Genomic DNA, 56,146 nt, shown 5'->3' with positions numbered 1-56,146 from the left:
GTCCGGCAACAACCCGCCGGGCGAAGAGCGCATTCTCGAATTGAAGATCAACAAGAGCGACCCGCCGCAACATCCGGATCAGGCCGCGCAGGAGGCGCGCGAAAAGCTCGAGGCATTGATCCGCAGCTTCGAGGATGTCAATCAAGGCTACACCTCGCTGAACCTGTCGATGTGGGCGAACCGCTACGGTAGCTATGACGATCTCGCCCGTATCAAGGAATGGTCGGCGGCCGGCGGCCTGGGGGTGGAGGAATGGTGAAGGCGCCCCGCCCCATTCCGCAGGCCGTGCGCGAGGCGCAGACGCGCGCATCGAACCCGGCTGCCTCCGCGTTCGTGTCGGCCAATGCCGGCTCGGGCAAGACGCATGTGCTGGTCCAGCGCGTGATCCGGCTGCTGCTCGACGGCGTGCCGCCGGAGAAGATCCTCTGCATCACCTTCACCAAGGCCGCGGCCGCCAATATGGCCGAGCGCGTGTTCTCGACGCTCGGCCATTGGGTGACGCTCGACGACGACGCGCTCGACGGCGCGATCCAGTCCACCGGCATTCCCAATCCCGACAAGAAGCTGCGGGCCTCGGCGCGAAAACTGTTCGCCAGCGCGCTGGAGACGCCGGGCGGATTGAAGGTGCAGACCATTCACGCGCTGTGCACGCGGCTGCTGCAGCAGTTCCCGTTCGAAGCCAATGTGCCGGCGCGGTTCTCGGTGCTCGACGAGCGCGACCAGACCGAGATGATGGAGCGCGCCAATCTCAAGGTGCTGCTCGACGCCGCGCGGGCGCCCGACAGCGCGGTCGGCCGCGCGCTGCAGGTGGCGATGGCCAATGCGGCGGATTCGACCTTCAAGGACGTCGTCCGCGAGGCCTGTTTGAGCCGCGATCACTTCATGGCCTGGACCGATGGCGCCGGCCGCGTCGAGGTTGCCGCGCAACATCTCGGCGAGGTGCTCGGCATCAGCGCCGGCGAGACGCTGGAAGCCATCGAGCGCGACATCGTCGACGGCCCCAATCTGCCACTGAGGGATTGGACCGATATCGCCGCGCGGCTCGACGGCGGCGCCAAGACCGACCAGAAGCAGGCGGAGCAACTCCGCGCCGCACTGGCGTTCTCGGGTGCCGATCAGGTCGATGAATATCTCCGCGTATTCCTGACCGAGGACAAGGAGCCGCGGAAGTCCCTGCTGACCAAGAAGTTCGCCGACGCCAATCCCGGCATCGCCGGCCTGTTCGAATCGGAGGCGCGCCGGCTCGATCGCCTGATCGAAAAGCGCCGCGCGGCGGTCGTGCGCGACCGCACCGAGGCGCTGTTGCAGATCGCGACCGCCGCCGCCGCGAACTATCGCCGCGAAAAAGAAGAGCGCGGCCTGCTCGACTATGACGACCTGATCGACAAGACGCTGGCGATGCTGAACCGCGTCTCCGCCGGCTGGGTGCACTACAAGCTCGACCGCGGCGTCGATCACGTGCTGATCGACGAGGCGCAGGACACGAGCCCACGGCAATGGGACATTGTCGCCCACATCATCGAAGAGTTCACCGCCGGCGCCGGGGCGCGCGACGGACTCACGCGCACGATCTTCGCGGTCGGCGACGAGAAGCAGTCGATCTTCTCGTTCCAGGGCGCCGACCCGCACGAGTTCGATGCGCGCAGGCGCCAGTTGCAGAAGCGCTTCGCCGACGCCGGGCTGCTGTTCGATCCGGTGTCGTTCACCTATTCGTTCCGCTCCGGGCCGACGGTGCTGCACGCGGTCGACCACGTGTTCCGCGAGCGCGACGTCTACAGCAGCATCCACTCGCCTGACATCGGCCATCCCATCCACAACGCGCTGACCGATGCCGGACCGAGCATGGTCGAGCTCTGGAGCCTGTGCGAACGCGACGACCGCAAGGAGATCGAGGGCTGGCGCGCGCCGTTCGACGGCGTCTCCGTCACCAGCCCCGAGGTGAAGCTTTCCAGGCGCATCCAGGCAGAGATCAAGCGGCTGATCCAGACGGGCACGATGACCGGCCATGACGGCGCGCGGCGGCGGCTGAGCTATGGCGACATGCTGATCCTGGTGCGCCGGCGCGGCAACGCCTTCGATGCTGTCATCCAGGCGCTCAAGCACGCGGGCATCCCCGTGGCCGGCGCCGACCGGCTGAAGCTGACCGAGCACATCGCGATCATCGACCTGATGAACCTCGCCGACGCGCTGCTGCTGCCGCAGGACGATCTGGCGCTGGCGACCGCGCTGAAGAGCCCGCTGTTCGGGCTCGACGACGACGATCTGTTCAAGCTGGCGTGGCAGCGTCGCGGCTCGCTACGCGACGCACTGACGGCGCACGCCGCTGACGACGCGCGGCTGCAGGCGGTCGTACGGCGCTTGCAACAATGCGAGCGCCGCGCCGCGGAGGACACGCCATTCGCCTTCTATGCCTGGCTGCTCGGCGGCGATGGCGGCCGGCGCCGCATCCTGGCGCGGCTCGGCCACGAGGCCAATGATGCGCTCGACGAGTTCCTCGAGCTCGCGCTGTCCTACGAGCGCAAGGCGCCGGCCTCGCTGCAGGGCTTCGTCGCCTGGCTGCGCGCCGCCGACACCGAGGTGAAGCGCGACATGGAGATCTCGCGCGACGAGATCAGGGTGATGACCGTGCATGGCGCCAAGGGCCTCGAGGCGTCCGTCGTCTTCCTGGTCGACACCACCTCGTCGCCGGCGGATTCGCAGCGGCTGCGGCTGATCCACGTGCCGCATGGCGAGCAGGAGATCGTGGTCTGGGCCGGGCGCAAGGCCGACGATCCGCAGCCCGTCGCGGCGGCGCGCGTGGCGATGCTCAAGGAGACCGAGGACGAGTATCGCCGGCTGCTCTATGTCGCGATGACCCGCGCCGCGGATCGGCTGATCATCGGCGGCTGCATGCCGGGCAACATGAACAACGTCCGCGGCGGCAGCTGGTACGATCTGATGGCGCGCGGATTGGACGCCGCCGGCCTGCAGGTCGAGGTGATCGAAACCGAGGACGGGCCGGTCAAGCGCTATGCGCGGGCCGAGGACATCGCGGAAACCGCTGCTGACAAAACGCGGCCCATGGTCGAGACGGCCGTCGAACTGCCGGCGTGGCTGCGCACGGCGGCGGTGGAGGCGCCCGGCGAGGTCGCTGTGCTCCGGCCGTCCGATCCATCCGCCGACGAGCGGCCGGTGCGCACGGGCGAATCGCTGGCGGCGCGCAGCCTCGCGATGCAGCGCGGCACGCTGGTGCATCGCCTGCTGCAGTCGCTGCCCGACGTGGCGCCGGAGCGGCGGCGCGATGCCGCGCTGCGATATTTGATTCGCAACGCCGCCGACTGGCCGGAGGACGAGCTCGTGGGGCTTGCGGAACGCGTGCTCGCCGTGGTCGAAGACCCGCGCTTTGCCGCGGTGTTCGCGGCCGGGAGCCGGGCGGAAGTCTCGATCGTGGGCCGCCTCGCACTGGCCGGCCAGCCTCCGGCACTGGTCTCCGGCCAGATCGACCGACTGGTGGTCACCGGGATCGAGGTGCTGATCGTCGACTTCAAGACCAACCAGCAGCCGCCCTCGGGACTCGCCGACGTGCCCCCGGCCTATGTCCGGCAGCTCGCGCTGTACCGCGCAGTGCTTGGCCAATTGTACCCCGGCCGCGTCGTCCGCGCCGCGCTGCTCTGGACCGAAGCCGCTGAATTCATGGAGCTTCCCGCCTCCGCGCTGGACGCCATGCTGCCATCCCAGCACGTCTGAGTGAGCCCGCTTGACCCGGGATCACGCCATTCCTACTTTGACGTCCACGCTGAGGCGGCCCGTCCGTGCCGCTCCCTCCAACCGAACGAGGTAATTTCCATGGCCGTTGGCAAGGTTTCCGACGCCGATTTCGAAAGCGAAGTGCTCAAGGCCGACGGCCCGGTCGTGGTCGACTTCTGGGCCGAGTGGTGCGGCCCGTGCCGCATGATCGCCCCTGCCCTCGACGAGATCTCGAGCGCGATGGGCGACAAGGTCAAGATCGTCAAGCTGAACGTCGACGAGAGCCCGAAGACGGCCTCGAAGTACGGCGTGATGTCGATCCCCACCCTGATGGTGTTCAAGGGCGGCGAGATGGCCTCGCGCCAGGTCGGCGCCGCGCCGAAGGCGAAGCTGCAGCAGTGGATCTCGTCGGCGGTGTGATGCCTGCGGAACAATGATTTTTGTCGAACGGCCGGCGGAATCGCCGGCCGTTTGCGTTGAGGGGTGTGATCCAGCGTTTTCGGATGTCGCCATGCCCGCCCGCGCCCATCGCTCGCCCTCCCGCAAATCCGGCCTGCTGGCCATGGAGGCGCGCTCGGTGGGTGCAATCCCGCGCGGCGAGGACTGGCAATACGAGCCGAAATGGGACGGCTTCCGTTGCCTGCTGACGCGCGACGGCGCAACGGTGACGATGCAGTCGAAGGCCGGCGAGGACCTCGCGCGCTACTTCCCCGAGGTCGTCGCCGCGGCGCGCGAGCTCGAGGCGACGAGCTTCATCCTCGACGGCGAGCTGGTGGTGCCGCAGGCGAAGTCGTTCTCGTTCGATGCATTGCTGCAGCGGATTCATCCCGCCGCCAGCCGGGTGAAGAGGCTATCGGTGGAGACGCCGGCGCTGTTCCTGGCCTTCGATCTGCTGGCGAGTGGCAAGAAGGAGCTAGTGACGCACACGCTGCACGAGCGGCGGCCGGCGCTGGAAGCATTCGCGAAAGCGAACTTCACGGATCATCCGACGTTCCGGCTGTCGCCGGCGACGACGCGCTTCGCGACCGCGCAAGACTGGCTGGCGCATTCCGGCGGCGGCTCGGACGGGGTGATCGCCAAGCGGACCGACCTGCCCTACCAGGCCGGCAACCGCGACGGCATGCAGAAGATCAAGCGCTATCGCTCAGCCGATTGCGTCATCGGCGGCTTCCGCTACGCCACCAACAGGGGCGCGAACGGACGCAGGCTGGTCGGCTCGCTGCTGCTCGGGCTCTACGACGATGACGGTCTGCTGCATCACGTCGGCTTCACCTCCGCGCTCAAGAAGGACGAGAAGCCCTCACTGACCGACAGGCTCGAGCCGCTCATCTCGCCACCCGGCTTCACCGGCAATGCGCCGGGCGGGCCGAGCCGCTGGTCGACCGAGCGCTCGGCGGAATGGTGTCCGCTGAAGCCGAAGCTGGTGATCGAGGTCTGCTACGACCATTTCTCCGGCGAGCGCTTTCGCCACGGCACCTCGATCCTGCGCTGGCGCCCTGACAAATCGCCGAAGCAATGCACCTTCGAGCAGCTCAAGCAGAAGGTCGCCGATCCCTTGAAGCTGCTCGCGTGAGGTCAGCGGATCCAGCCGGTCGCGAGAACCGAGGCGAATTCGACATCACCATTGGCGCGGGCCAGCGCGGCCATCGCCTGATGATCATAGGGCACGTGGCGGAACGTCACGCTCCAGCCTGCGGGCTTAAGTTCAAGGATCGCATAGCGGGCGTCGGGCGTGCCGGCTTCCATCACATGCGGATGCGGTACGTTGTAGGAATAGCCGGGGCTGCCCACGCTACCGGGATTGACGATCAGCCGCCCGTCGCGAAGCCGCACGGCGCGCGCGGTGTGGGTATGGCCACAGAGGATCAGTGACTGCGGGATGCCCTCGGCCGTTGTCTCGATTGCATCGAGCGGAGCGCATGTGACCGCGCCATCCGGCGCGACGCTCTCGAGCCAGTAGACGTTATCGTCCTCAGGCGTGGCGTGACAAAGGAAGACCTCGTCGCGATAGATGGCCGTCGGCGGGATCGTGCCGAGCCAGTCGAGATGCTTGGCTACGAGCTGCGCATAAGCCGGCCGCTCCCAGGCGCCCATCCTCTCCGGCGGCCGATCGATCAGCCAGCGGTCGTGATTGCCGCGCACATGGACGGCATCGAGCGGCATCAGCAAGTCCATCGTCTTGCGCGCATCGAGCGGGCCGCTCGCCATATCGCCGAGATTGACGATGTCATCGACGCCTTGCGCGCGGATGTCGGCCAGCACGGCTTCGAGCGCGAGGTGGTTGCCGTGGACGTCTGCGATCGCGGCAAAGCGCATGCGCTATTCCCCTCAGGTCGGCGGCGTGCCGTTGAGGTCGAGCACGTGGCCCGCGAGATAGAGCGACCCCGTGATCAGGATACGCGGCGGGACCTCATAGGCAAGCCGCGCGATGCCGGCGAGCGCCGACGCGACGCCATCGGCGATCTCGACGCGCATGCCGAGCGTGCGCGCGGCGGCGGCCAGATCAGCCGGTGCCATCGCCTTGCTCTCGTTCGGAATCGGCACGACGATGATGTGGCGCGTCAGGCCGGCGAAGTTGGCCAGGAAAGCAGCGGCATCCTTGTTGCCCATCATGCCGACGATGACGACGAGCTGCCGCGACACGCGCTCCTCGAGGTCGCCGATCGCGGCCGCGACGACGCGGCCGCCTTCGGCATTGTGGCCGCCGTCGAGCCAGATCTCCGCGCCTTGCGGCGCGATCGCGGTGAGCGCGCCGTTCGACAGCCGCTGCATGCGCGCCGGCCACTCGGCGCCGACGATGCCGTCCTCGAACGCCTTGGTGGTGAGCTTGAAATGATCGACCGCCCGCAAGGTCGCGATCGCCAGGCCCGCATTGTCGAACTGATGCCGGCCGAACAGTTTGGGCGCCGGAAGATCGAGGAGACCGCGATCGTCCTGATAGACCAGCCGGTTGCGCTCGACATTGACGTGCCAGCTCTCACCGGCCGCATACAGCGGCGCGCGCTGGCGCCTGGCCTCGCGCTCGATCACGGCCATGGCATCGGGCTCCTGCGCCGCCGAGATCACCGGGCAGCCGCGCTTGATGATGGCCGCCTTCTCGGCCGCGATCAGCGCGCGGGTGTCGCCGAGGAACTCCATGTGGTCCATGCTGATCGGCGTCAGCACGGAGGCCGCGACCTGCTCGACAACATTGGTGGAATCGAGCCGGCCACCGAGACCGACTTCGAGCAGCACCACATCGGCTGGATGCCTTGCGAACAGCACGAAGGCCGCGACGGTCTTGACCTCGAAGAAGGTGATCGGCGCGCCGGCGTTGACCCGCTCGCACTCCAAGAGCGCGGAGATCAGCTCATCGTCCTCGACCAGGACACCACCGCCGACCCGGCCGAGCCGATAGCTCTCGTTGATGCGCACCAGCCAGGGCGAGGTGAAGACGTGGACGCGCAGCCCCGCGGCCTCGAGCATCGCGCGCAAATATGCGACCGTGGAGCCCTTGCCGTTGGTGCCCGCGACATGGATGACCGGCGGCAGCTTGCGCTCGGGATGACCGAGCTGCGCCAGCAGCCGGTGCATGCGCTCCAGCCCGAGCGAGATCCGGCTCGAATGCAACACAGAAAGCCGCGTGATCAGCTCGTCGAGCGACGGTCTTGGCTGGGCGGCAGAATCGTTCACGCGCTCGTTGCGACCGCCGGCGCTTCCGCGGTTTCCGCGGGCTTGGCCGGCGGCGGCAGTTGCGGCGCGGGCTTGGCGTGTTCAACGGCCGGCGCCTTGGTCAGCAATCGGCACAGCCGCGCCAGCGTCGGACGCAGGTCATGACGATGCACGACCATGTCGACCATGCCGTGGTCGAGCAGGTATTCAGCGCGCTGGAAACCTTCGGGCAGCTTCTCGCGAATGGTCTGCTCGATCACCCTGGCGCCGGCGAACCCGATCAGCGCGCCGGGCTCGGCAATGTGGACGTCGCCGAGCATCGCGTAGGACGCGGTGACGCCGCCGGTGGTCGGATTGGTCTGCACGACGATGTAGGGCAGCTTGGCCTCGCGCAGCATCTGCACGGCCACGGTCGTGCGCGGCATCTGCATCAGGGACAGGATGCCTTCCTGCATGCGTGCGCCACCGGAGGCCGCGAATACGATGAACGGCGACTTCTTCTCGACCGCGAGTTCGAGCCCGCGCACGATGGCTTCACCCGCGGCCATGCCGAGCGAACCGCCCATGAAATCGAAATCCTGCACGGCGATCACGACGCCCATGCCTTCCAGCTTGCCGAAGCCGACCTTCACCGCATCGTTCATGCCGGTCCGCGCCCGCGCATCCTTGATGCGGTCGGCATAGCGACGCTCGTCACGGAATTTCAGCGGGTCGGGCGTGACCTCGGGCAGCGCGACGTCGAACCAGGTCTCGTTGTCGAACATCGACTTCAGCCGCGCCACGGCGCCCATGCGCATGTGGTAGTTGGAGCCGGGAATGACGAACTGGTTGGCCTCGACGTCCTTGTAGAATACGAGCTGTCCGGAATCCGGACACTTGATCCAAAGGTTCTCCGGCGTCTCACGGCGCAGGATGTTGCGGATCTTCGGCCGGACCACATTGGTAAGCCAGTTCATGTGTCGCTCCGTGTTGCGGTCGCCCGGATATATGGCGGGACGGCGGGGTCACGGCAAGACGGCCGCGACGTCCGGTCGAATAGTGGTTGACGGCCTATTCCGCGACCTGTTGCGCCCCGTGCACGCCCCTTGCCAGCGCAGCGGCCAGGTCGGAAACGGCGCTCACGGTCTTGGCCGTCGCGCGTCCCTCGGCATCGAGGCTGGCGCGGAGCGCGTCGACCAGGGCGGTGCCGACCACGGCACCGTCGGCATGGGCGGCGATGGCGCGGGCGGTCTCCGGTGTCCGGATGCCGAAGCCGACGCAGACAGGCAGCGCCGTATGTCGCTTGATCCGGGCCACGGCGGCACCGACGGCGGACGAATCCGCCGCCGCCGCGCCGGTGATGCCGGTGATCGAGACGTAGTAGACGAAGCCGGAGGTGTTCGCGAGCACTGCCGGCAGCCGCTTGTCATCGGTCGTCGGCGTCGCCAGCCGGATGAAATTCAGCCCCGCCTTCAGCGCGGGAATGCACAGCTCGCTGTCTTCCTCCGGTGGCAGGTCGACGATGATCAGGCCATCGACGCCGGCGCTCTTCGCATCATCGAGGAACTTGTCGACGCCGTAGATGTAGATCGGGTTGTAGTAGCCCATCAGCACGATCGGCGTCGCCGCGTCGCCCTCGCGGAAGCTGCGCACGAGCTGCAGCGTCTTCCTCAAGGTCATGCCGGCCTTGAGCGCGCGCAGACCCGCCGCCTGGATCGACGGGCCATCGGCCATCGGATCGGTGAACGGCATGCCGATCTCGATGATGTCAGCGCCAGCCTGCGGCAGCGACTTGACGATCGCGAGCGAGGTTTCAGGATCAGGGTCGCCTGACATCACGAAGGTGACGAACGCCGAGCGGCCTTCTTGCTTCAATTGCGCGAAGCGCGCATCCATCCGGCTGGTCACGATGCCTTCGCCCTTCCTCGCAAGATGTCGCCCACCTGCGGCACGTCCTTGTCGCCGCGGCCGGACATGTTGACCACCATCAGATGGTCCTTCGACTTCTTCGGCGCGAGCTCCATCACCTTGGCGATCGCGTGCGCGGGCTCCAGCGCCGGAATGATGCCCTCGAGCCGCGACAGCAGCTGGAACGCCGCCAGCGCCTCCTCATCGGTCGCCGACAAATAGTTCACGCGACCGACCTCGTGCAGCCAGGAATGCTCCGGCCCGATGCCGGGATAATCGAGACCGGCCGAGATCGAATGCGCCTCTTCGATCTGCCCGTCCTCGTCCATGAGCAGATAGGTGCGGTTGCCGTGCAGCACGCCGGGGCGGCCGCCGGCGATCGAGGCGGCGTGCAGATGCGTCAGGCCATGGCCCGCCGCTTCCACGCCATAGATCTCGACCGAGGGATCATCGAGGAACGGATGGAACAGGCCCATCGCATTGGAGCCGCCGCCGATGCACGCGATCAGCGAGTCCGGGAGCCGGCCCTCAGCCTCTTGCATCTGCGTGCGGGTCTCGTTGCCGATCACCGACTGGAAGTCGCGCACCATCATCGGATAGGGGTGCGGACCGGCGACCGTGCCGATGCAGTAGAACGTGTTGTGGACGTTGGTGACCCAGTCACGCAACGCCTCGTTCATCGCATCCTTCAGGGTCTTGGCGCCGGACTGCACGGGCACCACCTTGGCGCCGAGCATCTCCATGCGGATCACGTTCGGCTGCTGCCGCTCGACGTCGACCGCGCCCATGTAGACGACGCAATCGAGCCCGAAACGCGCGCACAGCGTGGCGGTCGCAACGCCGTGCTGGCCGGCACCGGTCTCGGCGATGATGCGCTTCTTGCCCATGCGCCGCGCGACCATGATCTGGCCAAGCACGTTGTTGACCTTGTGCGAGCCGGTGTGGTTGAGCTCCTCGCGCTTGAAGTAGATCTTGGCGCCGCCGAGATGCTCGGTCAGGCGCTCCGCGTAGTACAGCGGCGAGGGCCGGCCGACATAGTTCTTCAGGTAGCCGTTCATCTCGGCATGGAACGCCGGATCGGCCTTGGCCTCCGCATAGGCCTTTTCCAGATCGAGGATCAGCGGCATCAGGGTTTCGGCGACGAAGCGGCCGCCGAAGATGCCGAAATGACCGCGGTCGTCCGGACCGCTGCGGTAGGAATTGGGAATGGCTGTCGTCATTGAACGCTCAACTCTTCAGCGGCCCGCGCCGCGCGAATGAAATCCCGGATCATGTCGCAATCCTTCACACCCGGCGCCCGTTCGACGCCAGATGACACGTCGACGCCGCCCGCGCGGGTGATCCGCACGGCCTCCGCGACGTTGTCGGCGCTCAGACCGCCGGAGACCATGAACGGGCGATCGAGCTTCACGCCCTGTAGCAGACGCCAATCGAAGGTGGCACCGAGGCCGCCGGGACGGGTCGCCTCCTTGGGCGCCCGCGCATCGAACAGGATGCGGTCGCACACGTCGGCATAGCCCGCCAACGGCGCGAGATCGGCGTCGGTCGCGACCGGAATGGCCTTCATGATGGGTAGGCCGAAGCGCTGCTTGAGGTCGCGGACGCGCGCGATGCTTTCGCGGCCATGCAACTGCAGGAGATCAGGCCGCAGCGTCTCGACGATGTTTTCGATCATCGCGTCGTCGGCATCGACGGTCAGCGCCACCTTGAGCGCGCGCCCCCTGACGTCACGACCCAGCTCACGCGCGGCCGTCAGGCCGACATGGCGTGGGGACGGCGGAAAGAACACGAAGCCCACCATGTCGGCGCCCGCGTCGAGCGCCGCAGCGAGGGTGTCGGGCGTGGTCAGGCCGCAGATTTTGACGAGCAGGGACATCAATGAACAACGCACGTCCGGGCGGAAAGGATCACCAGAAGCCGGCGGCTTCCAGGGCCGCCGAGCTTTCGCGCCTTCTACAACGCGGCGCCCTGCTTGTCTCGCCCATAAGGGGCGAAAAGCCGCGCCGGCGCAGCCGGAACCAGAGATTGCGCAGAGCCCTGTTTTGCACGCGCCGCGGCGCTCAACTGCGCCACCTGCGCGCGGGCCGCTTCGGCATCGGCCTGATGGCGGCGCGCGGCCCGCCGCCAGCGGCGCTGGCCGATCCAAGTGGCGCAGCCACCCGCGATCACGCCCAGGATCGCGACGGCGATGATCAAGGCGAACAGCGGGACCGACGCCGAGAGCGCCGGATCAGTCGCGTTGAAGGGATCAAACGATACGGTAACGAAATGCCGATTGGCGACCGCGAAGATGACGAACAGCACCAGCAGCGGAAGGACGACCACGACAGTGAAGAATTTTCGCATGCGCTCGCTCGTGTCAGTCAGGCCGGATTCGCCTCGAAATCAGCCGCAGACGATTAGCACGGCCGGCGCGAGATGCTTCAATCGTCGGCGTCGTCAGCCGCGGCGCCGGCGGGATTGTCCCGGTTCAGCCGCTCGCGCATTTCCTTGCCCGTTTTGAAGAACGGGACGCTTTTCTGGTCCACCGGGACATGAGCTCCGGTCCGTGGGTTGCGCCCGGCGCGGGCCGGCCGATGCTTGACCGAGAAGGCGCCGAAGCCGCGCAACTCGACGCGGTCACCGCGGGCGAGCGCCGCGACGATCTCATCGAGGATCGCATTGACGATGTTCTCGACATCCCGCTGGTAGAGATGCGGGTTGTGCTCGGCGATACGCTGAACAAGCTCGGATTTGATCATCGAGAAAATGTACCCGGGGAGACAAGTCCCATTTCCGTGAAAATATGCTGGACTGTCAAGACGCTAAATCATTCATCGCGGCCGTGAATCGGGGGGCGAGGCCCGGTACGGGGTCTCGTCACGGCACACGCGAAGCGGGAAGATTGCCCTGAGAATGGTCTTTGCGGGTTCAATTGCCCGACGCGGGCGTCCAGAGCGCGAGCATGCCGTCGAGACCGATCCGGTCCACCGCCTGGACCACGCCGGTGCGTTCGATCTGGCGGGCGATTCCGGAGAGGCCGACGGCGTCGAGCGCGATCGAGGTGGCCGTTCGCAGGAAGGTGAGATCGCCGAACCGCGGCGTGAGCTTGTAGTCGCGCACCGGAAGGTCCTTCTTGACGTTCTTGTTGGCGACGAGCCAAGCGACCGCGGTCTTCTCGTCGCCGAGCTCGTCGATCAGCTTCAGGTCGATTGCCTGCCTGCCGGTGAAGACGCGGCCATCGGCCACCTTCTCCAACTGCTCATCGTTCATGGCGCGGCGGTCCTTCACCAGTCCGCGGAACCAGGCATAGGAATCCTTGACCAGGGCGTCGAGCGCCGCACGCGCTTCCGGGGTGGTCGGCTCGTAGCCGTTGGGGGCGGCCTTCAGCGGCGAGGATTTGACTTCCTCGATCTTCACGCCGACCGTCTTCAACAGCTCGCCGACATTCGGATATTGAAACAGCACGCCGATCGAGCCGACCAGCGAGCTCTGCTGCGCGACGATGTGGTCGGCAGCGATCGCGCCGATGTAGCCGCCGGACGCCGCGAGGCCTTCCACGACGACGACCAGCGGCTTCTTCGCCTTCAGCCGGACCAGCGAATCGTAGAGCTGCTCGGAGCCGGCGGTGGTGCCGCCCGGCGAATTGATGTGAACGATGACGGCTTCGGCCGAGGAGTTTTCGAGCCGCTCCAGCGCCTCGACGCGCTCATGGTCGCTGCGGATCAGGCCCTCGATATTGACGCGGGCGATCGAGCCGGAGGTCGAGAGCACGGTGCGGCCGCGCGGCGACATGGCGAGACCGATGGCGGACAGAGCCCCAATTGCGATCAGCACTGCGACGACGCGCCAGAACGTCAGCTTGCGGCGCAGCCTGCGGCGATCGACGATCACATCCGAATCAAGCGACATGGAGAGCTCCTGGAAGTCTCGGCGCGTTTTGCATCCGCAGCCTGAATATCTCGTTATCCGATTACATCAATCGCGGCGCAATTTGAAGAAAGGAAGGCTTGCGGCGAAGCGGCCGGATGCCCGATCCGCCCGGAACAGAGCGCTTATCTCTGCTTCGCTGGAACAAAAAAGCCCCGGCTTGCGCCGGGGCTTTGATCTGATCGCAGGACGCGAAGACTTACTTCGAGTCGCGGTTCTTGAGCGCGGTGCCCAGGATGTCGCCCAACGTGGCGCCCGAATCGGACGAGCCGTACTGCGCGATGGCCTCCTTCTCTTCCGCGACTTCCAGCGCCTTGATCGACACCTGCACCTTGCGGGCCTTCTTGTCGAACTGGATCACGCGGGCATCGACCTTCTCACCGACGGCGAACCGCTCGGTGCGCTGGTCGTTGCGATCGCGCGCCAGCTCGGAGCGCTTGATGAAGGTGGTGAAGTCGGTGCCGGTGATCTTGACGTCGATGCCGCCGTCCTTGACGTCGAGCACTTCGCAGGTCACGACCGCACCCTTCTTGACATCGCCCGGCTCGGCGAAGGGGTCGCCTTCGAGCTGCTTGATGCCGAGCGAGATGCGCTCCTTCTCCACGTCGACGTCGAGCACCACGGCCTTGACCATGTCGCCCTTCTTGTAGTTGTCGATGACCTGCTCGCCCGGCAGCTTCCAGTCGAGATCCGACAGATGGACCATGCCGTCGACGTCGCCTTCGAGACCCAGGAACAGGCCGAACTCGGTCTTGTTCTTGACCTCGCCCTCGACCACCGAACCCGTCGGATGCTTCTCGACGAAGACCTCCCACGGATTGCGCATGGTCTGCTTGAGGCCGAGCGAGATGCGGCGCTTGACGCTGTCGACCTCGAGCACCTGCACTTCGACCTCCTGCGAGGTCGACACGATCTTGCCGGGGTGCATGTTCTTCTTGGTCCACGACATCTCGGAGACGTGGATCAGGCCTTCGATGCCCGGCTCGAGCTCGACGAACGCGCCGTAGTCGGTGATGTTGGTGACGCGGCCGTGGAAGCGGGCCTGCAGCGGGTACTTGGCCTCGATGCCCTGCCACGGATCGTCCAAGAGCTGCTTCATGCCCAGCGAGATGCGGTGCGTCTCGTGGTTGATCTTGATGATCTTGACCTTGACCGTCTGACCGATGCTGAGCACCTCGGTCGGATGGTTGACACGGCGCCACGCGATGTCGGTGACGTGCAGCAGGCCGTCGATGCCGCCGAGGTCGACGAACGCACCGTAATCGGTGATGTTCTTGACGACGCCGTCGATGACCTGACCCTCTTCGAGGTTCTGCACCAGCTCCTGGCGCTGCTCGGCGCGGGTCTCTTCCAGCACGGTGCGACGCGACACCACGATGTTGCCGCGGCGGCGGTCCATCTTGAGGATCTGGAACGGCTGCGAGTTGTTCATCAGCGGCGCGACGTCGCGGATCGGACGGATGTCGACCTGCGAGCGCGGCAGGAAGGCCACGGCACCGTCGAGGTCGACGGTGAAGCCGCCCTTGACCTGGTTGAAGATGACGCCGTTGACCTTTTCGTTGTTCTGGAACGCCTTCTCGAGCTTGCCCCAGCTCTCTTCGCGGCGCGCCTTGTCGCGCGACAGCACCGCTTCGCCGAGTGCGTTCTCGATGCGATCGAGGAACACTTCGACCTCGTCGCCGACTTTCAATTCACTGTCACGGCCGGGCCCGGCGAATTCGCGCAGCGCCACGCGGCCTTCGGTCTTCAGGCCGACGTCGATGACGGCCATGTCCTTCTCGATCGCAACAACCTTGCCCTTGACGACAGAGCTTTCCTGCAGGTTGCCCTTCGTGAAGGACTCGTCCAGCATCGCGGCGAAATCATCGCGGCTGGGATTGTAGGAAGAAGCAGAGGTACTCGAAGCCATTTGTTCTCCAGATGCGGACATTCTCGCCAGCTTGGGTTGATCGGCGCATCGAATGGACAGTGCCTGGAGGTCCACAAATCCCCAGACGTCCGCACGCCGCGCTACAAGCGCAAACGACGCGGGCCGGCAGTGCCTGCACATGCGATACGTATGAAGTGCGTCCGGATGATCGGACTCGATTGAACCGCAATCGAGCTATCGACGGTCAAGGGCGGGAGCGGGCATTCCTCCAATGACGCCGGCGGAAATCAAACCCGCTGGCGGCCCGCTCGAACGGCCTCGACGATATCGATGGCGGCCCGGACGCCGCCTTCTATATCCAAATGGGAGTTGTCAAGCAAGTAAGCATCCGGGGCTTGTTTTAAAGGCGCGACGGCCCGGTTCTGGTCACGCTCGTCGCGCGCCAGGATGTCGGCCAGAATGGCAGCCTCATCGGCCGGTTCCCCACGTGAAAGCGCCTCGAGGGTGCGACGATGCGCCCGGATGCGGGGATCGGCGACGACGTAGATCTTCACCTCGGCGTCCGGGCAGATCACGGTTCCGATGTCGCGGCCGTCGAGCACGGCACCGGGCGGCCGGCTTGCGAACTCGCGCTGGAAAGCCACCAGCGCTTCGCGCACTTTCGGCAACGCCGATACCACCGAGGCCGCGGACCCGACCTGGTGCGACCTCAGCGCCGGATTGTCGAAGCTCGAGGGATCCAGGCTCATGGCGACGTCCGCCGCCCGCGCCTCGTCCTTGAGGTCGATGCCGGCGGTCAGTAGCGCATGCGCGACCGCCCGGTAGATCACGCCCGTATCCAGGTGCCTGAGGCCGTAATGCGCCGCGAGACGCTTGGCCAGGGTGCCCTTGCCCGAGGCCGCCGGGCCGTCGATGGCGATGATCATGCGAAATCCGCGCCCGCCTTGCACATCAGCGGGATGAAATCGGGGAAGCTGGTGGCGATGAAGGCGGTGTCGTCGACCCTGACCGGCTTGTCGGAGGCGAGACCCATCACCAGGGCGGACATCGCGATGCGGTGGTCCATGTGGGTCGCGACGATGCCGCCGCCCGGCACGTGACCGCGGCCCTCGACGATCAGATCGTCGCCGGTGATCTCGACCTTGACGCCGTTGACACGCAGCATGGCCGCGGTGGCCTCGAGCCGGTCGGATTCCTTGACGCGCAGCTCATGCAGGCCGCGCATGATGGTCGTGCCCTCGGCATAGGCGGCGGCGACGGCCAAGACGAGATATTCGTCGATCATCGACGGCGCCCGCTCGGGCGGCACCACGACGCCGCGCAGCTTCGAGGCGCGCACGCGCAGGCGGGCCATCGGCTCGCCGGCATCGCCGCGGACGTCGTCCTCCTCGATCGAGGCGCCCATCTCGCGCAAGGTCGTGAACAGGCCGGTGCGCAGCGGGTTGGTCATCACGTCCGACAGCACGAGGTCCGAGCCGTCGACGATCAGCGCGGCGACCAGCGGGAACGCGGCCGAGGACGGGTCGGCGGGAACGATCACTGGCGCACCACGCAGCTCCGGCTGGCCGGTCAGTGCGATGCGGCGGCCATGAGACCCTTCCGGCGTGGTCACGATCTCCGCGCCGAAATGCTTCAGCATCAGCTCGGTGTGGTCGCGGCTGGCCTCCTGCTCGATCACGGTGGTCACACCGGGCGCGGCGAGGCCCGCGAGCAGCACCGCCGACTTGATCTGGGCCGAAGCCACCGGCGTGCGGTACTCGATCGGCACCGGGTTGCCGGCGCCCTGCAGGGTTAACGGAAGCTTGCCGCCCTCGGCGCTGGCGGTCACCTTGGCGCCCATCAGCACCAGCGGGTCGAGGATGCGCCGCATCGGACGGCTGCGCAGCGAGGCATCACCGTCGAAAACGGCCGTGATCGGGCAACCGGCCACGGCGCCCATCACCAGCCTGCAGCCGGTGCCGGAGTTGCCGAAATCGAGCGGCGCGCTCGGCTGGGCGAAGCCGCCCACCCCGACGCCACGGACGGTCCACGCGAAATCGCCGGTGCGCTCGACCTTGGCACCCAGGGATCGCATCGATTTGGCGGTGTTGAGGACGTCCTCGCCCTCCAGCAGGCCGGAAATCCGGGTCTCGCCGACCGACAGCGCCCCCAGGATCAGTGCCCGGTGCGAGATCGACTTGTCGCCAGGCACGCGAATCGTGCCCGAGAGGGGCCCTGAGGCGCGTGATTCCAGGGGAGTCGGGGCGATTGACGTGCTCACGGCGGGATCCTCGTGTTTCGGACGCGGCAGGTATCACAGCCCCCGCCCTCCGTCACGAGCGGTGATTTTCCCGTTGACAGCGCTATTGACAGCGGCGCGGCAACTAGCCAAGTGAGACACCGCTTTTCAGACATTGCCAGGACGCCTGCACGTGGCCAAATCCGAGCTCGGAACCAAACGCATTTGCCCGACGACGGGCAAAAAGTTCTACGACCTCAACAAGAACCCGGTGATTTCGCCCTACACCGGCGAGGTCGTGCCGATTGCGCCGATCGCGCCCACCCGCGCCATGCGCGGCGAGGCTGCGCGCGCTGCTGCGGCGGCCGACGTGGTCGAGCCCGCGGAGGCCGAGGAGCTGGTGCCGCTCGAGGAGGCCGACGCCGAGGAGAACTCCGGCAAGGTCAAGGCCGTCGTTCCCGAATCGGAGGACGACATCGAGATCGACGAGACGCTCGACGACGACGAGGATGACGACTCGACCTTCATCGCCGACGAGGAAGAAGGCGACGAGGACGTGACCGACATCATCGGTGATGTCGGCGGCGACGAAGAATAATCGTCGAAGACACTTGAGATCAGCCGCGAACTGTGGTTCACGGTGCTCCCCGGCGGTCACCCAGACCGCCGGCTCGGTTCAGGGGCCATAGCTCAGCTGGGAGAGCGCTTGCATGGCATGCAAGAGGTCGGCGGTTCGATCCCGCCTGGCTCCACCACGCTTCGCCCTTCGGGCTACGCGTGGCGCAGCCACGACGGAGCCCGAAGGGCGAAGCGTGGTGCCCGGCGAAGCCCCTTGGCGAAGCCGGGCTTTGAGAGGCCCGTCATCTTCTCCAAGCTGGTGTTTCCTCGAGTCACGCCTGCCTACGGTTTACGACTTGATTTCGTACGCAGGCAGCCGGGATGACAAACTCCCTTCCCGATTGCAGAATGCCGGCCCGCAGTCCTTCGCGGCGAGTGCCTTCGCATGTGGTACGTCTACATCATCCGCAGCCTCGCCTTCCCCGAGCAGGAATATGTCGGCGCGACAGCGGACATCAGACAGCGCCTGAAGGATCACAACGCTGGCCGCTCAGTTCACACGCCCAAGTTTATGCCTTGGATGCTGGTCTGGTATTGCGCCTTTCCGGACAAGCATCGCGCGTTGGCGTTCGAGACCTACCTGAAATCGCATTCTGGGCGGGCATTCTCAAGGAAGCGCCTGCTCGGTCCAGGCTGACCACTCCTCACCCCTCCACAACCGCATCGAGCCGCTCCCGCAGGCGCACCAGCTTGCCGTGCAGGTCGGCCAGCTCGGCGATCGAGCAGCCCGTCGCATCCAGGATCGCGGGCGGCACGATCGACCTTGCCTTGTCGCGCAGGCCCGCGCCCTGGGCGGTGAGGGTGACGATCACCTGACGCTCGTCCTCGGCCGACCGGGTCCGCTTGATCAGGTGCGTAGCCTCCATCCGCTTCAGCAGCGGCGTCAGCGTGCCAGAGTCGAGGAACAGCCGCGCGCCGATGTCCTTCACCGTCAAGCCGTCCTGCTCCCACAGCACCAGCATGACCAGATATTGCGGATAGGTCAGGCCAAGGCGGTCGAGCAGGGGCTTGTAGACGCGGTTGAAGGCGTGCGCGGTCGAATAGACTGCGAAGCAGAGCTGGTTGCCGAGCTGGAGCGGCAGGTCTGCCGCGGACTTCTTTCGCATCGAGGTCACCACAGGTCGATCCTATCGGCATCTTGAGCCCGCACGCCTCGGATCGACAACGGGCCCGGCGCACCGATCACGAATTTTCTACCGGACAATTATATTGTACACAATCTAATTGTGTGCAATATGGCCGCGCTGAATTCGTCCATCCAACCAGGAGACACCCATGTCCGTGAACGTGCTCTACAAGACCAGCGCCAAGGCCACCGGCGGCCGCGACGGCGAAGCCGCTACCCTCGACGGCTCGCTCAAGGTCAAGCTTTCCACCCCGAAGGAGCTCGGCGGTGGCGGCGGTGCCGGCAACAATCCGGAGCAGTTGTTTGCGGCCGGCTACGCAGCCTGCTTCATCGGCGCGATGAAGTTCATCGGCTCGCAGGGCGGCCCCAAGGTTCCCGCCGACACGTCGGTGACCTCGACGGTCGGCATCGGCCCGCGCTCCGAAGGCGGCTTCGGCATCACCGTCGAGCTCGCAGTGTCGCTGCCCGGACTCGCCAAGGCCGACGCCGAAGCGCTGGTCGCCAAGGCGCACGAGGTGTGCCCCTATTCCAACGCCACGCGCGGCAATGTCGACGTCAAGCTGAGCGTCGTCTGAGCTTCAATTCCGTCATGCGGCAGGACGGCCTCCGTTGTCCTGCCGCATGGCAGCCCCCGTTTGCGCCGCCGCCGCAGCAATGCTTAATGATCGCGAGCTGAAACCAACCTCGCGACATCCGATGACACCCCAATTTGCTCCCGGCGCCATGGCCGGCCTGCGCGTGATCGATCTGACGCGCGTGCTCGGCGGCCCCTATTGCACGCAGATCCTGGCCGATCACGGCGCCGACGTGATCAAGGTCGAGCCGCCGGCCGGCGACGAGGTGCGCGACTGGGGTCCGCCCTTCCACGATGAGGACGCCGCCTATTTCGTCGGGATCAACCGCAACAAGCGCTCGATCGGCCTCGATCTCGCCTCAGAGGGCGGCCGCGCCGTGCTGATGCGGATGCTCGAGACGGCCGACGTGCTGATCGAGAACTTCAAGCCTGGCACCTTGGAGAAATGGGGCATCGGCAGCGACACGCTGCGCGAGACATTCCCCAAGCTGGTGCACTGCCGCATCTGCGGCTTCGGCGCGGATGGCCCGCGCGGCGGCAATCCCGGCTACGACGCGATCATCCAGGCGATGACCGGCATGATCGCGGCGACCGGTTCGCCGCAGAGCGGACCGATGCGGATCGGCGTGCCGCTGGTCGACATCACCACCGGACTCTATGCCGCGATCGGCATCCTGATGGCGCTGTCGGAGCGGCAGCGCTCGGGCATCGGTCAGTTCCTCGAGGTCACGCTGTATGAGACCGGTCTCGCGATCATGCATCCGCATACCGCAAACTACTTCATGCATGGCAAGCCGCCGTCGCTGACCGGCAACGAGCACCCGAACCTCGTTCCGTATGCGATCTTCGCGACCAAGACCGACGATATCTTCATCGGCGTCGGCAATGACGGCACCTTCCGCAAGCTCGCCAAGGAGATCGGCCGCCCCGAACTCGGCACCGATCCGCGCTTCGCCCGCAACAAGGATCGCGTCGCCAATCGCGAGGCGCTGCGCGCCGAGCTTGCCGCCGTGTTCAGCCAGTTCGAGGCGGAGCCGCTGTGCGACCGGCTGCTCGCGGCCGGTCTGCCGGCAGGACCCGTGCAGAAGATCGACCAGGCGCTGACCAATCCGCACACGATCTACCGCGGCGATGTCATCGAGAAGGACTGGTACAAGGGCGTCGCGTCGCCGATCCGGCTCGAACGCACCAAGCCGAGCCTGCGCTCCACCCCGCCGAAGTTCAGTCAGCACGCGCAGGAGGTGCTGACCGAGTTCGGTTACACGCCGAGCGAGATCGAGGCGCTGCTGTCCCAGGGCACGGTGTGCGCCGAGCGCAAGCGCTGAGGCGCCATCAGCCTGTCGTTTCTCACCGTCAGCGCCGGCCGGGGCATCGCCCCGGCGCGGCGCCGTCTCCCGCAAGTCGCTGCGTTCCGCCGCGATGAACGCGCTTTCCGCTGACGATCCAACCGGTTATACATTCACGAAACTGTCATCTCGCGCTGCTACGGCCGCGACGCCGATGACGTTTCACGGGAGGTATTCTTTAATGTCACTTCGCCAATTCTGGACGGCCGCGACTGCGGCAGTCACGCTGGTCCTGAGCGCCGCAGCACCTGCGCATGCCGTGACCGAAATCCAGTGGTGGCATGCGATGACCGGCGCCAACAACGACGTCATCGTCAAGCTCGCCAACGATTTCAACGCCTCGCAGTCCGACTACAAGGTCGTCCCGACCTACAAGGGCAACTACGCCGACACGATGAATGCCGGCATCGCCGCCTTCCGCGCCGGCAATGCGCCCCACATCATGCAGGTGTTCGAGGTCGGCACCGCCACCATGATGGCCGCCACCGGCGCCGTGAAGCCGGTCTACAAGCTGATGCAGGACGCCGGCGAGACGTTCGACCCGAAGAGCTATCTGCCTGCGATCACGGGCTACTACTCGACCTCCAAGGGTGAGATGCTGTCGTTCCCCTTCAACTCGTCCTCCACGGTGATGTGGGTCAATCTCGACGAGCTGAAGAAGGTCAACGCCGAGATCCCGAAGACCTGGCCCGAGCTGTTCGAGACCGCCAAGAAGCTGAAGGCGGCCGGCCATCCGACCTGCGGCTTCTCGGGCTCGTGGGTCACCTGGGTCAATCTCGAGCAGCTCTCCGCCTGGCACAACGTGCCGCTGGCCAGCAAGGCGAACGGTCTCGACGGCTTCGACACCGTGCTGGAGTTCAACGGTCCGCTGCAGGTCAAGCATCTCGAAAACCTGGTCGAGCTGCAGAAGGACAAGACCTACGACTATGCCGGCCGCACCAACACCGGCGAGGGCCGCTTCACCTCGGGCGAATGCCCGATCTACCTGACCTCGTCGGCGTTCTTCGGCAACGTCAAGGCCCAGGCCAAGTTCGCCTTCACCGCCGCGCCGATGCCGTATTATCCGGACGCCAAGGGCGCGCCGCAGAACTCGATCATCGGCGGCGCCTCGCTCTGGGTGATGGGCGGCAAGAGCGCGGACGAATACAAGGGCGTGGCGAAGTTCCTGACCTTCCTCTCGGACACCGATCGTCAGGTCTACATCCACAAGGCCTCGGGCTATCTGCCGATCACCAAGGCGGCCTACGCCAAGGCCAAGGCCGAGGGCTTCTACAAGGATCAGCCCTATCTGGAGACGCCGCTGCTCGAACTGACCAACAAGGAACCGACGGAGAATTCCCGCGGCCTGCGTCTGGGCAACATGGTGCAACTGCGTGACGTCTGGTCGGAGGAAATCGAGCAGGCTCTGGCCGGCAAGAAGACCGCCAAGCAGGCGCTGGACGCCGCCGTCGAGCGCGGCAACCAGATGCTGCGCCAGTTCGAAAAGACGGCCGTGAAGTGAGGCCATGAGCCGGCAGGCCGCCCCGCGGCCTGCCGGTTCGCCGACCGACCATGCAGAAGAACGCCATCTTTCAGTCAAAACTGCTGCCGTTCGTGCTGGTCGCTCCCCAGCTCGCGATCGTGCTGATCTTCTTCTATTGGCCCGCGATCCAGGCCGTCATCCAGTCGTTCCTGCTGCAGGACGCGTTCGGCCTGTCCACGAGCTTCGTCTGGTTCGAGAACTACGCCGACCTGCTCAGCCAGCCGGACTATTTCCAGGCCATTCTCCGCACCTTCGGCTTCTCCTTCGCCATCGCGCTCTCGTCGCTGTCGGTCGCACTGCTGCTCGCGGTCATGGCGGATAAGCCGCTGCGCGGCGTCACGCTGTACCGCACGCTGCTGATCTGGCCCTATGCCGTGGCGCCGCCGGTGGTGGGCGTGCTCTGGATCTTCATGCTCCACCCGTCGCTCGGCGTGATCTCGCGCTATCTGCGCGCTGTTGGCATCGACTGGAATCCGCTGCTCGACGGCGACCAGGCGGCGCTGCAGATCATCCTCGCGGCCGCCTGGAAGCAGATCTCCTACAACTTCCTGTTCTTCCTCGCCGGGCTGCAGAGCATCCCCCGGAGCGTGCTCGAGGCCGCCGCGATCGACGGCGCGCGGCCGATGCGGCGGTTCTGGACCGTGACCTTCCCGCTGCTGTCGCCGACCATCTTCTTCCTGCTGGTCATCAACATCGTCTACGCCTTCTTCGAGACCTTCGGCATCATCGACACGATGACCCGCGGCGGTCCTGGCAAGTCCACCGAGACGCTGGTCTACAAGGTCTACACAGACGGCCTGCTCGGCGGCAATCTCGGCTCGTCGGCCGCACAATCCGTCGTTCTGATGGTCATCGTCATCGTGCTGACGGCGATCCAGTTCCGCTTCGTCGAGCGCAAGGTGACCTACTGATGGTCGAGCAAGAAGGCATTCGACGCTACGTCGCGCATGTCATCCTGTGGATCGGAATCGCGATCGTTGCGTTCCCGGTCTATCTCGCATTCGTCGCCTCGACGCAGGACAATGCGGTCATCGCCAACGGGCAGATGTCGCTGCTGCCTGGCGGGCACTTCCTGTCGACCTACTATCAGACGATCTTCGTCGGCACGAGCGGCTCGACCCGCGAGCCGGTTGCGACCATGCTTTTGAACTCGCTGGTCATGGCGCTGCTGATCGCCGTCGGCAAGATCGCGATCTCGATCATCTCGGCCTATGCGATCGTCTACTTCCGCTTCCCGTTCCGCATGGCGATCTTCTGGCTCATCTTCATCACCCTCATGCTGCCGGTCGAGGTACGCATCTATCCGACCTACAAGATCGTCGCCGACCTCCACATGCTCGACAGTTATGCCGGGCTCGCGCTGCCGCTGATCGCATCCGCCACCGCCACGCTGCTGTTCCGCCAGTTCTTCATGACCGTGCCGGACGAGCTGCTGGAGGCGTCCCGCATCGACGGCGCCGGGCCGTTCCGCTTCTTCTGGGACACCCTGCTGCCACTGTCGCGCACCAACATGGCGGCGCTGTTCGTGATCCTGTTCATCCTCGGCTGGAATCAATATCTCTGGCCGCTGCTGATCACGACGCGCGACGACATGCAGACGATCCAGATCGGCATCCGCAAGATGATCACGACGACCGACGCGCTGACGGAGTGGCCGGTCGTCATGGCGACCGCCGTGCTCGCGATGCTGCCGCCGGTGTTCGTCGTCGTCGTCATGCAGCGCCTGTTCGTCAAGGGGCTGGTGGAGACGGAAAAGTGAGAGGGGCGAATAGCGAATGGCGAGTGGCGAATAGGGAGATCCGAACATGAGGATGCATTCGCCCTTCCCTATTCGCCACTCCCTATTCGCCATTCGCCACTCGTCACTTCCTCCTTATCGGTAACCGCCATGGCCAACGTCACCCTCCGCAACGTCCGCAAGGTCTACCAGGGCGGCTTCGAAGCCATCAAAGGCGTCGATATCGACGTCGGCGACGGTCAGTTCTGCGTGCTGGTCGGGCCGTCGGGCTGCGGCAAATCCACCCTGCTGCGGATGGTCGCGGGGCTCGAGACGATTACCTCGGGCGAGATCGACATCGGCGGCCGCATCGTCAATGCCATCGAGCCGGCGGATCGCGACATCGCGATGGTGTTCCAGAACTACGCGCTCTATCCGCACATGACCGTCTACAACAACATGGCCTACGGCCTGCGCAATCGCGGCATGGCGGAAAAGGAGATCAGGACGCGGGTTGAGGACGCCGCACGCATCCTCGAGCTCGGCACCATGCTCGAGCGGAAGCCGCGCCAGCTCTCCGGCGGCCAGCGCCAGCGCGTGGCGATGGGCCGCGCCATCGTGCGCCAGCCCAAGGTGTTCCTGTTCGACGAGCCGCTCTCGAACCTCGACGCCAAGCTGCGCATCGCGATGCGGGTCGAGATCCGCAAGCTGCAGCGCCGGCTCAACACCACCGCGATCTACGTCACCCACGACCAGCTCGAGGCGATGACGCTCGCCGACATCCTGGTGGTGATGAACGGCGGGAAGGTCGAGCAGATCGGCAATCCGCTCGAGATCTATCAGCGTCCAGCCACCACCTTCGTCGCATCCTTCATCGGCGCGCCGCCGATGAACCTGATGCCGACCGATGGCGTGCGCGCCCAGTTGCTCGGCGCCGACGCGGTTCCCCAAGAAGCGGGCCAGCTCGGCATCCGGCCTGAGGATTTCCAGCTTGGCGACATCGTTCCAGCGGGCGGGATCGGGCTCGACCTTCGCGTCGAGGCGATCGAGCATGTCGGCGCCGAGACCTATGTCTACGGCGCACGCCAGGACGCGGGCAGCGATGACCGGCTCTCCGCAACCGCCAACGACATCATCGTGCGGCTGCCGGGTACCGCCGCGCCGGAGATCGGCGCACGGATTCGCGCCGTGGCGCCGCGGGCCAAGCTGCATCTGTTCTCGGCCGACGGCCGTCAGCGGCTGTCCGTTTAAACCCTTCCACAGACAGGCTGTTCCGGCGCATTCGGGGTGCTTGAACGCGCCCCGGATCGTGCCCATATTGCTGCTCAAGGGGTGCCGTCAGGGCCCTGATACATCAAAGTCGCTTCGAGAGGACTTTGTAAACCATGTCTCGTGTTCCTTCGCTCTCCAGTCCGTTCCTGCTGGGTTTCGACGAGATCGAGCGCGTGCTCGACCGCGTCGTCAAAGGTGCCGACGGCTATCCGCCCTACAATATCGAGCGGTTCGAACGCACCAATGGCCAGCCCGAGCGTCTGCGGATCACGCTGGCGGTGGCGGGTTTCACCCGCGACCAACTCGATGTCACCATTGAGGAAAACCAGCTCGTCATCCGCGGCCGGCAACAGGACGACAAGACCAGGCAATACATTCATCGCGGCATCGCCGCGCGCCACTTCCAGCGCACCTTCGTGCTGGCGGAGGGAATGCATGTGCTTGGTGCGGACCTGAAGAACGGGCTGTTGTCGGTCGATCTGGCCAGGCCAGAGCCTGAGCGGATCGTTAAGACAATAGCGATCAATGAACACGAATAATGGTTGATGGAACGAGTAGCGGACTCGACCGCTTGAGTCTCAGAAGGAGTCGAGACCATGACTGAAGGTAATGTTGCGTCGGAATCCCCCGTCTCCCTGGAGTCGCTGGCGACCTTGGGCGAGGGCCACATCGCTTACGTGAAGCAGATCCGCTCCGAGGACGTACCGGGACTGTTTCCGCAGGCGCCGCACATCGCACCGGGACTGAAGCTGTTCGCCTTGCATGCCGCCGACGGCACGCCGATCATGCTCACCGACAGCCGCGAAGCGGCGATTGCGAATGCGTGGAGTCACGAACTCCAGGCCGTGAGCGTCCACTGACGCAAAGGCCGAGCCGCAGCGCTGACAACGGCCGCTTCTCGTGAGACTCAACGCTCATTGGGACGCGATGCTCATGAGGAGCATGCAGCTCACGGACTGACACGAGGGCGGTCCCCGGAAACGGGGACGGCCCTTTTTTCTGCTCGTAACGATGGCCGCGCATGACCTTGATGACGACACCCATGAGCCCGGCCGGACTGCGTGCAGATCCTGCGCTTGCGGACGCACTGCTCGCGCTCAACAATGCGCATGCCTCCGAGCTGTCGTGGCTCACGCCCGAAACGCTCCTGCAACTGCTCGATCGGGCATGGCTGGCCTGGCGAATTGGCAGGGCCGATGCGCTGATGATCGCGCTCGACCACGCCGCCGTCTACGATAATCCCAATCACCGCTGGTTTCGCGCGCGCTACGATCGGTTCGTCTATGTCGACCGCATCGTGGTGGCGCCGGCCGCCCGCGGCCGGGGCCTGGCGCGGCAGCTCTATGAGGAGCTGATTCGGGAGGCGACCGCGGCGGGCCACGACCGCATCGTCTGCGAGGTCAATCTGGATCCGCCCAATCCGCAGTCGGACGCGTTTCATGCTGCGCTCGGCTTCGCGCCGCTGGCGACGGCCGGCATCCATGGCGGCGCCAAGACGGTGCGCTACATGGCGAGATCATTGCGATAGCCGGCCAAGGACGAAGCGGCTGCTGAAGTGCGTTTGAGAAATTTGTTTCCGTCGATGTCCGGAACGGTCAATTTGACAACCAGATACAATCCGACCCGGTTTAAGGCGAAGGTGTCTAATCCTTAAGTTGTCCCTGTTGCGGCACGCGCTAGTCCGATGTGTGACGAGCATGTGTAGGGATGGCAGATGCATGGATCACGGCTTGATGCAGGCGTCTTTCGAGAGCTTGCGCTCGGGACCCTACCCAACCGGCACGTCTTTCTTGACAGTCCTCCGCCTGGGCCCAGCCCTTACTACGTCATCTGCAACAGCGTGCCGAAAGCGGGGACGTACCTGCTGGTCGAACTCGTCAGAGCGCTGGGCGGTCATGTCGATGTCGGCTATCACACCTACACGTCATCGATCAGCAAGCTGAATCCCGACGGTTCGCTCGACTACGGACGCGCGCTTCCGGCCCCGCTCTGGGCGTCGGCCCTGCGCTCCGGCTACTCCTGCGCCTCGCACACCGAGTATTGTCCGTATCTCGAGCAATACCTCCTGGGCAGACCGGAACACAAGATGCTGTTCATCGTCCGCGACCCCCGCGACATCGTCGTGAGCTGGGTCGACTTCGTCTACCACTCGGCGGCCTATCCGAAGATGCGGAAGTGGAACGCCTATCTGCGGTCGGCCGGATCGGCCGCTCACCCCGATGACGCCTCCCGAATCACATCGACCCTCCTCTCTTTGCCCCGATCGGGCATCAAGAAGTTCATGAGCTGGCTGGACTCGCCAGCCTGCCTGACCGTGAAGTTCGAAGAGCTCTATTCAGAGCTCGCGATCGACGATGTGGCGCGGTCGTCGTTTCCTGTCCTTAACCGCATCTGCGACTACCTGGGACTTCCGCGCAAGACGGCCGCGGAGCTCGATGTGCTCGGCCGCGGCCTGACGTCGTCGGGACGCGGCCGGAAGGTCGGCATCTACAAGGAGCGAATGATGCCGCATCATTTCGACCTGCTCCGCAGCGAGGCATTCCAGGAGCTCGTCGTCGAGTTCGGCTACGAGCCGACGCCGTTGCACACGCCCGCGCGGACGAACGGATTCGGGGCCGCGCGGAGGCTCGCCAGCAGGCTTTGTCGGTCCTTGCAGGGCGGCGCGATACGACGTCAGGCCGCGGAAGCGGGCGGCAGCGCCAACACCGAATAGATCGCCTGGGCGTCGCGCGAGGCACGGAGCTTCTTGGCGACATCCTGGTCGCGGAGCAGCCGGGCGATCCGCGCCAGGGCCTTCAGATGGTCGGCGCCGGCGCCTTCCGGCGCCAGCAGCAGGAACACCAGATCGACCGGCTGGCCGTCCATGGCCTCAAAATCGATCGGCCGCTCCAGCCGGGCGAACAGGCCGAACAACTTCTCCAGCTTCGGCAGCTTGCCGTGGGGAATCGCGACGCCATACCCGACGGCCGTGGTTCCGAGCTTCTCCCGCTGCAGCAGCACTTCGAACACGTTGCGCTCGTTCTGCCCGGTCAGCGCGGCCGCGCGCGCGGCAAGCTCCTGCAGCGCCTGCTTCTTACTGATGACCTTCAAAGCCGGCACGATCGCCTCGGGTGCGACCAGATCGGTAATCGGCATAGGGCGTTCCGAGGTGATTGAACCGTCAGGGTGCGAAATAGGTCGGGACAGACCGGCGTCAAGAAGCTGAGGCGGCAGGCGGGCTTAACCCGTGTCCGATGGGTGGGCTTCTACCCCAACGCAACGGCCGTGCCAACACCCGCAAGCGCGTTCCCGCAGCCTATCCTTAAAGATCGCCGGAGCGTGGCGGCCTGAAGGCGCCAGCGCCCCAACCGCTTGATCGCATCCCTTCATTGCCGTGGCGTGACGTCGCAACCGGTCCGCCAACCACCTGATCGGGAACCGGTTTTCGTGCCGCCGGGAGATCCCTGGAAGGCGTCCGCGCGGCTACGGTTTCACCGCCGGCGGATCGACCCAGCCGATATTGCCGTCGGCGCGGCGGTAGATGATGTTCACCCGGCCGCTGGAACCGTGCTGAAACACCATGCAGGGCGCGCCCGAAAGATCGAGCTCCATCACGGCTTCGGACACCGACAGGCGCTTCAACGCCGTGGTGTTCTCGGCAATGATCACCGGGCTGTAGCCGGTGATCTCCTCGTCGCCCTCGGCCGGCGCCTCGATCACGTAGCTCGGCGCATCCAGCACCGCGCCGTCGAGATTGGCGAGCGCCGCATTGGCGGCGTGGGATTTGCGCCCCGAGCGGTCCTTCAGCCGGCTCTTGTAGCGGCGCAGGCGCTTCTCGATCATCAGGAGCGCCTGGTCGGCGCTGGCATAGGCGTCCGGCGCGTTCGATTCGGCCTCGAGGGTGATGCCCGAATCGAGGTGCAGCGCGCAATCGGTCTTGAACCCGAAACCGTCCTTGGAGAGCGTGACATGGCCGGAATAGTTGCCGTCGAAGTATTTTCGCAAGACTTCGTCGGTGCGCTCGCTGACGCGCCCACGCAGCGCTTCGCTGACGCTGATGCTCTTTCCGGAAATCCGCAGGGTCATGTGTCGCCTCGATTCATGTGAACCAAGTATGACACTAAGCCTATTTGGTTAAGGCGCAATCTTGCGCAGCGGTCAAACTGACGCGGCATCCCGGGTGCGGTCGGCGCTGGCGGGAGCCGAGAGGGCATGCGCCAGCATGCTCTGCTTGTCGCGGCGGCGCTGCACCGAGGACGGGATCCGCATCGCCTCCCGGTATTTCGCGACCGTGCGGCGGGCGATGTCGATGCCGGCGGTCCGCAGCTTCTCGACGATGGTGTCGTCGGAGAGAATTGCGGAGGGATCTTCCGCATCGATCAATTGCTTGATGTGATGGCGCACGGCTTCCGCCGAGTGCGCCTCGCCGCCATCAGCCGATGCGATCGAGGCGGTGAAGAAATATTTCAGCTCGAACGTGCCGCGATTCGTCGCCATGTATTTGTTGGCGGTGACGCGCGACACGGTCGATTCATGCATCTGGATCGCATCCGCAACGGCCTTCAAGTTGAGCGGCCGCAGATGCGCGACGCCGTGGGTGAAGAAGCCGTCCTGCTGGCGCACGATTTCGGTCGCCACCTTCAGGATCGTGCGGGCGCGCTGATCGAGCGCGCGCACCAGCCACGTCGCATTCTGCAGGCAGTCGGTGAAGTAGGACTTGTCGCCGTCCTTGCGGATCGTCTTCGACAGTTCGGAGTAATAGTGCTGGTTCACCAGGACGCGCGGCAGCGTGTCGCTGTTGAGCTCGACCAGCCAGCCGCCGTCGGGACCCGGGCGCACGTAGACGTCGGGCACCATGGTCTGTGTGCGCGTGGTGCCGAACTTCAGCCCCGGCTTCGGATCGAGCCTGCGGATCTCGCCGATCATGTCGACGAGGTCCTCGTCGTCGACGCCGCACAGCTTGCGAAGAGCGACGAAGTCGCGCTTGGCCAGGAGATCGAGGTGCTCAACCAGCGCCTGCATCGCCGGATCGTAGCGGTCGAGCTCGCGCAGCTGGATCGCGAGACATTCGCTCAAATTGCGGGCGCAGATGCCGGGCGGATCGAAGGTCTGCAGCACGCCGAGCACCGCATCGACGTCGGCCTGCTCGGCGCCGAGGCGGTCGGCGGCCTGGCCGAGATCGGCGGGCAGATAGCCGGCCTCGTCCACGAGATCGATCAGGTACTGGCCGATCATGCGGTCGGCCGGCGCGGTGAAGGCCACCGCCGCCTGCTCGGCGAGATGATCCGACAGCGTGGTCTCGGCCGCGACAAAGGCTTCGAGATTGTAGTCCTCGTCGCCCGAGGCGCCACCGCCCCATTCGGTGTAGGTGGTCGGCGCGGCGTCCTGCGCATTGCGCGCGGCGGCCTCCGCCGGCTCCTCGGAGAACACGTTGTCGAGTCCGGTGTCGAGCGTCTGTTCGATCTCCGTACGGGTGCCGAGATCGCGGCTCATCCAGTCTTCCTGGGCGCCCTCGAAGCTGTCGCCGCCGCTGCCGCCGGCCTCGCCGAAATCGTCGCCGCCGGTCTCGCCACCTTCCGAGAACTCGGCGCGCTCGGACATCTGCTGCTCGCCCGCGACCGGCGCTTCCGGACCGTCGCTGGCCCGCTCCAGCAGCGGATTGCGCTCCAGCTCCTCTTCGACGAACGTGGAGAGGTCGAGATTGGACAGTTGCAGCAGCTTGATCGCCTGCATCAGCTGCGGCGTCATCACCAGCGACTGCGACTGGCGGAATTCTAATCTCTGCGTCAACGCCATGGGAGCAAGAACATTCCCTTACTGGTCCAATTCTTGCTTATCCTAATCCGCGCGCGATGTACACGGCTTGACGAATAAGAAAAACGGAGTATGGCGCGCGCGGAAGACGCCATTACCGGCCCGCGAGGACTCGCTGGAAACAGCGTTGATCGTAGTGGTTCCGTCGCCTGTCGCGGTCGCGACAAAAGCCTGCGAATACCGCGTCGGCAATCCTACAGCCGGAATTCCTCACCGAGATACAGCCGGCGCACGTCGGGATCGGCGACGATCTCCTCCGGGCTGCCTTCGGTGAGAATCTGTCCCGCGTACACAATGTAGGCGCGGTCGGTGAGGCCGAGCGTCTCGCGGACGTTATGGTCGGTGATGAGCACGCCGATGCCGCGGTTGGTGAGATGGCGCACCAGCTGCTGGATGTCGCCGACCGCGATCGGATCGATGCCGGCGAACGGCTCGTCGAGCAGCATGTAGTTCGGGCGCGTCGCCAGCGCGCGGGCGATCTCGACGCGGCGACGCTCGCCGCCGGACAGTGCGATCGACGGCGACTTGCGCAGCCGCGTGATGGTGAATTCTTCCAGCAGCGCGTCGAGCTCGCGCTCGCGCTTCTTGCGCGAGGGCTCGACCACTTCGAGCACGGCGCGGATGTTCTGCTCGACGGTGAGGCCGCGGAAGATCGAGGCCTCCTGCGGCAGGTAGCCGATGCCGAGCCGCGCGCGCTGATACATCGGCAGCCGCGTGACGTCATGGCCATCGAGCTCGATGGCGCCGCGATCGGCCTTGATCAGGCCGGTGATCATGTAGAACACGGTGGTCTTGCCGGCGCCGTTCGGCCCGAGCAGGCCGACGGCCTCGCCGCGGCGGACATAGATCGACACGCCCCGCACGACCTGGCGGCTGCCAAAGCTCTTCTCGATCGAATGCACGGCGAGGAAGCCCGGCCGGCGCAGCAGTTGCGGACCGCCCCCCGCGCCATTGTTGCGCGGCCTGGCTGGCGTCGGCTGCGAGGCCGGCCGCTTGCGCTGGATCTGCTCGGTGTTCTGCGGCGAGCGCGGATTGATGCGCGGCACCGTTTCATCGCGCACGGAGTCGGCGAGCGCGGCGAGCGGATCATCGCTGTAGGAATTGCCGAACGGATCGTCCATGGCTGTGATGTCGTCGCGCCGGCGCGAGGAGCCTCGCTGGCCGCGCTTGGCGGGACGCCCACGAAACATGCCGAGTAGATCCACCATCCCCGCTTCGCTTACGCCCTTCGAGGCTGCCCGTCATCGACCGCAGCGCTGGCTCGCCCGCTCACCGCGAGCGAACGCATCTCACCTCTCGCGGATCACAGGGAGCGCGAGGCCGGCCAAAGCGCGGCAGGCCGCGCTTCGGAGTTTGTCGTCTGACGGCGAAGTCGCGGTCGCCACGCAGGCGACCGATCGCAAGATCGCAATCGTGTCCGGCATCACTCTTTCGCAGCCACGCAACGGGTTCCACGGCCTCCCGTTGCATCGGCCCTGCGACAGAACCGCCCGCTCGCTAGATAGAGGCAGCAGCGGCGCGGTTCAACTGGGCCGCCGGCGTTTTGCTAAATAATTGAAGTCACTTCGATTTGCCTGGACCGAGCTGCAGCGGCGCGGCGCTGCCCGGAGCCGAGGCCGTCGACGGACCGCAGCCGCCGCCGGCGCCCGCGCCCGCGCCCGCCTGCGGCAGCAGCACCTGGACGCCGCGCCCGCTGTCGGATTCGACGCGCGACACGCCGGTGGTCATGTCCACCGTCAGCCGGTCGCCGCGCATCACGTTCTTGCACTGCGTCAGCACCACGCCGCCCTGCATCGAGATCATGTTGGTCTTGGTGTCGTAGACCGCGGTCTCGCCGGTCACGACCTGGTCCTTCTGGGTCACCTTGACGTCGCCGCGCGCCTCGAGACGGCGGATCGCCGAGCTGCCGTCCGGCCCAGGCGTCGCCGCCGGCGTGGCCTTGGTCGCCTTGGCGCCGCCCGGCTGGGCGCCGCCGTCGTAGAACACCACCAGCGACTTCGAGGTCATGGTGGTGTCGCCCTGCACGACCTTGACGTTGCCGGTGAAGGTCGCCTCCTTCTTCTTGTCGCGCATCTCGAGCGCGGCGGCCTCGATCTGGATCGGCTGGTCGCGATTCTGCGAGAACCCCTGCAGCGCGTTGGGCACGCCGGTGGTCGCGCTCTGCGCCTGCGATGAGTCGGCAAGCGCGAGCAACGCCAGCGCGGCGAAGCCGGCGCCGCGAATCGCTACGGGAATGAAACGGCACGTGGTCATGAGGTCACTTCACGTTGCGGGCCGGACGGCCGGGATCGGCGCTCGCCGTCGTGGCCGGAGCGGCATTCATGTTGTCGAGGTTCATCATCACATTGCCCTCGAAGCGGATGACCTCGCCATTGTCGGTGATGCGCAGGCGGTCGGCGGAGAGCGTGCCGTTGGTGAGCTTGACGTCGACGCGCTCGTCCGAGCTCACGGTGCCCTTGGCCATGTCGACCGAGGCCCGGCTCAGCCGCGCCTCGTAGCCCGTCGACGTCGTCAGCAGGATATCCTTCGTCAGCTCGAGCTGCTGCTGCTTGGTGTCGAACACGCCGGTATTCGCCTTCAAGGTCACCGTCGACTGATCCTCCATCAGCACCTTGGCGCGGAGGATGTTGAGCTCGACGTGATCGGGATCGGTGAGGTCCTGCACCGCGCTCCGGGCGACGAGATCATACGGCCGCTGGTCCGGCGTGAAGCCGGTCAGATGCGGCGTCTCCATCGTGATCTTGCGGCCGGAGATGACGAGATTGCCGGTGAGATTCGGGGTGTTGATCTCCATGTGGAACGGATTGAACAGCGCGATGCCGATCACGACCGCCATCGCCAGTCCCACCGCCGCCGGCACCGCGACCCGCAGCACGCGCACGAAGCGGCTGTGGCGCGCCGCGACCGCGAAGCGCGCCTGCAGGGTGGGGTCATAGGCGGGGTTGTGGACCGAGTTCACCAGGGCTCCGACGGACACGGGGAGGCGCGCGAAACAGCGCCCATCCTACCATGGACGCCTTCACCATTGCAGCCTGGAACTGGCGCGAAATCGCGACGCGGGGCGGCTTGCGATCATTACGAGACATTAATGATCGTGAACGCGCCCGCGATTCGCCGGCTTCAGGAATGCGCGAAGATGTCCTCGGCCTCGAATCCGCCCAGATCGAGCGTCGCGCGGTGGGGCAGGAACGCGAAACAGGCCTGCGCCAGCGCCAACCGCCCTTCGCGCGCCAGCATCCCGTCGAGCTTTTCGCGCAGCGCATGCAGATGCAGCACGTCGGAGGCGGCATACGCGAGCTGCGGCTCGCTGAGCTGCTCGGCGCCCCAGTCGCTCGACTGCTGCTGCTTGGAGAGATCGACGTTGAGCAGCTCGCGCACGAGATCCTTCAGGCCATGGCGGTCGGTATAGGTGCGCGCCAGCCGCGAGGCGATCTTGGTGCAATAGACCGGCTGCGGCATCACCCCGAATGCGTGAAACAGCGCCGCGACATCGAAGCGCGCGAAGTGGAAGATTTTGGTGATGTCCGGGTTGCCGAGCAGCGCCTTCAGGTTCGGCGCGTCGGTGTGCCCCTTGGGAATCTGCACCACGTCGGCCGAGCCGTCGCCGGGCGACAGCTGCACCACGCACAGCCGGTCGCGGTGCGGATTGAGCCCCATCGTCTCGGTGTCGATCGCGACCGACGAGGTATAGCGGGAAAGATCAGGCAGGTCGCCGCGGTGCAGGCGTACGGTCATGGCTCTCAAAACCTCGTCGAATCGAAATCGGACGCGACGGGCCGGAGCAACGCCGCGGGAAGCGCTCGGGAACCGGCTGTAGCCCGGCGCTGGTAACCAACCGGCAAACGCGCCGGGCCGGTCCGGAGATCAGCCGTGGGAATGCCAGCCCCGCCGCCCGGGCGCAAGGGCCGGACAGGGCCAAGTGATCGCATCTCAAGTGATCGCATCTGAGGTGGCGCCGGCAGTGTCTCCGCGGCCGTTCGAGGCGGCGCCGTCGTCATTGAGGGCGGTCGACCCGCTGGTTGCATCGCGCCAGATCGCACCCGATCGATCGATGCAACTCTTGCATTGATCGATGCCGCCTTTGGCTTGGACAGAAATAGCCACTGGCCCTACGCGTGATATTGTCGCAGGACTTCGCATCTGGAGCGCAGCGACCCAAGGCGGTCTGCAGCATCTGCCCAACAACGACATAATCAATTGAGGAGGAAGCCAAGATGAAGGCACTTACAGGTATCATTGCGGCCGCTGTGCTGGCGGTCTCGTCGCCTTTGGCGACCGCGCGCGATTTCCGCTCCGCCGACGTGCACCCTGCCGATTATCCGACCGTCGAAGCCGTCAAGTTCATGGGCAAGCAGCTCGCTGCCGCGAGCGGCGGCAAGCTCGGCGTCAAGGTGTTTCCGAACGGCGCCCTCGGCTCCGAGAAGGACACGATCGAGCAGCTCAAGATCGGCGCGCTCGACATGATGCGGATCAACTCCTCGCCGCTCAACAATTTCGTGCCGGAGACCGTCGCGCTGTGCCTGCCCTTCGTGTTCCGCGACACGCAGCACATGCGCAACGTCCTGGACGGGCCGATCGGCGACGAGATCCTGGCGGCCATGGAGCCCGCCGGCCTGGTCGGCCTGGCTTATTATGACAGCGGCGCGCGCTCGATCTACACGGTCAAGGCGCCGGTGAAGTCGCTCGCCGACCTCAAGGGCCTGAAGATCCGCGTCCAGCAGTCCGACCTCTGGGTCGGCATGATCCAGAGCCTCGGCGCCAACCCGACCCCGATGCCCTATGGCGAGGTCTACACCGCGCTCAAGACCGGCCTCGTCGATGCCGCCGAGAACAACTGGCCGTCCTACGAATCCTCGCGCCACTTCGAGGCCGCCAAGTTCTACAACGTCACCGAGCACTCGCTGGCGCCCGAAGTCCTCGTGATGTCCAAGAAGGTCTGGGACACGCTGAGCAAGGAGGATCAGGCGATGATCCGCAAGGCGGCAAAGGAATCCGTGCCGGTCATGCGCAAGCTCTGGGACGAGCGCGAGCAGACCTCCCGCAAGACCGTCGAGGCCGCTGGCGTCCAGGTCGTGACGATCGCCAACAAGCAGGAATTCGTCGACGCGATGAAGCCGGTGTACCAGAAGTTCGCTGGCGACGAGAAGCTCTCGAGCCTCGTCAAGCGCATCCAGGACACCAAGTAAGAACCACATAAAATAGGGACCGGGTCCGGCGTCGCCGTGCGGCGGCACCGGACTCAGGCCAGGGGAGGGACGGGAATGACAGATCCACATGTCGGAGACCACGAGCAGCAGGAGGGACGTCCGTCGACCGGCCTGCTCTCGCGGATCAACGCCGTCATCGCGCGCGTCGGCATGTATCTGTCCGTCGCCGGCCTGCTCGTCATCGTCACCATCGTCTTCTACCAGGTGTTCGGACGCTACGTTCTCAACTCCAGCCCGACCTGGACCGAGAACCTGGCGCTGGTCCTGATCCTCTATGTCACGCTGATCGGCGCCGCCGTCGGCGTTCGCGACGCCGGCCATATCGGCATGGACAGCCTCCTCGTGATGCTGCCGGATCATATGCGGGAAAAGATCGAGCTCGTCATCCACGTGCTGGTCGCGATGTTCGGCGTCGCGATGGCCTACAACGGCTGGATCCTCGGCGCCTCCGTGGGCACCGTGAAGATCGCCAATCTCGGCCTGCCCGAAGTCGTCCGCTACGTGCCGCTGATCGCTTCGGGAATCCTGATCGTCATGTTTTCCATCGAGCACATCATTGCTCTCTTGCGCGGCGAAGAGGTCGTCCCCTCATGGAACTGATTATTCTCGGCGTCACCTTCTTCGGCTTCCTGGTCCTCGGCGTTCCCGTTGCGTTTGCGATCGGCCTCTCGGCGATCTGCACCATCCTCTATGAAGGCCTGCCGGTTGCCGTCATCTTCCAGCAGATGATGTCGGGGATGAACATCTTCTCGTTCCTCGCCATCCCGTTCTTCGTCTTCAGCGGCGAGCTGATGCTGCATGGCGGCGTCGCCGACAAGATCGTGCAGCTCGCCAAGAATCTCGTCGGTCACATCCGCGGCGGGCTCGGCATGTCGAACGTCGTCGCCTGCACGCTGTTCGGCGGCGTCTCCGGCTCGCCCGTGGCCGACGTGTCGGCGATGGGCGCGGTGATGATCCCGATGATGAAGAAGGAAGGGTTCGACACCGACTACGCCGTCAACGTCACCACCCACGCCTCGCTGGTCGGCGCTCTGATGCCGACCAGCCACAACATGATCATCTATGCGCTCGCCGCCGGCGGCAAGGTGTCGATCGGCGCGCTGATCGCCGCCGGTCTTCTGCCGGCGCTCGTGCTGATGGTCTGCATGCTGGTCGCGGCCTACGCGGTCGCGGTGAAGCGCGGCTATCCCGCGGGCAAGTTTCCCGGCTGGGCGGAGGTGTTCCGCTCGTTCGCCGCGGCGCTGCCCGGCCTCTTGATCGTCGGCATCATCCTGGCGGGCATCCTGTCCGGCGTGTTCACGGCCACCGAGTCCGCGGCCGTCGCGGTCACCTACACGATCCTGCTGACGTTCTTCATCTACCGCACGATGACCTTGCAGAACTTCCTGCGGGCCGCCGCCAAGGCGGTCAAGACGACCGGCGTGGTGCTGCTCTTGATCGGCGTCTCCACCATGTTCCAGTACCTGATGGGATTGTACGAGGTCGCCGATTTCGCCGGCGACCTGATGAGCAAGGTGTCGACGCAGCCCTGGATGATCTTCCTGCTGATCAACGTCATCCTGTTCCTGCTCGGCACGTTCATGGACATGGCGGCGACCATCCTGATCTGCACCCCGATCTTCCTGCCGATCGCGATGAAGGCGGGCATGGATCCGGTGCAGTTCGGCATGCTGATGCTGATCAACTGCGCGCTGGGCCTCAACACCCCGCCGGTCGGCACCACGCAGTTCGTCGGCTGCGCCATCGGCGGCATCTCGGTCGGCGCGGTCATGCGCACCATCCTGCCGTTCTACGCCGCGCTGATCGCCGCCCTGATGTTCGTGACCTACGTGCCGGCCTTCTCGCTGTGGCTGCCGCGGCTGCTGATGGGGTATAAGGGATAGGTCGTCCGAGCGTTCGCCGGTCTTGGCCGGCGAACCGCGACTACACTGCTGCTGCTCGTCGTCCCAGACTTCGACGCCGGCGCTCTCGTCACGCAGGACCGCGCGACGATGCCGATCTTGCGCCGCGTCGGCTCAGAGGTCCTGCTGTCATATTTCGAGCTCGGAATCATCGCCATGTAGAGGTTGGCGGCGTCGCCCGCCCAGGCGAAAATCGCTCAAATTGTCGGTCGTTTGGTACGATGTTGTGCGTCTGCGCGAGTTACGTTGCCGACGCGACGGTCGGCAACAGCCGCCCCGCTGCCGCGCCGAACGACACACAAGCCGACCAGCCATGATCATCGATTTATCCACCTTGATGCGGACAGCTTTTCCGACAGAGCCGCTGCCCGATACGTTCTGGATCGAAGGCGGCGCGCAAGCAGGGGGCGACATCCCCCACGAACTCGTCGGGCGGCTGGCGCAACGGCGTTGGACCGACGTCACGCTCTACGACTGGCTGATGATCGGTCACCCTTCATCCGTGAGGTGCTTTCTGCATCCCGATACGTTCCGCTACTATCTGCCGTCGCTGCTGGTCGGCGTGCTCAATGACACCAGCTATCTGGATTGGGCACTCGACTCCTTGCTGCCGGCGGGCCGTCGGCGCCGGACGGACCGGCCGGTCTGGCTTCAATTCTGGGAAGGCTTCTCCGACACCCAGCGCAATGCGATCCGCTCCTACCTGAAACAGGTTCGCGAGCTCCCGGACAAGGCGGCCGATCCCGTCGAGCGCCATCTATTCGAAGAACTCGATGTCGTCTGGGGCCAAGTACGATGATCAACAGCGAAACACTCTGCGCCCCTGGCGCGCAGTCATCTGCGTGAACCCATGGCCGCACTGTCGCACTTCCTCAATCTCGATCTCGTCCTGAAATCGAAGTCCGACTTCACGTCGCTGATCGCGCATCTCGACGAGCGCGTCCACGTGCTGCATCATCAGGAGCATGAGCAGGAATTCCTGCTGGTGCTGGAGACCAACGGCACCGGATCGCCGCAGGGTCGTCTGCTCGATCGACACCCGCGAATACTCCGACGACTATCCGGAACAGGCTTGGGCCTATCTGCAACGGAGTGTCATGATCGTTTGGGACCGGCAGGGCCTGACCCATTATGACGCGCCGGAGGCCGGCATGATCCTGGTCCGGCGTCACCGAGAGGTTTAGGTGGGACGAGCGTCATGAGATTTTTGCCGCGCGCCGAGACGCGTGCGCTGGAGCAGAGGCTCGGGCGAGAGGTCGCCTCCCACGACGGGCCCAAATCCATTCTCTATTACAAGAGCGGCAGGCGCGACTATTCCGCCGCTGCAAATGCGATCGCGCAAGCGGCCGGAGCCATGTCCGAGGCGACGCTGCTGTTCCTGTTCAGTCTGAGCGGCGACGGCTACGGCGAGCACGACGCCCATGACGAGCGATGGCACGGTTATCGGCGCTGGCGGACCGCGCATGGCGAGACCCGCCGGCTGTACGACGCGCCGGGCCACTGGCTCGAGGCAGGCGAAGCGGCGCTGCTGTCCGAGCTGATCGGCTTCGCGCTCGATCTCGGTTGGGATGCGGTGTTGACTGCGAAGCCTGGACGCCAGCTACTCGTCCTCTCTCATGACGACCGGCTGGAGGTCTATCGCGGCTTCGGCGGCGGCGCGCTCGTCAGGCAGCTGATCGCGATCGACGGCTGGCAAGGCGCCGAACGATGATGAAGACAGGGGTGACCATGGCTGGTCGGCGACCTCTGTGCATCGTGATCCGCATCCCCAGCGCCACGCTGTCGCGCGACGAGTTGGAGGCGGCGTTGAGAGGCCGGCTCAGCCGCTACGAGTCATCCGGGGATGGCACCTCGGCCTACGCCCAGATCGACATCGCGGATGAACCCGATGCATGGGCCGCGGCGATCGGTTGCGTGCAGTCGGTAAGGGACACCTTGCGACACCTGAACGCCTGCGGCCGCATCGGATCGCCGGTCCTGGACATTGCGGTGGCCTTTCCGTCGTCACTGGCGGCGACGTCCTTGAAGATTCCGGCTGGGCTGGCAGCAGCTGCCGGCCAGGCCGGCATCGGCATCGAAGTTTCGATCTATTGCACGAGCGACGAATGACGCTGAGCCAACGGCCGTTTTCGCCAATCGGGGCGCCCGGACGGCGGGCGCCAACCACCGGTTCGTCAGTACTTCGCGATGCTTGCGCAGTTGTGCGCCAGGCGAAGCGGGAGAGCCTCGACGCTCACTTCACGCAAGACCGCGCGACGATCCCGATCTTGCGGCGGTCACCGGCGAGGTCGAATTGCAGCCCCATGACGATCTCGGAATCGACTTTGCCGAGCCCGTCGTAGGAGACTTCGATGCGCTTGGCCGCCTGCAAATCAGCCATGGTCGCGCCGACCATCTGAACCGATGTCTGGAAGCCGAGCGGCGCAGACTCGATGGCAGCGAGCTTGAGCGGGAAGCTCCGCTTGCCGGAATCGCTGATCAGGTCGACTGACCGCTCCGCCATGATGCCCCGCATCGTCGCCTCAAACGTCCTGCTGTCGTATTTCGAGATTGGAATCATCGCCAGGTAGACGTTGGAGGCGTCGCCCCGGCAATACAGACGATGGCGGAAGCTCGCGAAGGTCGTGCGGCTGATGATCTCGATATAGGAACCGCCGGCGCCGAACGGCTCGACCGTCATCGGGCTGGAATAGTCCTTGCTGGTGTCGATGCCGAGCTCGACGATCTCCTGCCGCTTCAGCCAACTGATCTCGCGCCACGGCGTCTGCGCTGCGGCCAGGGCCAGTAGCTTCGGGCTGGCATCCATGCGGATGACGTAGCTGATCAAGTTACCCATCATCGCCTGGTCGGCGGCGCGGTCGAGGGCGCTGGCGGTCTTGGCCTGCGGATCCTTGATCGTCTCGGGATCATATAACTGCTGTACGCCGAGTTCGCCGTCGCCGGCGGCACGGCGGGCGCCGCCGAGAAACGCCCAGACGCAAGCCGACGCGCAATGGCCCGGGTCCTGGCCACCATCGACGGTGTTGATGCGATTGCCCTCGGGATCAAACCGGCCCGTGGTCTTGCCGATGGAGGTATGCAGGTTCTGCTCGCGGATGATCTCGCCGAGGCGCATCGCCGCCGCAGGATCGCCGCCAGGCGAATTGAGCACGACCTCGTAGCCGCTCCAGCCTTTGGCGAGAAATTGCCGGAACACCTCCGGCGTGTCGCGCTGGATGGTGCCCTCGGCCGCAATCCACGAGCAGCCGTTGCAATTGCGTCGCCGGCGTGGAAGAACTGCATCGGCTTCGATGCGTCGTAGCTGAACCTCTCATCGGCGGCCGCGGACTGCGCGGCGGCGAGGCCGATCAGGACGAGAGTCAGCAGCCGGAGAGACGGGCGAGACGCGCCGGCCGGAGCTTGCGCGCGCGCTGGGGCGATCAACGAAATGAACATGGGTTGGTCCGTGACGAGGAACGAGGCAATGGGATCGGCTGTCAGAGCCAGAGTCATGATTGAAGTATCGGGCGATGGCGCATGGACTGGCAGCGCGTGATGACGGGCCCGGACGCGCAGCCGGCAAACGAGAGCGCCTGCACCTGGGCGGGAAAATGCTAACGTCGACAATCCCAGATCGCAAGGGCGCCGCTGCAGGGATCAAACATGTCTGAGCGACGAAGACGTCCACGCCGGCTGGCTCGATGACATCTGCGCGTCGACATCCAGACATGTCTTGCCGCCGCCCTTGTTAGGACGGCACCGAACGGCCAGCATCGAACCTGCTCGGAGCGACCGACACGAATGAAGATCGGCGGCCGTCACGCGATCCGGATCGTACAGTCCGCCTGCGCGCGGCGGGACGTCACGTGTGCGTTGCCCGGATGACGCGCGAGCGGAGGAACGGCCCATGAAGCAGCTGATCAGCCAGGTCGACCGCGAGCTGATGCAGGACGACCTGCTCATTCGCGTCGCCTCCGGCCTGTGCGGCGGCGTCGTGACGCTGGTCGGCCTGCTGCTACTGGTCGGATTCACGGCACGCGGCGTCGACCGGCTGCCCGGCGGCTGGCCCCTGGCCGTGGCGTTCGTCGTCCTGGCGCTCGCCTTTGGCGTCCCGCTGGTGCTGCGCAGCGTGACCTCGCGCCGCACGGCTTTCGGACGCTTCCTCGTCCGTCACGCCACGTTGGGCGCATTGCGCCGGCCGGATGATTTCACGCTGTGGATCATGCTACCCGCGATCGCGCTGACGGTGATGCTGCGCAGGCTGGGTGTCAGCGGCGAGACGGAGATCGAGTAGTCTGTCGCGCCATAGCGGCGGATTCATGGGTTCACGACTCGCGCCGGCCCGGGTCACGGTCCGGCGCGCGGCGCCCTGTTCTCAATCCACGTCTGCGTCGCCGACATGAGCGGCGAGGTCGTGTGCTCGATCGACACCGGCGAATATTCGGACGACTATCCCGAGCGTGCCTGGGCCAACCTGCAGCGCGGCGATCATCATCGATTGGACAGGCAGGGACCAATCAAGAGGAACTTGCAATGGCGGCAATCGGATTCATCGGATTGGGCGTGATGGGCGAGCCGATGTGCCGCAATCTGGCTCTCAAGTCCGGCGCGATGGTGCTCGGCTTCGATCGTGCGGACGCGCCGCTGCAGCGCCTCGCCGCCGTCGGCGTCAAGCGTGCCGTGTCGCTCGCGGAGCTGGCGCGCCAGACCGACGTGATCTTCATGGCGTTGCCGAGCGGCAAGCATGTCCAAGCCGTATGCGACGGCGACGACGGCTTGCTCCGCCACGTCGAGGCGCGTCACACCATCGTGGACCTCGGCACCTCGCCGGTGCAGGCCAGCCGGGAGCTCGCCGAGCGTTTCGCGGCCGAGGGGGCCGCCTACGCGGATGCGCCGATCGCCCGCACCCGGCAGGCGGCCGAGGACGGCACGCTGAGCGTGATGGTGGGGGCCGACGCGGCAACGTTCGAAAAGCTGCGGCCGCTGATTGCGATGTTTGCGACTGACATCACCCATTGCGGCGGCGTGGGCGCCGGCCAGGTCGTGAAGATCCTCAACAACATGGTGCTGATGCAGACCGTGGTGGCGCTCGGCGAAGCGCTGGAGACTGCCAAGCGCGCTGGCCTTGATGCCACGCTGCTGTTCGAGACCCTGGCCAAAGGCTCGGCCGACAGCTTCGCGCTGCGCAACCACGGCATGAAGGCGATGCTGCCCGACACATATCCGGAGCGCGCGTTCTCGACCGAATATGCGCGCAAGGACATCGGCTATGCTCTCGATCTCGCCAGGTCCGTGCAGATCGACCTGCCGGGCGCGGAGCTTGCCGACAGGCGACTCGGAGAGGCGATCGAGGCGGGCTATGGCGATCTGTATTGGCCAGTGCTGGCGCGCGTGATCGCGGCATCACGCACGGCATGACCCGCCCATCGGGCTTTGTCGGCCTCCCCTGGACGGGCGAACTGCGCCTGTGACGGCCAGCTGACAACGGCATCCTCTGTCGTCGCCGATAAGCTCGCCGACGCAACGCGTCGGCGGGCGCCGGATCCGAGACACATGGTCACCGGCTGCGACGAGTCGCGCGGAACGTACCGCCTGCGCGGTATGGGTCCCCGCGTTCGTGGGGACGACACCGGCGGTGAAGCGAAAGCTCTGCGCCGAACTCACGTGCTAATCCTGTGCGCCAATGCAAGTTGATTGGTGAGGTTGCTCCTAAGCCAGCTCGGGGCGTAGTGCTCACCACCATCATTGTGAGGAGCGAAGCGACGAAGCGATCCCGGGCGACACCCGTGGCTCTGGATTGCTTCGTTCGCAATCACGGTGGAGATGGCATGCCTGTCATGCGCAAATCGCCCGTCGTGCCAGTCTGTCGCAACATTCTCCCTTGCGCCGTCGGGCAAATCACCTGCACATTTCCGCGCGTCCCTGCTGCCGCATGAGGGGCGTGTCGCGACCGTCACGAGACGTTGGCAGTGGGATGCGATGGGCGTGTGTCGTTGCAGCGTGATCAGTTCGCGCGGACGAACAAGGATGCACGCACGGTCAAGTCGCGCGGTCCTGATATCCCGACGCTGATATCAACTCATGACGAAGCTTTCGCTTCGCGTGGGGATGGTGGCCACCAAGCCCGGCGCACCAGGGAGAACGCGAAGCAGCCGTTAAAACCAATCGCGCAGGGAGGGCCGGATGATCCGGCGCGTACCTGTGGTTCCTGCCGCCAGCATTTTCCTTCGCTGGCGGGCCATGGGTGCGGTCGGCACCCGGCTCTCCCTGCGCCCTCATGATTTCGAGGGCGAGACGATCGGCATGGCTCGGGCGCAAAGCGCGCCGCGAGGCTGATAGGTCTTGCCCTAAACGAGAAAGACCACGGCGGTCATGGTGATCACTCAACACGAAGGCGGTGCCCACCCTCCCCTGGAGGGGGAGGGTCGCCTCACGGAGAGCGAAGCGAAACGTGAGGCGGGGTGGGGTGATCTCTCCTCTGGCGCTGGCGTGCGTGGAGAGATCGCCCCACCCCGCTCGCCCGCTTCGCGTGCGATCGACCCTCCCCCTCCAGGGGAGGGTGGAGGCTCGCAGCCGGCAGCAGCGGCTACATCACGGGCGTTGAAAGGAGGATTATCGGCTGGCTCGGGGACGAGCGTGTCGCTGATGTCGCGAAGACATCAGCTAAATCGATGCCACCCAATCAGATCGCGAGGCGCATCAGCGCCGTCGTCTGTCACAGAGTTCTGTGCGGGGGAGGTCACCACCAAAAATGGTGCCCAGGAAAGGACTCGAACCTTCACGGCCGTTAAGCCACTGGCACCTGAAGCCAGCGCGTCTACCAATTCCGCCACCTGGGCATGGGGGCGCTGTGTACGGATCGAACGGGCGCTTGTCAAACCGCTGAACGCCCAAGATGACAATTTTTCTCACCCCATGCGCAAAAACACGGCTCCCTTTTCCGCGGTGCGGGCGATGGGCTATACAGCGGCCCAGGATGGCGGGCCGCGGGGTGCGAATCGCCGCTGACAGCTATCTCGTCCGGGGCGGACCGACCGCCCGGCAATCCCAGGACTCATTCCATGGCATCGAATCTGGACACATTGGTTACCGTCTTCGGCGGCTCCGGCTTCGTCGGGCGCAACGTGGTCCGGGCGTTGGCCAAGCGCGACTATCGCATCCGCGTCGCGGTGCGCCGGCCGGAGCTCGCCGGCCACCTGCAGCCGCTCGGCCGGGTCGGCCAGATCCACGCCGTACAGGCCAATCTGCGCTATCCCGACTCGGTCGCATCGGCGCTGCGTGACAGCCATGTCGCGATCAACCTCGTCGGCGTCCTGACCGAGAGCGGCGCGCAGACCTTCGAGGCCGTGCAGGCCGAGGGCGCCGCCACCGTCGCCAAGGCGGCGGCCGCCGCCGGCGCCCGCATGGTGCACGTCTCGGCGATCGGCGCCGACGCAGAGTCGGCGTCGAGCTATGCCCGCGCCAAGGCGGCCGGCGAGGCCGCCGTGCTGGCTGCGGTGCCCGAGGCCGTGATCATGCGCCCCTCGGTCGTGTTCGGCCCCGAGGACCAGTTCACCAACCGCTTTGCGGGGCTCGCGCGGATCTCGCCGTTCCTGCCGCTGATCGGCGGCGGCGAGACGAAGATGCAGCCGGTCTATGTCGGCGACGTCGCCACCGCGGTGGCCGACGCGGTCGACGGCAAGGCGCAGCCGGGCGCGACCTACGAGCTCGGCGGGCCCGAGGTGCTGAGCTTCCGGGAGATCCTGAAAATCATCCTCGACATCACCGACCGCGACCGCGCGCTGCTGCCGCTGCCGTTCGGGCTCGCCAAACTGCAGGCCGCAATCCTGCAGTTCGCGCCGGGGCCGCTGAAGCTGACGCCGGACCAGGTCGAGCTGCTGCGTCATGACAACGTGGTGTCGGAAGCGGCGAAGGCGGCGGGGCTGACGCTGCAGGGCCTCGGCATCACGCCGGATTCGCTCGAGGCGGTCGCTCCGCAATATCTCTGGCGCTTCCGTCCCTCAGGACAGTTCCAGCGTAAGAACGCGTGAGGGGCCACCGGCCTCTCCACGTCATTGCGAAGAGCGAAGCGACGAAGCAATCTAGAGTCCCGGACACCACACTGGATTGCTTCGCTTACGCTCGCAATGACGGTGGATGGAGCTGGGGCTCAGCTCATTTCCCCAGCGCCAGTGCGATCAGGCCGAGGGTGCCGACGATGACGCGCCACCAGGCGAACAGCACGAAGCCGTGGCGGGTGACGTAGCCGAGGAAGGCCTTCACCACGATCATCGCGGTGATGAAGGAGACGACGAAGCCGATGGCGATCAGGCCGAGATGGTCCGCCGTCATCTCGGCGCGGCTCTTGTAGAAGTCGTAGACGAAGGCGCCGACCATGGTCGGGATCGCCAGGAAGAAGGAGAACTCCGCGGCCGAGCGCTTGTCGCCGCCGAGCAGCATCGCCGCCACGATGGTGGCGCCGGAGCGCGACACGCCGGGGATCATGGCCAGGCACTGCGCGACGCCGATCCACAGATACATCATCAGCGGATAGCGCGTGGCGTCGTGCTCCCGCGGCTTGAGATCGATCTGATCGACCCACAGCAGGATGGCGCCGCCGACGATCAGCGAGAAGCACACGACCCAGGGATCGAACAGGAGCGCCTTGATGTACTTGCCGGCGATGAGGCCGACGATGACGGCGGGCAGGAAGGCGATCAGCACGCCGATGATGAAGCGGCGGTCGTCAGGGTTCGTCAGCGCGCCGATCGCGACGCGGTACAGCTTGAAGAAGTACAGCGCGACGATGGCGAGGATGGCGCCGAGCTGGATCAGGATCGCAAAGCTCTTCCAGAACCCCTCGTCGCCGAGCCCGAAAAAGCGCTCGGCGAGCAGCAGATGGCCCGTCGAGGATACGGGAAGAAACTCGGTGACGCCCTCGACGATGCCGAGAAGCACCGCCCGCAGCGTATCTGACATCATTGATCGGATCCTGGATGGCCGGCAAAACGCCGCCCTTCTCGCCTATTCGGCCCCCGCCCGCAATTGCAAAAAGCGCTCGAACCGGCCACATCCGATGAATGAACCGGCGTGTGATCGGCCATGCGAATCAGAACGAGGCAATGCCGGACGGCGGATCGGGCGCGCCGATCGCTGTTCCCGAAGCGTCGTTTCCCGCATGACCGCCCGTCGCCCTACTGCTTACACTTTCGCCGACCATGCGCTAATGGTCCGATTCGCGAGCGCACCCGCGCGCCGGTATCGGGACGAGGCGTCGGTGCGAACCGATGGTTGATTGTTCGTTAAGCGCCGTAGCCGCGGAATCGTCGAAAGGCTCCATGTACACGCTCTACCACCATCCCTTCTGCCCGCATTCACGCTTCGTCCGGCTGGTGCTCGGCGAATACGGGCTCGATCTGCGCCTGGTGGAGGAACGCGCCTGGGAGCGCCGCGAGGCGTTTCTCGTGCTCAACCCCGCGGCAACCACGCCGGTGCTGTCGGTCGAAGGCCTGCCGCCGGTGCCCGGTGTCGGCGTGATCGCCGAATTCATCGACGAGACCTGCGGGCCCGAGATGGGTGATCGCCGGCTGATGCCGGCCTCGGCGGCCGAGCGCATCGAGGTGCGCCGACTGATGGACTGGTTCAACACCAAGTTCTTCGAGGAGGCCTCGAACCTGCTGGTCACCGAGCGCATCTACAAGCGCTTCATGAGCGAGGAGGATGGCGGCGGGCCGCCGTCGACCGACGTGATTCGCGCCGCCAAGACCAATGTGCGCTATCATCTCGCCTATATCGGCTGGCTGGCGCAGCGGCGCAATTTCCTGGCTGGCGACCGCCTGACCTATGCCGACCTCGCCGCCGCCGCGCATCTGTCGGCGATCGACTATCTGGGCGACGTGCCATGGATCGAGGACGACGCAGCGAAGGCGTGGTACGCGCGGGTGAAGTCGCGGCCGTCGTTCCGGCCGCTGCTCTCCGACTGGCTGGCGGGCGTGCCGGCGTCGCGGACCTATGTGGATCTGGACTTCTGAGCGCCGCTAGGCCCACGCCGGAGACGTTGAAGGCGGCGCTGGCCGCCGAGGCGCAACGGCTGGGCTTCGATGTCGTCGGTATCACCGCCCCGGTCGTGAGTGCCGAACGGGCCGCTGCGTTCGAACGCTTCCTCGCCGCCGGCCAGCACGGCGACATGGACTGGCTGGCGCGCGAGCCGTCCCGCCGCACCGATCCCACCACGCTGTGGCGCGAGGTCCGCAGCATCATCATGCTCGGCGTCAATTACGGCCCCGACGAGGACCCTCGCGCGGTCCTGTCCCGGCGCAGCAATGCTGCGATTTCGGTCTATGCCCGCGGGGACGATTATCACGACGTCATCAAGAAGAACCTCAAGGCGCTCGCTCGCTGGCTGGTCGCGCAGGCCGGCTGTGATGTGAAGGTGTTCGTCGACACCGCGGCCGTCATGGAGAAGCCGCTGGCCGAAGCGGCCGGGCTCGGCTGGCAGGGCAAGCACACCAACTTGGTGTCGCGCGGCTTCGGCTCCTGGCTGTTCCTCGGCGCCATCTACACGACGCTGGCGCTGCCGGCGGACGCGCCGGAGCGGGATCATTGCGGCTCGTGCCGGGCCTGCCTCGACAGCTGCCCGACCGCGGCGTTCCCGGCCCCCTACAGCCTCGATGCGCGGCGCTGCATCTCGTATCTGACGATCGAGAACAAGGGGCCGATCCCGCGCGAGTTCCGCAAGGCGCTGGGCAACCGCATCTATGGCTGCGACGACTGCCTCGCCGCCTGCCCCTGGAACAAGTTCGCGCAGGCGGGACGCGAGGCGAAGCTGGCGGCGCGCGACGCGTTGCGCGCGCCTTCGCTGGCGGAGCTGGCGGCGCTCGACGATGCCGCGTTCCGCGCGTTGTTCGCGAAATCGCCGATCAAGCGCATCGGCCGCGACCGCTTCCTGCGCAACGTGCTGATCGCGATCGGCAACTCCGGCGATGCGGCGCTGACGCCGTCAGCCGAGCGACTGGCCGCCGATCCGAGTCCGCTGGTGCGCGGTGCCGCCGCCTGGACGCTCGCTTGGCTGCTCGACGAGGCTGCTTACGCGCGGCGTGCGAAGGCGGCGCTGACGTCGGAGACCGACGAGAGCGTCCGCGCGGAATGGCAGGCGCGATGCTGAAGCCGGCCGCCTCAGCCCATCTCGCCGACGGCGGCCAGCATACGCGTGATGTCCTGCGGACGCGACAGCCGGTGGTCACCGTCCTGGATCATGGTCAGCACCACGTCTTCGGCCGGCAGGCGGTGGGTCAGTGCGAACGCATGCTGCCAGGGAACGTCGCGGTCCTGCGCGCCCTGCAGGATGCGCACCGGGCAGCCGACCTTGATGGCACCGCCGAGCAGCAGATGGTTGCGCCCGTCCTCGATCAACGCCCTGGTGATGGGATAGGGCTCGCCGTACTCCGACGGACGCATCCAGACGCCGTTGGTCTCGATCTCGGTCCGGACCGCCGGCGCAAAGCCCTTCCACATCAGCTCCTCGGTGAAATCGGGCGCCGGGGCGATCAGGACCAGGCCCGCCAGCGTTGCTTCGGCCGGCTCCTTGAGCAGCTCGCGCGCCAGCAGCAGCGCCATCCAGCCGCCCATCGAGGAACCGATCACGACCTGGGGTCCGCGGCAGAATTGCCGGAACACCGCGACGCTCTCCTCGAGCCAGCGGCTGATGGTGCCGTCGACGAAGCGTCCGCCGGATTCGCCGTGCCCGGAATAGTCGAAGCGAACGCAGGCGCGGCCGCGCTCGGCGGCCCAGGCGTCGAGGGCCAGGGCCTTGGTGCCTTTCATGTCGGAATTGAAGCCACCGAGCCAGAACAGCCCAGGCGGACGGCCTGGCCGCGCCCGCACCGCGATCCGGCGCGACGATTCGCCCGCGCCGACGGCGATGAAGACGGGCGGATCGGCATTTTCTGCAGCAGGGTTCATGGATCGTTACTCGCTGTCGGGTGTTGTGTGGGCGAACCGGCCGTTTCCGTCAATCGGCGCGGCCCGACGCAGCCGCTTGCGAAAGCGCGCCGCGCACTCTATGTCCCCCGGCGGAACCACGAGGGCCCGAAAAAGCGCGAGTTTGATCGCAATTCTCGGCCGTGTGGCTTCCTTGGGGGAATGCATCGACGCGCAAGTCTCGCGCATGCGACGCAGGAGCCGCGACGACCGGGCGGAATTTCGACGCACCGGACCGTTGCGACCTTGCCCGCGAAAGCATCTTCCTTCAAACTAGCCGCCTTCTTCCACAACCTTGGAGCACTACCCATTCGCCGCCCCAATCGAGCCCCGCCCGCTGCCGTCAAAGACGGGCCGCGTACCAATGATGAGATTCGCAATGCGCAGATCCAGCTGATCGATGCCGAAGGCACCAACCGTGGTGTCGTCGAGACCGTTGTCGCGATCAAGATGGCCGCTGATGCCGGCATGGATCTGGTCGAGATTTCGCCGAACAACTCGCCTCCCGTCTGTAAGATCATGGACTACGGGAAGTACAAATATTCGGCGCAGAAGAAGGCCGCCGAGGCCCGCAAGAAGCAGAAGGTCGTCGAGATCAAGGAGATCAAGCTCCGCCCGATGATCGACGACCACGACTACGACGTGAAGATGCGCGCGATGCAGCGGTTCTTCGAAGAGGGCGACAAGGTCAAGATCACGCTGCGCTATCGCGGCCGCGAAATGGCGCACCAGGAGATCGGCACCAAGCTGCTCGACAAGGTGAAGTCCGACGTGGCGGCGTTCGCCAAGGTCGAGCAGGACGCCAGGTTCGAGGGACGTCAGGTGGTCATGGTTCTGGCGCCGCGCTAAGTCCAGCACGCCGACACCTGAAGCCGGGCCCGCCACGCGTTTGGCGGGCTTTTCTCTTGGGGCGCCCGTCAGGACCGCTTTTGCGGGCCCGGGTCAGGACCGCGTCGCCTGCCACCGCCCCCTGCAGGTCCCGGACGAGCCTTTGCCGCTCCAGCGGCCGACGCCGGACGTGGCGCCAAGCCGGCCGGTGCCGCTGGCAGAGGCACCACCCTGGGATACCCGCACGGTGACGGCGCCGCCGCGGCCAACCGAGCCGGTAATGTTGGCGGTGCTGTTCGAGAGGACCCGGCCGCCGCTGATCCGGATCGGGAAGCTGTAACCCTGGTCGCAACTGCCGGCCTCGGTGATGATGAGCACGGTCCAGGCGCCATCGAAGCCGGCAGCGTGCGCCGGCCTTGCCGTCAGGCCCGCGAGGCCCGTCAGCAGCGCGGTCGTGAAGGCGGCGGAGATGGCGCGGCGGGTCATGGTCGATCCTCGACTGTCATGGTCGGCTGATCATGGGTCGGAATAGCCGATTCCGTGGTTCGACGTTGCCAACGGGCTTTGTCTCTGGCATAAGCGCGGCCTTCGTCGCCCGGCTGATCAAGGGCTGCCGTGGCGATGTTTCTGTGCGGGTGGGTCCTCGTTTGGACCCGAAACCTGAGCACAACCAACGCTCTAACGAGCATTTTCGCCGGATGGCGCCGCTTTTGCGGGCGGCTTGCCGTTGGCATCAAGGAGAGCCAAATGCCCAAGCTGAAGACCAAATCCGGCGCCAAAAAGCGCTTCAAGGTGACTGCCACCGGCAAAGTGATGCACGCCCAGCGCGGCAAGCGCCACGGCATGATCAAGCGGACGAAGAAGCAGATCCGGCAGCTGCGCGGCACCCGCGTGCTGTTCAAGACCGACGGCGACAACGTCAAGAAGTACTTCTTGCCGAACGCCTGACCGGCCTCTCGCGTCCGAACCCTGGCCGCCTCAAAGCCGCGGCTGATCGTCATCTCTGAATCCAAGGATTTCCGGCATGTCTCGCGTCAAACGCGGTGTGACCGCCCACGCCAAGCACAAGAAAGTCTTCAAGGCCGCCAAGGGCTATTACGGCCGCCGCAAGAACACGATCCGCACCGCCAAGCAGGCCGTCGAGAAGGCCGGCCAGTATGCGTTCCGCGATCGCAAGCGCAAGAAGCGCACCTTCCGCGCGCTCTGGATCCAGCGCCTGAACGCCGCCGTGCGTCCCTTCGAGCTCACCTACAGCCGATTTATCGACGGCCTGTCGAAGTCCGGCATCACCGTCGACCGCAAGGTGCTGTCGGATCTCGCGATCAACGAGCCCGCCGCGTTCCAGGCGATCGTTGAGAAGGCCAAGGCGGCGCTCGCCGCCTGATCGCCTCCGCATCGTGAGGATTTCAAAAGCGGCCGATGCTCTCGGCCGCTTTTTGCTATCCGGCGACATCAATCCTTCGCTTGACCCCTGTCGCCCGCGCGGCGACAACCCAGCCGCCTTTTGTCCCGCGGAGATTTTGCCCGTGTCCGACCTCGCTTCGCTCGAAACCTCGATCCTCGACCAGATCGCCGCCGCCGGCGATGAAGCCGCGCTGGAAGCCGTCCGCGTCGCAGCCCTCGGCAAGAAGGGCTCGATCTCGGCGCTGCTGGCGACCCTCGGCAAGATGTCGCCGGACGAACGCAAGACGCAAGGCGCCGCGATCAACCTCGCCAAGGACAAGGTCACGCAGGCGCTGGCCGCGCGGCGCGACGTCCTCAAGGCCGCCGCGCTCGACGCCCGTCTCGCCGCCGAGACCATCGACGTCACCCTGCCGCTGCAGGATTCGCCGGCCGAGACCGGCCGCATCCATCCGCTCAGCCAGGTGATGGACGAGCTGACCACGATCTTCGCCGATATGGGCTTTTCGATCGCGGAAGGTCCCGACGTCGAGACCGACGACTACAACTTCACCAAGCTGAACTTCCCGGAAGGCCATCCGGCGCGGGAGATGCACGACACGTTCTTCTTCAATCCGAAGCCGGACGGCTCGCGCATGCTGCTGCGAACCCACACCTCGCCGGTGCAGGTGCGGACCATGCTCAGCCAGAAGCCGCCGATCCGCGTGATCTGCCCGGGCCGCACCTATCGCATCGATTCGGACGCGACCCACACGCCGCAATTCCACCAGGTCGAGGGCCTCGTCATCGACAAGGGCTCGCATCTCGGTCACCTCAAATGGATCCTGCATGAGTTCTGCAAGGCGTTCTTCGAGGTCGACCACATCAACATGAAATTCCGGCCGTCGTTCTTCCCGTTCACCGAGCCGTCTCTTGAGGTCGACATCCAGTGCCGCCGCGACAAGGGCGAGATCCGCTTCGGCGAGGGCGAGGACTGGCTGGAGATTCTCGGCTGCGGTATGGTGCACCCGAACGTGCTGCGCGCCTGCGGCATCGATCCCGACGAATACCAGGGCTTTGCCTGGGGCATGGGCATCGACCGCATCGCGATGCTGAAATACGGCATGAGCGACCTGCGCCAGCTGTTCGACGGCGACGTCCGCTGGCTGTCGCATTACGGCTTCAAGCCGTTGGAGGTCCCGACCTTGGCCGGAGGGCTGAGTTCGTGATGAGCCTCGCCCTCTCTCAGCAAACGCTCGAACTCCCTCTCCCGCTTGCGGGGGAGGGCTGGGGTGGGGGTCTCTCCGCGCAGGAGGTGTCGATGGACGACGAGAAGCCCATCTGGACAGTCTCGCCGAAGCTTCGAACGAATGCGCGCGCCCTCCGCCAAAACTCGACGGATGCCGAGAGAATATTATGGTCCGAGCTGCGCGGCCATCGCCTGCTCGGCGCGGGCTTTCGCCGTCAGGTCCCGATCGACCGCTACATCGTCGACTTCGTCTGCCACACCGCACGTCTCGTCATCGAGCTCGATGGCGGACAGCACTTCTCAACTGAAGGCGAACAGCGCGACGCTTCACGCTCAGCTGCGATCGAAGCCAAAGGATTTCACATCCTGCGCTTTGCCAATAACGACGTCCTGGCCAATCGCGCCGGCGTTCTTGAAACCATTGCCGCTGCCATTGCGGCGAGAGCCCCCACCCTGACCCTCCCCCGCAAGCGGGGGAGGGAACGGGACTGAATCAGCGGAAAGAGCCATGAAATTCACGCTGTCCTGGCTGAAGGACCATCTCGACACCGACGAGTCGGTCGAGACGCTCGCCAACAAGCTCACGATGATCGGCCTCGAGGTCGAGCATCTCGAGGACAAGGCGAAGCTGCTCGCGCCGTACAAAATCGCGCGCGTCGTCTCCGCCGAGCAGCATCCGAATGCGGACCGGCTGCGGGTCTGCATGGTCGACACCGGCGACGGTGGCGCGCCGGTGCAGGTGGTGTGCGGCGCGCCGAATGCGCGCGCGGGACTGGTGTCGGTGTTCTCGCCGCCGGGCACCTACATCCCCGGCAAGAACATCACGCTGTCGGTCGGCACGATCCGCGGCGTCGAGAGCCGCGGCATGCTGTGCTCGGCGGCCGAGCTGCAGATCTCCGACGATCACGACGGCATCATGGAGCTGCCGGCGGATGCGCCGATCGGCACCCCCTACGCCGAATGGGCTGGGCTCGGCGATCCCCAATTCGAGATCAACCTGACGCCGAACCGCCAGGACTGCACCGGCGTGCACGGCATCGCCCGCGACCTCGCCGCCGCCGACATGGGCAAGCTGAAAGATCCCGGCATCAAGCCGGTGAAGGGCGAGCTCCCCTGCCCGGTGAAGGTCACGGTCGAGGACGAGAAGCTGTGTCCGGGCTTCGCGCTGCGGCTGGTGCGCGGCGTCAAGAACGGCCCGTCGCCGAAGTGGCTGCAGCAGCGCCTCACATCGATCGGCCTACGCCCGATCAACGCGCTGGTCGACATCACCAACTACATGACCTTCGACCGCGCGCGTCCGCTGCATGTGTTCGACGCCAAGAAGGTGAAGGGCAATCTGGTCGTCCGCCGCGCGCGTGACGGCGAGACCCTGCTCGCGCTCGACGGCCGTACCTACACGCTCGACCATTCGATGTGCGTCATCGCCGACGATTCCGGCGTCGAATCGCTCGCCGGCATCATGGGCGGCGAGGCTTCGGGCTGCGATGAAGGCACCACCGACGTGCTGATCGAATCGGCGCTGTGGAACGAGATCAACATCGCCCAGACCGGCCGCAAGCTCGGCATCAATTCCGACGCGCGCTACCGCTTCGAGCGCGGCGTCGATCCGGCCTTCATGGTGCCGGGCCTGGAGATGGCGACCAAGCTCGTGCTCGACCTGTGTGGCGGCACGCCGTCGGAGACTGTCGTCGTCGGCAATCCGTTCGGCGATGACCGCATCGTCGACTTCCCGTTGACCGAGGTGAAGCGGCTGGCGGGCATCGAGGTGCCGCTGACCGAGATGCGGCGGATCCTGACGCATCTCGGCTTCGTGGTCGCCGGCAACGGCCCCATCGTGAAGGTCGCGGTGCCGTCCTGGCGCAGCGACGTGCACGGCAAGGCCGATATCGTCGAGGAAGTCGTGCGCATCGTCGGCGTCGACAAGGTGCCTATGACGCCGTTCGAGCGCGGCGACGCCCCGCGCAAGCCGGTGCTGACGCCGCTGCAATTGCGCACGCGGCGCGCCAAGCGCGCGCTGGCCGCGCGCGGCATGGTCGAAGCCGTGACGTGGTCATTCATCTCCAAGCCGGCCGCCGAATTGTTCGGCGGCGGCAAGGCCGAGCTCGCTCTCGCCAATCCGATCGCGGCCGATCTCTCGGACATGCGCCCGAGCCTGTTGCCGGGCCTGACCGCGACGGTGCAGGCCAATGCCGCTCGCGGCTTCGGCGATGCCGCGATCTTCGAGGTCGGGCAGGTCTTCAAGGGCGATGGCCCCACGGATCAGTTCGTGGCCGCGAGCGGCATCCGCCGCGGCATCGCGCCGGCGAAGGGACTCGGCCGGCATTGGACGGGATCGCAGCCGGCCAACGCGTATGACGCCAAGGCCGATGCGCTCGCGGTGCTCGCGGCGGCCGGCGCGCCGATGGCCTCGCTGCA

58 protein-coding genes and 2 tRNA genes (2 of these 60 only partly in view) are annotated in these 56,146 nt (G+C 65.8%); 35 read left to right on the top strand and 25 right to left on the bottom strand.

Translation table 11 applies throughout. The annotated features are described in order from the left end of the window. The 4 genes from addB to QX073_RS16000 form a co-directional block, all read left to right on the top strand. Window positions 1-259 carry the 3' end of a double-strand break repair protein AddB gene (gene addB / locus QX073_RS16015; RefSeq protein ID WP_316226016.1) on the top strand. Its footprint begins 2,888 nt before the window's first position, so only the last 259 of its 3,147 coding nucleotides appear in the window; its start codon lies beyond the left edge, outside the window; it ends in the stop codon at window positions 257-259. Then, window positions 253-3,726, top strand: coding sequence for a double-strand break repair helicase AddA (gene addA, locus QX073_RS16010; RefSeq protein WP_316226015.1), 3,474 nt, complete (start codon window positions 253-255; stop codon window positions 3,724-3,726). Before addB ends, addA begins: the two co-directional genes overlap by 7 nt. Before the next feature lie 99 nt (window positions 3,727-3,825). Beyond that, window positions 3,826-4,146, top strand: coding sequence for a thioredoxin (gene trxA / locus QX073_RS16005; protein WP_015663255.1), 321 nt, complete (start codon window positions 3,826-3,828; stop codon window positions 4,144-4,146). A gap of 142 nt (window positions 4,147-4,288) precedes the next feature. Continuing rightward, entirely contained in the window at window positions 4,289-5,299 is a 1,011-nt protein-coding gene (locus tag QX073_RS16000; RefSeq protein ID WP_316226115.1) for an ATP-dependent DNA ligase, read from the top strand. Between the two features lie 2 nt (window positions 5,300-5,301). Here QX073_RS16000 and QX073_RS15995 read toward each other — a convergent pair whose 3' ends face one another. From QX073_RS15995 to aroA, 12 genes are all read right to left on the bottom strand, one after another. Beyond that, window positions 5,302-6,042: a metallophosphoesterase family protein gene (locus QX073_RS15995; RefSeq protein ID WP_316194653.1), complete on the bottom strand. Its 741-nt coding sequence runs from the start codon at window positions 6,040-6,042 to the stop codon at window positions 5,302-5,304. Window positions 6,043-6,054: 12 nt separating this feature from the next. Then, complete coding sequence (locus QX073_RS15990) at window positions 6,055-7,398, bottom strand: folylpolyglutamate synthase/dihydrofolate synthase family protein (RefSeq protein WP_316226014.1); 1,344 nt, start codon at window positions 7,396-7,398, stop codon at window positions 6,055-6,057. Beyond that, window positions 7,395-8,333, bottom strand: a complete 939-nt coding sequence (accD, locus tag QX073_RS15985) for an acetyl-CoA carboxylase, carboxyltransferase subunit beta (protein ID WP_315716893.1) — start codon at window positions 8,331-8,333, stop codon at window positions 7,395-7,397. The genes QX073_RS15990 and accD overlap by 4 nt, the downstream gene beginning before the upstream one ends. A 94-nt stretch (window positions 8,334-8,427) precedes the next feature. Further along, complete coding sequence (gene trpA, locus QX073_RS15980; RefSeq protein ID WP_316226013.1) at window positions 8,428-9,264, bottom strand: tryptophan synthase subunit alpha; 837 nt, start codon at window positions 9,262-9,264, stop codon at window positions 8,428-8,430. Continuing rightward, the gene (gene trpB / locus QX073_RS15975; RefSeq protein WP_315716891.1) at window positions 9,261-10,484 is read right to left on the bottom strand and encodes a tryptophan synthase subunit beta; all 1,224 of its coding nucleotides are present in this window, start codon (window positions 10,482-10,484) and stop codon (window positions 9,261-9,263) included. Before trpB ends, trpA begins: the two co-directional genes overlap by 4 nt. Then, window positions 10,481-11,140 (bottom strand): phosphoribosylanthranilate isomerase, encoded by a 660-nt coding sequence (locus QX073_RS15970; RefSeq protein WP_315716890.1) that lies wholly within the window; start codon window positions 11,138-11,140, stop codon window positions 10,481-10,483. The genes trpB and QX073_RS15970 overlap by 4 nt, the downstream gene beginning before the upstream one ends. A 77-nt stretch (window positions 11,141-11,217) precedes the next feature. Next, window positions 11,218-11,610, bottom strand: a complete 393-nt coding sequence (locus tag QX073_RS15965) for a lipopolysaccharide assembly protein LapA domain-containing protein (RefSeq protein ID WP_315750462.1) — start codon at window positions 11,608-11,610, stop codon at window positions 11,218-11,220. A gap of 77 nt (window positions 11,611-11,687) precedes the next feature. Next, window positions 11,688-12,005, bottom strand: a complete 318-nt coding sequence (locus QX073_RS15960) for an integration host factor subunit beta (RefSeq protein ID WP_315716888.1) — start codon at window positions 12,003-12,005, stop codon at window positions 11,688-11,690. A gap of 169 nt (window positions 12,006-12,174) precedes the next feature. Next, complete coding sequence (sppA, locus tag QX073_RS15955) at window positions 12,175-13,155, bottom strand: signal peptide peptidase SppA (protein WP_316226012.1); 981 nt, start codon at window positions 13,153-13,155, stop codon at window positions 12,175-12,177. Window positions 13,156-13,372: 217 nt separating this feature from the next. Next, on the bottom strand, window positions 13,373-15,082 hold the full coding sequence (gene rpsA, locus QX073_RS15950) for a 30S ribosomal protein S1 (protein WP_315716886.1): 1,710 nt from the start codon (window positions 15,080-15,082) through the stop codon (window positions 13,373-13,375). A 248-nt stretch (window positions 15,083-15,330) separates the two neighbouring features. After that, a complete protein-coding gene (cmk, locus tag QX073_RS15945) occupies window positions 15,331-15,969 on the bottom strand; it encodes a (d)CMP kinase (RefSeq protein ID WP_316226011.1) in 639 nt (212 codons plus the stop codon). After that, window positions 15,966-17,303: a 3-phosphoshikimate 1-carboxyvinyltransferase gene (gene aroA / locus QX073_RS15940; RefSeq protein ID WP_316173509.1), complete on the bottom strand. Its 1,338-nt coding sequence runs from the start codon at window positions 17,301-17,303 to the stop codon at window positions 15,966-15,968. The genes cmk and aroA overlap by 4 nt, the downstream gene beginning before the upstream one ends. A gap of 151 nt (window positions 17,304-17,454) precedes the next feature. Here aroA and QX073_RS15935 point away from each other — a divergent pair, with 151 nt between their 5' ends. The 3 genes from QX073_RS15935 (at window position 17,455) to QX073_RS15925 (ending at window position 18,516) form a co-directional block, all read left to right on the top strand. After that, window positions 17,455-17,859 carry a TIGR02300 family protein gene (locus tag QX073_RS15935; protein WP_315716883.1) on the top strand — a complete coding sequence of 135 codons (405 nt, stop codon included), beginning with the start codon at window positions 17,455-17,457 and terminating at the stop codon, window positions 17,857-17,859. 81 nt (window positions 17,860-17,940) lie between these two features. After that, a tRNA-Ala gene (locus QX073_RS15930) sits at window positions 17,941-18,016 on the top strand. A 248-nt stretch (window positions 18,017-18,264) separates the two neighbouring features. Next, window positions 18,265-18,516: a GIY-YIG nuclease family protein gene (locus QX073_RS15925; protein ID WP_316226010.1), complete on the top strand. Its 252-nt coding sequence runs from the start codon at window positions 18,265-18,267 to the stop codon at window positions 18,514-18,516. Between the two features lie 7 nt (window positions 18,517-18,523). On the opposite strand, the gene QX073_RS15920 is transcribed toward QX073_RS15925, so the two are convergent. Next, a complete protein-coding gene (locus tag QX073_RS15920; protein WP_315750467.1) occupies window positions 18,524-18,985 on the bottom strand; it encodes a MarR family transcriptional regulator in 462 nt (153 codons plus the stop codon). A 169-nt stretch (window positions 18,986-19,154) separates the two neighbouring features. Here QX073_RS15920 and QX073_RS15915 point away from each other — a divergent pair, with 169 nt between their 5' ends. The 10 genes from QX073_RS15915 to QX073_RS15870 all read left to right on the top strand — a co-directional run bounded on the left by QX073_RS15915 (window position 19,155) and on the right by QX073_RS15870 (window position 28,149). Continuing rightward, on the top strand, window positions 19,155-19,580 hold the full coding sequence (locus tag QX073_RS15915) for an organic hydroperoxide resistance protein (RefSeq protein ID WP_316226009.1): 426 nt from the start codon (window positions 19,155-19,157) through the stop codon (window positions 19,578-19,580). 121 nt (window positions 19,581-19,701) lie between these two features. Next, window positions 19,702-20,904 carry a CaiB/BaiF CoA-transferase family protein gene (locus QX073_RS15910; RefSeq protein WP_315825665.1) on the top strand — a complete coding sequence of 401 codons (1,203 nt, stop codon included), beginning with the start codon at window positions 19,702-19,704 and terminating at the stop codon, window positions 20,902-20,904. A 202-nt stretch (window positions 20,905-21,106) separates the two neighbouring features. Next, a complete protein-coding gene (ugpB, locus tag QX073_RS15905) occupies window positions 21,107-22,426 on the top strand; it encodes a sn-glycerol-3-phosphate ABC transporter substrate-binding protein UgpB (RefSeq protein WP_316173508.1) in 1,320 nt (439 codons plus the stop codon). Between the two features lie 50 nt (window positions 22,427-22,476). Then, window positions 22,477-23,358, top strand: a complete 882-nt coding sequence (gene ugpA, locus QX073_RS15900) for a sn-glycerol-3-phosphate ABC transporter permease UgpA (RefSeq protein WP_315716879.1) — start codon at window positions 22,477-22,479, stop codon at window positions 23,356-23,358. Continuing rightward, window positions 23,358-24,206, top strand: a complete 849-nt coding sequence (gene ugpE / locus QX073_RS15895; RefSeq protein WP_316226008.1) for a sn-glycerol-3-phosphate ABC transporter permease UgpE — start codon at window positions 23,358-23,360, stop codon at window positions 24,204-24,206. The genes ugpA and ugpE overlap by 1 nt, the downstream gene beginning before the upstream one ends. A 129-nt stretch (window positions 24,207-24,335) precedes the next feature. Next, entirely contained in the window at window positions 24,336-25,415 is a 1,080-nt protein-coding gene (locus QX073_RS15890; protein ID WP_316226007.1) for a sn-glycerol-3-phosphate import ATP-binding protein UgpC, read from the top strand. 134 nt (window positions 25,416-25,549) lie between these two features. Further along, window positions 25,550-25,975, top strand: a complete 426-nt coding sequence (locus QX073_RS15885) for an Hsp20 family protein (protein ID WP_006613108.1) — start codon at window positions 25,550-25,552, stop codon at window positions 25,973-25,975. Window positions 25,976-26,032: 57 nt separating this feature from the next. Next, window positions 26,033-26,296 carry a DUF1150 family protein gene (locus QX073_RS15880; RefSeq protein WP_009026315.1) on the top strand — a complete coding sequence of 88 codons (264 nt, stop codon included), beginning with the start codon at window positions 26,033-26,035 and terminating at the stop codon, window positions 26,294-26,296. A 161-nt stretch (window positions 26,297-26,457) separates the two neighbouring features. After that, window positions 26,458-26,964, top strand: a complete 507-nt coding sequence (locus QX073_RS15875) for a GNAT family N-acetyltransferase (protein ID WP_315716876.1) — start codon at window positions 26,458-26,460, stop codon at window positions 26,962-26,964. Window positions 26,965-27,276: 312 nt separating this feature from the next. Then, window positions 27,277-28,149, top strand: coding sequence for a hypothetical protein (locus tag QX073_RS15870; protein WP_316226006.1), 873 nt, complete (start codon window positions 27,277-27,279; stop codon window positions 28,147-28,149). Here the strand turns inward: QX073_RS15870 and ptsN are convergent. The 7 genes from ptsN to QX073_RS15835 form a co-directional block, all read right to left on the bottom strand. Continuing rightward, window positions 28,110-28,571, bottom strand: coding sequence for a PTS IIA-like nitrogen regulatory protein PtsN (ptsN, locus tag QX073_RS15865; protein ID WP_315716874.1), 462 nt, complete (start codon window positions 28,569-28,571; stop codon window positions 28,110-28,112). The genes QX073_RS15870 and ptsN overlap by 40 nt on opposite strands. 327 nt (window positions 28,572-28,898) lie before the next feature. Beyond that, window positions 28,899-29,501: a ribosome hibernation-promoting factor, HPF/YfiA family gene (hpf, locus tag QX073_RS15860; RefSeq protein WP_315741249.1), complete on the bottom strand. Its 603-nt coding sequence runs from the start codon at window positions 29,499-29,501 to the stop codon at window positions 28,899-28,901. Between the two features lie 72 nt (window positions 29,502-29,573). Further along, entirely contained in the window at window positions 29,574-31,211 is a 1,638-nt protein-coding gene (gene rpoN / locus QX073_RS15855) for an RNA polymerase factor sigma-54 (protein ID WP_315825669.1), read from the bottom strand. Window positions 31,212-31,423: 212 nt separating this feature from the next. Beyond that, window positions 31,424-32,437: an LPS export ABC transporter ATP-binding protein gene (lptB, locus tag QX073_RS15850; RefSeq protein ID WP_315825670.1), complete on the bottom strand. Its 1,014-nt coding sequence runs from the start codon at window positions 32,435-32,437 to the stop codon at window positions 31,424-31,426. A 352-nt stretch (window positions 32,438-32,789) separates the two neighbouring features. Next, a complete protein-coding gene (locus QX073_RS15845; protein ID WP_316226005.1) occupies window positions 32,790-33,482 on the bottom strand; it encodes an LptA/OstA family protein in 693 nt (230 codons plus the stop codon). Window positions 33,483-33,486: 4 nt separating this feature from the next. Continuing rightward, window positions 33,487-34,188 carry an LPS export ABC transporter periplasmic protein LptC gene (lptC, locus tag QX073_RS15840; protein WP_315716868.1) on the bottom strand — a complete coding sequence of 234 codons (702 nt, stop codon included), beginning with the start codon at window positions 34,186-34,188 and terminating at the stop codon, window positions 33,487-33,489. A 161-nt stretch (window positions 34,189-34,349) separates the two neighbouring features. Then, window positions 34,350-34,964 carry a ribonuclease D gene (locus QX073_RS15835; RefSeq protein WP_315716867.1) on the bottom strand — a complete coding sequence of 205 codons (615 nt, stop codon included), beginning with the start codon at window positions 34,962-34,964 and terminating at the stop codon, window positions 34,350-34,352. 479 nt (window positions 34,965-35,443) lie between these two features. Between QX073_RS15835 and QX073_RS15830 the strand changes: the two genes are divergently transcribed. The 7 genes from QX073_RS15830 (at window position 35,444) to QX073_RS15800 (ending at window position 40,446) form a co-directional block, all read left to right on the top strand. Then, window positions 35,444-36,415: a TRAP transporter substrate-binding protein gene (locus QX073_RS15830; RefSeq protein ID WP_315716866.1), complete on the top strand. Its 972-nt coding sequence runs from the start codon at window positions 35,444-35,446 to the stop codon at window positions 36,413-36,415. Window positions 36,416-36,490: 75 nt separating this feature from the next. Beyond that, window positions 36,491-37,036: a TRAP transporter small permease gene (locus QX073_RS15825; RefSeq protein WP_315716865.1), complete on the top strand. Its 546-nt coding sequence runs from the start codon at window positions 36,491-36,493 to the stop codon at window positions 37,034-37,036. Then, the gene (locus QX073_RS15820) at window positions 37,027-38,319 is read left to right on the top strand and encodes a TRAP transporter large permease (RefSeq protein ID WP_315716864.1); all 1,293 of its coding nucleotides are present in this window, start codon (window positions 37,027-37,029) and stop codon (window positions 38,317-38,319) included. The genes QX073_RS15825 and QX073_RS15820 overlap by 10 nt, the downstream gene beginning before the upstream one ends. A 331-nt stretch (window positions 38,320-38,650) precedes the next feature. Continuing rightward, window positions 38,651-39,136, top strand: coding sequence for a DUF6714 family protein (locus QX073_RS15815; RefSeq protein ID WP_316226004.1), 486 nt, complete (start codon window positions 38,651-38,653; stop codon window positions 39,134-39,136). Window positions 39,137-39,187: 51 nt separating this feature from the next. Further along, window positions 39,188-39,472, top strand: coding sequence for a hypothetical protein (locus QX073_RS15810; protein ID WP_316226003.1), 285 nt, complete (start codon window positions 39,188-39,190; stop codon window positions 39,470-39,472). Window positions 39,473-39,535: 63 nt separating this feature from the next. Further along, window positions 39,536-40,048 carry a hypothetical protein gene (locus tag QX073_RS15805; protein ID WP_315716860.1) on the top strand — a complete coding sequence of 171 codons (513 nt, stop codon included), beginning with the start codon at window positions 39,536-39,538 and terminating at the stop codon, window positions 40,046-40,048. Further along, window positions 40,045-40,446: a hypothetical protein gene (locus tag QX073_RS15800; protein ID WP_315716859.1), complete on the top strand. Its 402-nt coding sequence runs from the start codon at window positions 40,045-40,047 to the stop codon at window positions 40,444-40,446. The genes QX073_RS15805 and QX073_RS15800 overlap by 4 nt, the downstream gene beginning before the upstream one ends. Before the next feature lie 124 nt (window positions 40,447-40,570). Here QX073_RS15800 and QX073_RS15795 read toward each other — a convergent pair whose 3' ends face one another. Continuing rightward, window positions 40,571-41,533: a hypothetical protein gene (locus QX073_RS15795; protein WP_316226002.1), complete on the bottom strand. Its 963-nt coding sequence runs from the start codon at window positions 41,531-41,533 to the stop codon at window positions 40,571-40,573. A gap of 690 nt (window positions 41,534-42,223) precedes the next feature. Between QX073_RS15795 and QX073_RS15790 the strand changes: the two genes are divergently transcribed. Both QX073_RS15790 and QX073_RS15785 read left to right on the top strand, forming a co-directional pair. Further along, window positions 42,224-42,610 (top strand): hypothetical protein, encoded by a 387-nt coding sequence (locus QX073_RS15790; RefSeq protein ID WP_316226001.1) that lies wholly within the window; start codon window positions 42,224-42,226, stop codon window positions 42,608-42,610. Between the two features lie 203 nt (window positions 42,611-42,813). Continuing rightward, window positions 42,814-43,734, top strand: a complete 921-nt coding sequence (locus QX073_RS15785; RefSeq protein ID WP_315716962.1) for an NAD(P)-dependent oxidoreductase — start codon at window positions 42,814-42,816, stop codon at window positions 43,732-43,734. Between the two features lie 1,334 nt (window positions 43,735-45,068). Here the strand turns inward: QX073_RS15785 and QX073_RS15780 are convergent. Then, a tRNA-Leu gene (locus tag QX073_RS15780) sits at window positions 45,069-45,155 on the bottom strand. A 222-nt stretch (window positions 45,156-45,377) separates the two neighbouring features. On the opposite strand from QX073_RS15780, the gene QX073_RS15775 reads away from it, so the two are divergent. Next, a complete protein-coding gene (locus QX073_RS15775; protein ID WP_315716856.1) occupies window positions 45,378-46,346 on the top strand; it encodes a complex I NDUFA9 subunit family protein in 969 nt (322 codons plus the stop codon). 124 nt (window positions 46,347-46,470) lie between these two features. Here QX073_RS15775 and QX073_RS15770 read toward each other — a convergent pair whose 3' ends face one another. Next, complete coding sequence (locus tag QX073_RS15770; RefSeq protein WP_315750479.1) at window positions 46,471-47,277, bottom strand: undecaprenyl-diphosphate phosphatase; 807 nt, start codon at window positions 47,275-47,277, stop codon at window positions 46,471-46,473. 356 nt (window positions 47,278-47,633) lie between these two features. Between QX073_RS15770 and QX073_RS15765 the strand changes: the two genes are divergently transcribed. Both QX073_RS15765 and queG read left to right on the top strand, forming a co-directional pair. Next, a complete protein-coding gene (locus tag QX073_RS15765; RefSeq protein WP_315716854.1) occupies window positions 47,634-48,326 on the top strand; it encodes a glutathione S-transferase family protein in 693 nt (230 codons plus the stop codon). Then, window positions 48,275-49,459 carry a tRNA epoxyqueuosine(34) reductase QueG gene (queG, locus tag QX073_RS15760; protein WP_315750829.1) on the top strand — a complete coding sequence of 395 codons (1,185 nt, stop codon included), beginning with the start codon at window positions 48,275-48,277 and terminating at the stop codon, window positions 49,457-49,459. Before QX073_RS15765 ends, queG begins: the two co-directional genes overlap by 52 nt. A gap of 11 nt (window positions 49,460-49,470) precedes the next feature. Here queG and QX073_RS15755 read toward each other — a convergent pair whose 3' ends face one another. Continuing rightward, window positions 49,471-50,256, bottom strand: a complete 786-nt coding sequence (locus tag QX073_RS15755; protein ID WP_315750480.1) for an alpha/beta hydrolase — start codon at window positions 50,254-50,256, stop codon at window positions 49,471-49,473. Between the two features lie 327 nt (window positions 50,257-50,583). Between QX073_RS15755 and infC the strand changes: the two genes are divergently transcribed. After that, the gene (infC, locus tag QX073_RS15750) at window positions 50,584-51,123 is read left to right on the top strand and encodes a translation initiation factor IF-3 (RefSeq protein WP_315716960.1); all 540 of its coding nucleotides are present in this window, start codon (window positions 50,584-50,586) and stop codon (window positions 51,121-51,123) included. A 93-nt stretch (window positions 51,124-51,216) separates the two neighbouring features. On the opposite strand, the gene QX073_RS15745 is transcribed toward infC, so the two are convergent. Continuing rightward, complete coding sequence (locus QX073_RS15745) at window positions 51,217-51,588, bottom strand: hypothetical protein (protein ID WP_315716852.1); 372 nt, start codon at window positions 51,586-51,588, stop codon at window positions 51,217-51,219. 261 nt (window positions 51,589-51,849) lie between these two features. Between QX073_RS15745 and rpmI the strand changes: the two genes are divergently transcribed. From rpmI to pheT, 5 genes are all read left to right on the top strand, one after another. Then, entirely contained in the window at window positions 51,850-52,050 is a 201-nt protein-coding gene (gene rpmI / locus QX073_RS15740; protein WP_008539890.1) for a 50S ribosomal protein L35, read from the top strand. Between the two features lie 76 nt (window positions 52,051-52,126). Next, window positions 52,127-52,486 (top strand): 50S ribosomal protein L20, encoded by a 360-nt coding sequence (gene rplT / locus QX073_RS15735; protein WP_012040570.1) that lies wholly within the window; start codon window positions 52,127-52,129, stop codon window positions 52,484-52,486. A 142-nt stretch (window positions 52,487-52,628) separates the two neighbouring features. Next, window positions 52,629-53,711 (top strand): phenylalanine--tRNA ligase subunit alpha, encoded by a 1,083-nt coding sequence (pheS, locus tag QX073_RS15730; protein ID WP_316166383.1) that lies wholly within the window; start codon window positions 52,629-52,631, stop codon window positions 53,709-53,711. A gap of 92 nt (window positions 53,712-53,803) precedes the next feature. Further along, window positions 53,804-54,223, top strand: coding sequence for an endonuclease domain-containing protein (locus QX073_RS15725; protein WP_315716850.1), 420 nt, complete (start codon window positions 53,804-53,806; stop codon window positions 54,221-54,223). A 16-nt stretch (window positions 54,224-54,239) separates the two neighbouring features. Further along, window positions 54,240-56,146, top strand: partial view of a phenylalanine--tRNA ligase subunit beta gene (gene pheT, locus QX073_RS15720; protein ID WP_316226000.1) — the 5' portion only. Its footprint extends 502 nt past the window's final position; only the first 1,907 of its 2,409 coding nucleotides appear in the window; the start codon lies at window positions 54,240-54,242; its stop codon lies off the right edge, out of view.

Source organism: Bradyrhizobium sp. SZCCHNS3052, assembly GCF_032484495.1.
GTDB lineage: Bacteria > Pseudomonadota > Alphaproteobacteria > Rhizobiales > Xanthobacteraceae > Bradyrhizobium.
The sequence above is the reverse complement of the archived record's forward strand: the minus strand, read 5'-3'. Positions and strand labels throughout refer to the sequence as shown.

Bases quoted from the DNA above. Each gene is read 5' to 3' on its own strand.
- addA (WP_316226015.1), top strand. From the start codon at position 253: ATGGTGAAGGCGCCCCGCCCCATTCCGCAGGCCGTGCGCGAGGCGCAG.
- trxA (WP_015663255.1), top strand. From the start codon at position 3,826: ATGGCCGTTGGCAAGGTTTCCGACGCCGATTTCGAAAGCGAAGTGCTC.
- QX073_RS16000 (WP_316226115.1), top strand. From the start codon at position 4,289: ATGGAGGCGCGCTCGGTGGGTGCAATCCCGCGCGGCGAGGACTGGCAA.
- QX073_RS15995 (WP_316194653.1), bottom strand. From the start codon at position 6,042: ATGCGCTTTGCCGCGATCGCAGACGTCCACGGCAACCACCTCGCGCTC.
- accD (WP_315716893.1), bottom strand. From the start codon at position 8,333: ATGAACTGGCTTACCAATGTGGTCCGGCCGAAGATCCGCAACATCCTG.
- trpB (WP_315716891.1), bottom strand. From the start codon at position 10,484: ATGACGACAGCCATTCCCAATTCCTACCGCAGCGGTCCGGACGACCGC.
- QX073_RS15970 (WP_315716890.1), bottom strand. From the start codon at position 11,140: ATGTCCCTGCTCGTCAAAATCTGCGGCCTGACCACGCCCGACACCCTC.
- QX073_RS15965 (WP_315750462.1), bottom strand. From the start codon at position 11,610: ATGCGAAAATTCTTCACTGTCGTGGTCGTCCTTCCGCTGCTGGTGCTG.
- QX073_RS15960 (WP_315716888.1), bottom strand. From the start codon at position 12,005: ATGATCAAATCCGAGCTTGTTCAGCGTATCGCCGAGCACAACCCGCAT.
- sppA (WP_316226012.1), bottom strand. From the start codon at position 13,155: ATGTCGCTTGATTCGGATGTGATCGTCGATCGCCGCAGGCTGCGCCGC.
- rpsA (WP_315716886.1), bottom strand. From the start codon at position 15,082: ATGGCTTCGAGTACCTCTGCTTCTTCCTACAATCCCAGCCGCGATGAT.
- cmk (WP_316226011.1), bottom strand. From the start codon at position 15,969: ATGATCATCGCCATCGACGGCCCGGCGGCCTCGGGCAAGGGCACCCTG.
- QX073_RS15925 (WP_316226010.1), top strand. From the start codon at position 18,265: ATGTGGTACGTCTACATCATCCGCAGCCTCGCCTTCCCCGAGCAGGAA.
- QX073_RS15920 (WP_315750467.1), bottom strand. From the start codon at position 18,985: ATGCGAAAGAAGTCCGCGGCAGACCTGCCGCTCCAGCTCGGCAACCAG.
- QX073_RS15915 (WP_316226009.1), top strand. From the start codon at position 19,155: ATGTCCGTGAACGTGCTCTACAAGACCAGCGCCAAGGCCACCGGCGGC.
- QX073_RS15910 (WP_315825665.1), top strand. From the start codon at position 19,702: ATGACACCCCAATTTGCTCCCGGCGCCATGGCCGGCCTGCGCGTGATC.
- ugpB (WP_316173508.1), top strand. From the start codon at position 21,107: ATGTCACTTCGCCAATTCTGGACGGCCGCGACTGCGGCAGTCACGCTG.
- ugpA (WP_315716879.1), top strand. From the start codon at position 22,477: ATGCAGAAGAACGCCATCTTTCAGTCAAAACTGCTGCCGTTCGTGCTG.
- ugpE (WP_316226008.1), top strand. From the start codon at position 23,358: ATGGTCGAGCAAGAAGGCATTCGACGCTACGTCGCGCATGTCATCCTG.
- QX073_RS15890 (WP_316226007.1), top strand. From the start codon at position 24,336: ATGGCCAACGTCACCCTCCGCAACGTCCGCAAGGTCTACCAGGGCGGC.
- QX073_RS15885 (WP_006613108.1), top strand. From the start codon at position 25,550: ATGTCTCGTGTTCCTTCGCTCTCCAGTCCGTTCCTGCTGGGTTTCGAC.
- QX073_RS15880 (WP_009026315.1), top strand. From the start codon at position 26,033: ATGACTGAAGGTAATGTTGCGTCGGAATCCCCCGTCTCCCTGGAGTCG.
- QX073_RS15875 (WP_315716876.1), top strand. From the start codon at position 26,458: ATGACCTTGATGACGACACCCATGAGCCCGGCCGGACTGCGTGCAGAT.
- ptsN (WP_315716874.1), bottom strand. From the start codon at position 28,571: ATGCCGATTACCGATCTGGTCGCACCCGAGGCGATCGTGCCGGCTTTG.
- hpf (WP_315741249.1), bottom strand. From the start codon at position 29,501: ATGACCCTGCGGATTTCCGGAAAGAGCATCAGCGTCAGCGAAGCGCTG.
- rpoN (WP_315825669.1), bottom strand. From the start codon at position 31,211: ATGGCGTTGACGCAGAGATTAGAATTCCGCCAGTCGCAGTCGCTGGTG.
- lptB (WP_315825670.1), bottom strand. From the start codon at position 32,437: ATGGTGGATCTACTCGGCATGTTTCGTGGGCGTCCCGCCAAGCGCGGC.
- QX073_RS15845 (WP_316226005.1), bottom strand. From the start codon at position 33,482: ATGACCACGTGCCGTTTCATTCCCGTAGCGATTCGCGGCGCCGGCTTC.
- QX073_RS15835 (WP_315716867.1), bottom strand. From the start codon at position 34,964: ATGACCGTACGCCTGCACCGCGGCGACCTGCCTGATCTTTCCCGCTAT.
- QX073_RS15830 (WP_315716866.1), top strand. From the start codon at position 35,444: ATGAAGGCACTTACAGGTATCATTGCGGCCGCTGTGCTGGCGGTCTCG.
- QX073_RS15825 (WP_315716865.1), top strand. From the start codon at position 36,491: ATGACAGATCCACATGTCGGAGACCACGAGCAGCAGGAGGGACGTCCG.
- QX073_RS15820 (WP_315716864.1), top strand. From the start codon at position 37,027: ATGGAACTGATTATTCTCGGCGTCACCTTCTTCGGCTTCCTGGTCCTC.
- QX073_RS15815 (WP_316226004.1), top strand. From the start codon at position 38,651: ATGATCATCGATTTATCCACCTTGATGCGGACAGCTTTTCCGACAGAG.
- QX073_RS15810 (WP_316226003.1), top strand. From the start codon at position 39,188: ATGGCCGCACTGTCGCACTTCCTCAATCTCGATCTCGTCCTGAAATCG.
- QX073_RS15805 (WP_315716860.1), top strand. From the start codon at position 39,536: ATGAGATTTTTGCCGCGCGCCGAGACGCGTGCGCTGGAGCAGAGGCTC.
- QX073_RS15800 (WP_315716859.1), top strand. From the start codon at position 40,045: ATGATGAAGACAGGGGTGACCATGGCTGGTCGGCGACCTCTGTGCATC.
- QX073_RS15790 (WP_316226001.1), top strand. From the start codon at position 42,224: ATGAAGCAGCTGATCAGCCAGGTCGACCGCGAGCTGATGCAGGACGAC.
- QX073_RS15775 (WP_315716856.1), top strand. From the start codon at position 45,378: ATGGCATCGAATCTGGACACATTGGTTACCGTCTTCGGCGGCTCCGGC.
- QX073_RS15770 (WP_315750479.1), bottom strand. From the start codon at position 47,277: ATGATGTCAGATACGCTGCGGGCGGTGCTTCTCGGCATCGTCGAGGGC.
- QX073_RS15765 (WP_315716854.1), top strand. From the start codon at position 47,634: ATGTACACGCTCTACCACCATCCCTTCTGCCCGCATTCACGCTTCGTC.
- QX073_RS15755 (WP_315750480.1), bottom strand. From the start codon at position 50,256: ATGAACCCTGCTGCAGAAAATGCCGATCCGCCCGTCTTCATCGCCGTC.
- QX073_RS15745 (WP_315716852.1), bottom strand. From the start codon at position 51,588: ATGACCCGCCGCGCCATCTCCGCCGCCTTCACGACCGCGCTGCTGACG.
- rpmI (WP_008539890.1), top strand. From the start codon at position 51,850: ATGCCCAAGCTGAAGACCAAATCCGGCGCCAAAAAGCGCTTCAAGGTG.
- rplT (WP_012040570.1), top strand. From the start codon at position 52,127: ATGTCTCGCGTCAAACGCGGTGTGACCGCCCACGCCAAGCACAAGAAA.
- QX073_RS15725 (WP_315716850.1), top strand. From the start codon at position 53,804: ATGGACGACGAGAAGCCCATCTGGACAGTCTCGCCGAAGCTTCGAACG.